Below are 55,510 nucleotides of genomic sequence, written 5' to 3'. Positions count from 1 at the left end.
GGGCGGCTCCGGCGAGGAGGGTGCGCGTCGTGCTCATCGTGATGCTCCTGTGCGGTGGTGGAGGGGTGTTGCCGTTCGGACACCACGCACACTAGGAACCGCCAACCCATCCTTCTGCGCAGGAATGCACACTCACCCCCCAACGTGCACTATTACGGATTCTCGGTGAGATCCACGCGCCAGTCGTTGCACCGGATGGGGTTGCCCGGCGGATACTCGAAGTCGCACTCGGCGACGAACCGGAACCCGGCCTTGCGGCAGATCGCGTTCGACGCGGGGTGGTCGACGGAGGGGTACGCGTGGAGGTAGCGGTGCCTGCGCTCCGCCCTCGCCCTGGCGATGACGTCGAGGGCCGCCGCGACCGCTATGCCCCGGCCCTGAAACTCCGGCAGGACGCCCCAGCCGGTCTCGTACACGGTCTCGTCCCGCCAGTCGCGTTCCCAGTAGCCGATGGTGCCCACCTGCTGGAGCCCGGGGAGCAGGACGACGCTGAACATGTGGCCGGTCCCCTTCCCGGCGATGTCGACATACCTCCGGTGCCGGTCGAGGATCTTCTCCTCGGTCTCCGGGCCTCCCAGGTGTTCGGTCATCTCCGGCGCGTTGACGCGACGCAGCAGGCCGAGATCGGTCTCCGCCCACGGATCGAGCCGCACCAGCGGCGAGTTCCCCCGTCCTGGCAGCTCTGAAGGCTCTGACGGCTCTGATCGCTCCGGCATCTCTCTCACTCCACCTTCGGCCGCTCGTGTTCGGAAGCACGCGGATTCTGCCAGAACGCACCGACAATCGGTCCCCGGCCGGAGGGGAGGGCGGGGCCGGGCCGTTCATCGGTTCCTCCCCGGAACCCATGAACGGCCCGTTACCGGGCACAGGGTTGTGATGCCGTGTCCGGTCCGGCCGGTCGTTGACAACCGGCCGGGTGGTTGGCGACGGTGAACTACCGCGATCGGGCCGTGACGAGATCGGGCCATGACGGGAGGGGCGAGAGCTTGGGCGACGTCGAGCGAGAAGACCCGGCATCCACCCCCAGGCAGGTCAGGGCCCTCTTCCAGCGGGCGGGCCGCCTCCGGTCCCACGCGCGCACGCTGCTCGCCGACGACACGCGGGCGCGCTCCGAGGCCCGGCGGGCGCTGTCCTCCGTACGCACGCGCCTGGCACGCGAGGAGCTGGGCTCGATCCCCCTGACGCGCCTGAAGGACGTCACCGTGGGGCGCCTGCGGATCAAGGCCCTCGAACAGGCCGGATACAAGACGATCCTCGACATCCTGGACAGCACGCCGTACGAGCTCCAGCTGCTCCCCGGCGTCGGGGTGTGGAACGCGAGGCAGGCGCACGCCGCCGCCGGGCAGATCGCCACGGCGGTGGAGGAGACGGTGGCGCTGCGGATCGACGTCGACCGGCAGGACGACGAGACCACGGCCCTGCTGGTCGCGCTGAACCGGCTGGTGAACGCCGGCCCCGACCTGCCGCGCGCGAGCGGCGCCGCGCGCAGGATCGAGGAGCGGCTGGCCTCGCTCCTGCCCGCCGCGCAACCCGCGCGCGGGTGGTTGCGGATGCTGCTCGCGGGCCAGAGAGGCCGCCGCCGCGCGCAGGAGGCCGTCACGCGGATCGAGGACGTGATCGAGGAGGCGAACGCGTCCGGCACGGCGCTGCTCTTCGGCCAGGCCTCCGTGGACCTGCTGCGCCCGCCGGTCTCCGGCATCGAGGCGTGGGTCGACTTCGAGCTCCGCGCGTCCGAGTACTACAACCTGCTCGCCGAGATCGCGGCCACCGAACCCGACCGCGTCGCCTCCGAGGGCTTCCTGCCCGACGACATCTCCTCGCGGGTCAAGGCCCAGGACCTCGACGACACCCACCGCCGGGTCTCCCTGCGCGGCTACCAGTCGTTCGGCGCCCGTTTCGCCCTCGCCCAGCGCCGGGTGATCCTGGGTGACGAGATGGGCCTGGGCAAGACCGTCGAGGCCATCGCCGCGCTCGCGCACCTGTGGGCGCGCGGCGAGAGGCACTTCCTGGTGGCCTGCCCGGCCAGCGTCCAGATCAACTGGGTACGCGAGGTCGAGACCCGCAGCACGCTGCGCGCGTACTCCCTGCGCGGCGGCGACCGGGGCGCGGCCCTGGCGGAGTGGATCCGCACCGGCGGCGTCGCCGTGACCACCATCGACACCCTGCACCGGCTGGAGATCCCCGGCGACGTCACGCTCGGGATGCTCGTGGTCGACGAGGCGCACTACGTCAAGAACCCGGCCGCCCGGCGTTCCCAGGCCGTCGCCCGGTGGTGCGGCCGTACCGACCGGGTGCTCTTCATGACCGGGACCCCGATGGAGAACCGCGTCGAGGAGTTCCGCAACCTGATCGGCTACCTCAGGCCCGACCTGCTCCCGGGCATCCGGAACGGCGACACGGCGGCGCCGGCGACGGTGGCGGGGGTCGGAGCGGGGGCGGGGGCCGCGAGAGCGCAGTCCTTCCGCAGGGCCGTGGCGCCGGTCTACCTGCGCCGCAACCAGGAGGACGTGCTCACCGAGCTGCCCGACCTCGTCCACGTGGACGAGTGGGAGGAGTTCAGCGCGGCGGACCTCGCCGCCTACCGGAAGGCCGTGGCGAGCGGGAACTTCATGGCGATGCGCCGCGCCGCCTACGCCGTTCCGGAGACGTCGGCCAAGCTCCAGCGGCTGCTGGAACTCGTCGACGAGGCGGCGGGCAACGACCTCAAGGTCGTGGTCTTCTCCTACTTCCGCGACGTGATGACCGCCGTCCACAGGGCTCTCGGGGGCACCGGCGAGCCCGGTCACCCGGGTGACCCCGGCGGCCGGGTCCACGGGCCGATCTCGGGCGACCTCGGCACCGCGCGCCGCCAGCAGGTCATCGACGAGTTCACGGCGGCCCCCGGCCACGCCGTGCTGCTCAGCCAGATCCAGGCCGGTGGGATCGGCGTCAACCTGCAGGCCGCCTCCGTGGTGATCATCTGCGAGCCCCAGGTCAAACCGACCATGGAGAGCCAGGCCGTGGCCCGCGCCCACCGCATGGGACAGGTCCGCAAGGTCCAGGTGCACCGCATCCTGACGGCCGACAGCGTCGACCAGCGCATGCTCGACATCCTGCGCGGCAAGGTCGGGCTCTTCGACACCTACGCCCGCCGCAGCGACCTGGCCGAGTCCACCCCCGACGCGGTCGACATCTCCGAACAGTCCCTGGCCCGCCAGATCGTCGAGGAGGAACAGCGGCGCCTCGCGACGTCACGGCCGACGCGCGCTTGAGAGGGATCGTTCCCCTGTCATGACCTTGAGGGGCTCGTTCTCATGCCTGACCTCGAAGGGGCTCGTTCCCCTGACCTTTTAGGGGGACGTTTCCCCGCCCGACACCGGAACGGCCCGGCCCTCGCGGCACGAAAGAGAACCGTACGGTACGAAACAGGAATCGTGCGTTTCCAAACGATTTCTGCCTCGAACATCCGCGATCGCGACGAGGCAGGCACCGCCCCCGTCCAGGACGGTGACGATCTCACCCGGGACGTCGAACCGTCCCAGGGTCGAACCATCTTGGGGCGAACCGTCCCAGGTGTCGAACCGTCGCAGGTGTCGAACCGCCCCAGACGTCGAACCGCCCCAGACGTCGAACCGTCGCAGGTGTCGAACCGGCCTCGACCTCGAACCGTCCCAGACCTCGAACCGTCTCAGGAACTGACGAAAGCCAGCAGGTCCGCGTTGAACTCGTCCCTGTAGGCGCCCACCAGACCATGCGGCCTGCCCGGGTAGACCTTCAGGGTGGCGTCCTTGACCAGCTCGGCCGACTTCAGGCCGGAGGCCCCGATGGGCACGATCTGGTCGGCGTCGCCGTGCGCGATGAGGGTCGGGACGTCGAAGCGCCGGAGGTCCTCGGTGAAGTCGGTCTCGGAGAAGGCCTTGACGCAGTCGTACGCCCCCTTGAGGCCCACCTGCATGCTCCACAGCCAGAAGGTCTCCCTCGCGCCCTCCGACACCTCCGCGCCGGGCCGGTTGAAGCCGTAGAAGGGCATGCTGAGGTCCTTGTAGAACTGCGAGCGGTCGCCCTCGACCCCCGCGCGGATGCCGTCGAACACGTCGATCGGCAGGCCCTCGGGATTGGCGTCGGTCCTCAGCATGATCGGCGGGACCGCGCCCAGCAGGACGGCCTTGGCGACGCGGGAGGTGCCGTGCCGGCCGATGTAGCGGGTCACCTCGCCACCGCCGGTGGAGTGACCGACCAGGATCACGTCACGCAGGTCGAGGGTCTCGATCAGCCGGGCCAGGTCGTCGGCGTAGGTGTCCATGTCGTTGCCGTTCCAGGGCTGGCCGGAACGGCCGTGCCCCCGGCGGTCGTGCGCGACGGCCCGGAAGCCGTTGTCCGTGACCAGCTTCATCTGGTCGTCCCAGGCGTCGGCGTTGAGCGGCCAGCCGTGGCTGAAGACGACCGGCTGCCCGCCGCCCCAGTCCTTGTAGAAGATCTCGGTACCGTCGGCGGTGGTGACGAAGGCCATTGTCATTTCCCCCAGGTGGTGTGTGAGCTGGACATACCCCGACGTTAGGTCAGCGGGTGACACCCACCACCGGGCAGACGACCGCATCGCACGAACTTCATACTGCGTTGACGAAACCATGGCCTTATGAGGGGATTTGGCAGCGTTCGAGACTTTCACCCGGAGTCGCGAGGGTCTCACGCGGAGCCGGGCGCCCGGGAGGTACGCGGATTCGCGTACGCCGAAGCCTCGGATGAGCGGATGTCGCGTCACGCCCGCGCGCCCAGACTCTGCGCATGCCCACCATGCTCATCCGTGCCTTCCGCGTGCCCGACCTCCGCCGGAAACTGCTCTTCACGCTGGCGATGATCACGCTGTTCAGGTTCGGGCAGATACTGCCCGCGCCCGGCGTGAACGTGGCCGCGGTGCGGGAGTGCCTGAACGGGGGGACCCGCGGCGGGCTGGTCGACATGCTGCAGCTGTTCAGCGGCGGGGCGATGCTGAAGCTGTCGGTGTTCGCCCTCGGGATCATGCCGTACATCACCGCGGGGATCGTGGTCCAGCTGCTCACCGTGATGATCCCGCGCCTGGAGGCGCTCAGGAAGGAGGGGCGGCAGGGGCAGGCGAAGATCACGCAGTACACGAGGTACCTGACGGTGGCACTGGCCGTCCTCAACGCCACCACCGTCGTGGCGATGGCCCGCGCGGGCCAGATCTTCCCCAACTGCGACCGGCGGGTGCTGTACGACCAGAGCCTCATGACGATCGTGGTGGTCGTGGTCACCCTGGTGGCCGGGACGTGCGTGGTGATGTGGCTGGGGGAGCTGATCACCGACCGGGGGATCGGGAACGGCATGTCCATCCTGATCTTCACCCAGGTGATCGCGGTGTTCCCCTCCTACATGTCGAACATCTTCCGGCTCAGCCCGTTCGCCCTGGCGACGATGCTGGTCTCGGGCGTCTTCCTGGTGGCCGCGGTCGTGTTCGTCGAACAGGCGCAGCGACGGATCCCGGTGCAGTACGCCAAGCGGATGGTCGGGCGCAGGATGTACGGCGGAACCTCGACCTACCTCCCCCTGAAGGTCAACCAGGCCGGGATCGTCCCCGTCATCTTCACCTCCTCCCTGCTCTTCCTGCCGCAGCTGGCGATGCAGCTGACGGGCGGCACCGGGCCGGTGTCCGCGTGGATCGCGCGCTATCTCGTCTCGGGCGACCATCCGGTCTACATCACGGCGTACCTCCTGCTGATCGTGGCCTTCACCTACTTCTACGTGTCGATCACCTTCGACCCGGACGAGGTGGCCGACAACATGCGGCGGTTCAACGGGTTCGTCCCCGGCATCCGGCCGGGACGGCCCACCGCGGAGTATCTGCGGTTCGTGCTCTCGCGGCTGACGGCACCGGGAGCGGCCTACCTCGCCACCCTGTCGCTCATCCCGATCATCGCGTTCATGCTGCTGCGCGACCCGGCGACCCAGCAGAACTTCCCGTTCGGCGGGACGAGCGTCCTCATCATGGTCGGGGTGGGGCTCGACACGGTGAAGCAGATCGAGGCGCAGCTGGACCAGCGTGACTACAGGGGCTTCCTCAGGGGATCGTCACCCCGGACCTGAGCGCGAAGACGACCAGCTGGGCCCGGTCGCGGGCGTGCAGCTTCACCATGGCGCGGCTGACGTGGGTGCGGACCGTGTCGGGGCTGATGACCAGCTCCGCGGCGATCTCGTCGTTCGACCTGCCGGTGGCCACCCAGGCGACCATCTCCCGTTCCCTGGGGGTGAGGGTGTCGAGGCCCTCCACCGGGGTGACGTCGTGGCGGCCGAACAGCCCGATCACCTTCCTGGTGACGGACGGGGAGAGCAGGGCCTCGCCCGAGGCGACGACCCTGATCGCGCGGGTGAGCTCCTCGGGAGCGCTGTCCTTGAGGACGAACCCGCTGGCCCCGGCCTGGAGCGCGGCGAAGACGTACCGGTCGACCTCGAAGGTGGTGACGACGACCACCCGGGTGGCGTGGAGCGCGGGATCGGCGGCGATGGCCCGCAGCGTGTCGATACCGTCCATGCCGGGCATGCGGATGTCGAGCAGCAGGACGTCGGGGCGGGTCTCGCGCAGCAGCCTCAGCGCCGCGACACCGTCGGCGGCCTCACCGGCGAACTCCAGATCGGGCTCGCGGTCGATGAGCGCCCGCAGCCCCATGCGTACGACGGCCTGGTCGTCGGCGAGCGCCACCCGGATCGGACCCGCCGGAGACGTCACACGGTCTCCAGGGGGAAACGCGCCACGACGCGGAACCCGCCGCCCTCGCGGGGGCCCGCGCCGAAGGTGCCACCCGCCTCCGCCACCCGTACCCGCATCCCGGCCAGCCCGCGCCCCTCGGCGGCCGTCGCCGGAGGACCGCTCCCCCTGTCGGCGACCTCCAGGACGAACGCGTGCGGGTCTCCGGTGACGCGCACCAGCGCCCTGGTCGGACCGGCGTGACGCAGGACGTTGGTCAGCGACTCGCGTACGACGCGGTAGACCACGCCTTCGAGATGCGCGGGAACATCCGGCGCGGCCGGTTCGACGTCGACGGGCACCCCCGCCGCGCGCACCCCGTCGATCAGCCGGGGCAGGTCGTGGTCGGCGAGGGACTCGGGGGCGACCCCGGGGTCGTTCTCGTTCTCGATCTCAGGGCCGGTCTCGGGGTCAGTCTCGGGCTCGGGGGCGGTCTCGATCTCGGGGCCGGTCTCGGGGGCGATGAGGTCGAGCGCGGAGCGGAGCTGGTCGAGCGCCAGCACGCTGGTCGAGCGGATCGCCTCCAGTGACTCGCGGACCTGGTCGGGCCGCTCGTCGAACACGAGCAGGGCGATCCCGGCCTGCATGGCGATGGTCGCGAGGCCGTGCCCCGCGACGTCGTGCACCTCCCCCGCGATGCGCGCCCGCTCCAGAGCGATCAGCTCCCGCGCCGACTCACTCGACGTGCCCGCCTCGCTCGACGTATCCGGCTCGCCAGACTTATCCGCCTTGTTCGGCTCAGCTGTCTTATCCAGCTTGGCTGGCTTGCCCGGCTTCACGAGCAGCGCGGGACGGACCGGTGCCGCGTTCAGACCCCAGCTCGCCGGGACGTCCGTACCCGAGACCCCGCCGCCCGAAAGCTCCGCGCCAAAGACCCGCGCCGTGGAGACCGGGGGAGCAGGGGGAAGACCGGCGCCCGAGACCGTGGCACCCGCGTGCCCGTCCTGGGGCTGGGTGGTCGCGCTGCGAGCGTGGACGAGACCGCTGGACGGCCACGGGATGGCGAGCCAGCCCACCCACGCCAGCATGAGGATGACCGGCAGGTCACGCAGGCGGCCCAGGCGTCCCAGGCGGGAAAGCGCCATCGCGGCCGCCGCGATGGAGTCGCGCGGACGGCCGTCCGGATGCCTGGACTCGGTCACCGTCCCCCATCAGAACAGACTCGTGTGCACCGATCCTAGCCAGTGCGCGGCGCCCCCGCCCGAGCCCGGAAACCCCGGGATCCCCGAACCCCCGGAACCTTCGAACCCGAAGAACCCGAGGAACCCGGGAGGCACGAGGAAGCACGAGGAAGCACAAGGAGGCACGGGGAAGCACGAAGAAGCGCGGGGAGCGCCCCGAACCCACGGAACGCCCCGGTCGCGCCTACGGGCGGTCGCGCAGGGATTCCAGGATGCGTGACAGCGCCTCGGTGACCGCGGGAAGGTCGTCGGGGTTCGTGGAGCGGGCCAGCCACAGGGCCGCCTCGTTCATCGCGCCGGACAGGAGGTGGGCGAGCGGCTCCACGGGCCGGCGCGCGACGATCCCCGCCTCGACCAGCGTGGTGAGCGCCTCGGTGAGGTGCCGCGCCGAGGACGCCTCGTCCATGGCCCGCCACTCGTTCCAGCCGAGCACGGCGGGGCCGTCAACGAGCATGATCCGCTGCACGTCGGGGTCGCGGCTCACCGCGAGGAAGGCCCGGCATCCCGCGACCAGCTGCTCCCACGGGTCGTCGTGCGCGTCCGCCGCCGCCGCGACCCGCTCGCCGACCTCCTGCTGCACCTGCTCGACGACCACGTGGAAGAGGGCGGCCTTGCTCTCGAAGTGGTGGTAGAGCGCGCCCTTCGTGACGGCCGCCGCCCCGACGATCTGCGCCAGGCTCACCGCGGCGTACCCGTGCCGCGCGAACAGCGTCCTGGCCTCGGTCACCAGGGCCCGCCTGGTCTCCAGCCGTTGCCGTGCCCGGTCCACCGCGGCCTCCCTTGTTGGCATACCGATGGTATGTTAGCTTCACATACCGACGGTATGTGAATTGGCCGAAGGGAGAGGGCATGACCCTCACGAGCTTCTACCCGGTCGTCTGCACCGATCGGATCGCCGAGTCCCACGACTTCTACCGGCGGTTCTTCGGCTTCGAGACGACGTTCGAGGCGGACTGGTACGTGAGCCTGAGACGGCCGGAGCCGCCGCACTACGAGCTGGCGCTCGTCGACAGCGGCCATCCGACGGTGCCGGAGAAATACCGTTCGGCGGTGCGGGGGCTGATCCTCAACTTCGAGGTGGCCGACGTCGACGCCGAGCACGACAGGCTCGTACGGGGAGCGGGCCTGCCGGTCGAGCTGACACTGCGCACCGAGGAGTTCGGGCAGCGGCACTTCATCGTCGCCGCGCCCGACGGCGTGCTCGTCGACGTGATCACCCCGACCCAGCCGTCCGCGGCCTACGCGGACCAGTACGCCGCCCCCTGACCGGGCGGCAGGGCGGGTCCTAGGATCCGCCCGGCGCGGACTCCCTCACCGGAGACCTGGCCAGCCGCCTGCCGAGACGTTGCGCGGGGGCCTCGAGCAGGCGGTGGGTCAGATAGCAGAGCGGCACCAGGGCGAGGAAGAACAGCGGGAGGTTCGGGCTGATCCGCAGCAGGAGCGGGTGCAGCAGATAGAGGGAGAAGCTGATCACCCCGAGGTGGGCGAGCCACCGGGGGAACGACCTGCGCCGCAGCGCGAACCCGGCCGCGAAGAAACCCGCGGCCAGCAGGATCGCCGGAGCCCAGCCGGGGTCGTCCTTGGCGAGGACCCCGCAGGCCAGGACCGTCAGCACGGCGGCGACGGCGGTACGCCACCGGATGGTCCCCTGCTCGGCGCGGTACACGGCCGTACCGGCGAACATCATGGCCAGGATGATCAGGCCCTGCCAGGCGCCGATCCGGCTGCCCAGGACCACCAGCGCGAGCCCGAGGAGCCCGCCCGCCACCGCGGCGGCCGTACGCGTCCCGCCTCCCGCGCGCGCCGACACCACGACGACCGCGACCACCGCGACCCCGAGCAGCGCCGCGACCAGGTCCGCGCGGCCACCGATGACCGGCCCCGGCAGCAGGAGGCCCAGGAGTACGGCCGACAGCGCCAGGACGATCGCGGCCGCGGCCGACCGGTGCGCCCGCCCCGTGGCGAACAGCCCGACCGCCATCAGATAGAACGCCAGCTCGTACGAGAGCGTCCACATCACGTCGATGACGGCGGGAACACCGAGCAACTCCTGCAGCATCGTCACGTTCCCCAGGACGACCAGGGGCAGGGGCCGCACGCTCAGGCCCGGGTGGAGGGCGAACGCTCCCGCGTACGCGAGAAGGAGCGCGAGGCCGAGCGCGGCGAGCAGGAGGGGGAGGAGCCGGAAGGCGCGGCCGATCCAGAAGGCCCGCAGGTCACCGCGCCGCTCCAGGGAGGCGGGGATGATATAGCCGCTGACCAGGAAGAACACGAAGACGCCCCAGGTGCCGACGTCGATCCTGCCGTCCACCTCGGCCCAGAGGTCCGGGACGAAGGTCCAGCCGGAGTGGTGCAGCGCGACGGCGAGCGCGGCGGGTCCGCGCAGGGCGTCCAACCAGGCCAGCCGCGAGGGGATCGGGGCCATTCGCCCGACTTTAGGCGATGGTCATCGTTTCCCGGACATCACCCGGCCCGCGACATCACCCGGCCCGCGACGTCACCGGAACCCAGGACCCCGGGACCCCGGGACCCCGGGAACCCGGGAACCCTGGCCCCGCCACCGAACCCACCCGTCACCGGAACCCCGGGCCCCTGACCCCCATCACCGGAACCGGGGAAAGGACCGGCCGGGCGGCGTCCTCAGCGAACCGGGTCGGAGGGATTGGCCCTGGCGACGAAGAGCGGGTCGACCGGAGTGAAGGGGAACCGGGGGAGGTCGCGCTCGGACATGCCGAAGCTCGCGGCGAGGACCTCACGGGAGAACGCCGACGCGGTGGCCCGGTAGCCGATGTCGGCGGGCATGGCCTGGTCGAAGAAGATGAGGAAGTGGATGTCGTCCTCCCCGACGACCTCGATGTGGTGCGGGAAGGCGCGTGGCACGAAGTAGACGTCACCGGGGCCGAGCAGATACTCGTCGAGGGTGCCGTCGGGGTCCAGCACCCGCATGCGGGCGTGCCCCTTCTCGACGTACCCCATCTCGCCGGTGACGGGATGCCAGTGCGGTTCGCGCATCCCGCTCTCCTTGACGCGCAGGGAGTACATGGAGATGTCCTCCAGCGCGGCCCAGTAATGCTTGCGCGCGAGGCGGGCGTCGCCGTAGGCGTACGACAGCGGCGGGTGCTGGCCCTCGACGTCGAACAGGTGGGCGTTGGGCAGCCCGGCCGTGGACGGGACGTCGGCGGCCCCGGCGCGGCGGACGATCTGCTGGGCAGGGGCCCGATCGAAGGCGGCGAACGCCGAGGCGGGCAGGTCGTAGGTGTTCCCGAGCACCGCGTCGGTCATGGCACTGAAACTGTCGCGCAGCGAGAAGTGCTGGGGCCGTTCGTCACGCAGCGCCAGAATGAACTCGGCGCGGTCGTCGCCGACGTTCTCCAGGTGGTAAACCGCGCCCGACTCGACGTGGTACATCTGACCTGCGGCGACGACGAACGAGGAGAAGACGTCGGCGTTCCCCAGGATCGACACCAGGACCGTGCCGGAAAGGCAGTAGCCGATCTGGTTGGCGTTGACGTTCCACTGCGGCTCCCGGATCGCCCCGGGTTCGAGCGCCACGTGCTTGATCGAGAGCCCGCTGAGGATCGGCAGGGCGGTGGCGTCGACCAGGGTCACCGACCCGAGCTCACTCTCGAACGCGGGCGACGCGTTCGCCAGGGATGTGACGTGGCGTGAGGTGCTGCTCATGACGTCCCCTTCGTTGCCCTTCGCTGTCGCGGCCCACACGATCGCGATCGAAGAACGCACGCCGCCTTCACAGCCTGGATCTGCCGGTGGTGTACGCCTGTTTCCGCAGGTTAAGCAGCAGAAGCCCGCTGCGGCGGGTCCTGTCGCGGCGTGTCGCCGACATCACGCACATATGACTTTCGACGGGTACGCCGAGAACCGGCGAGTGACTCGTACGACCGCGCGCGTGCCCGCCTCGGAAAAGAGAATCGGGCCATGACTTTCACAACACCGCCAAGAACCGCCGCCTGGCGGCATCTCGACGCGCGGGACGGGTTCGAGGTGACCTACTTCCGGCCTTCGGACGACGGCCTTCGCATCGAGGGATGCACGACGGCGGTCGAGGAGGGCGAGACCTGGATCGTCGGCTACGTCATCGAACTGGACGCCTCCTGGACCACGCGAAGCGCGCGGATCACGGGGCGCTCGGCCTCGGGGACCCGGCACACCCTGCTGGAGGCCGACGGCTCCGGCCACTGGCGCGTCGACGGCACACCCGCTCCTCACCTGGACGGTTGCCTGGACGTCGACCTGGAGTCCTCGGCGATGACCAACGCCTTCCCCGCGCATCGGATGGGCCTGCGCGTGGGCGAGAGGTCGGCCGCCCCCGCCGCCTACGTACGCGCCACCGATCTCTCCGTCGAACGACTTGAGCAGGACTACGTCCGCGTCGCCGACGAGGGCTCGCGGCAGCGCTACGACTACAGCGCCCCGGTCTTCGACTTCGCGTGCCGCCTGGTCTACGACGAGTCGGGTCTCGTGCTCGACTATCCCGAGATCGCCGTACGCGCGGCGTGACCTCCCCACGCGTGGCGGCCCGGGAGGAGGGCGATCTCGGGCCGCCGTGCCGTTTCAGCCGCCAGGCGGGTGACCCGCGCTCAGGCCGAGCGAAATCTGCACCTGGCGGACCAGTACCGTGACCAGTCGCTCAGGTGAGGCTCGAATGAGCATGCATCTGATGCCCGCCTTCACCTCCCGGTCGGTGAGCGGCCGACGCCGAAGGGCGGTCCAGCGGCGCAGGTGAGGGTCGTGGACAATGTGCCACTCGGGGAAGGTCTGCTCAAGCGCGGCGCGCTGACGCTCCTCGGGTGCACTCACGATGACGGCGATCTCGGCCGCTCTCATGGCGATCATCCCGGCACGCTCCGGTACGGATGAGATGGGCGGCGGTGGACGGGGTGCAGGTTTTCGCGGCACTGCCCGAAGGCGTGGGATCGACACCCGATCACGGCGTCACCCGCGTCACCCGCGTCGACCGCCCGGCCGCCTCACGTGCGATGGCTTCGTGCCGATCGACCTCGGCCCGCAGATCGTCGAGGGTGTCGGCGTCGACCGTACGATCCGCGCCCGCGTCCGACTCTGCGTCGGTGAACGGCAGGACGCGGGAGGCCCACAGCCGTCCCCTGTCGCTGAGAATCACCCGCCACCCGGGAATGACCGGTTTGGGCGTTGTAGATCTAACATCTTCCATGGATCGGACCTCCGCAGTCCGCTCTGGGACCCGTCCGGACGTGTGCAGCGTCGGACGGGTCCGCCTTATGAGGTGGGGAAGAAGAATCTGGTCCGCGCCGTACGGCTCGGGCGGCCGGGGCGTCGGCGGTGTGGCATTGACCTCGCCAGGACGGCAGGTGACCGGGCGCGCACCACTGGAAGCGGGACGTCGGCGGTCGTCGCGCCGGGGCGGTGCGAGGGCAGCGGGCCGCGATCCCCGAGGCCGGGAAGGCCGAGGCATCCGCCGGGGCAGCGGTGTCGGCATGTCGGGAACAAGGGTCGGCTCGGCACGCCGCTGGGCGGGCACCAGCGGGATCACCTCGGCGGGAGCCACAGCGACGGGCGGCTCGAAACCGGGAAGGTGACCCGGCCCGGTACGACGCCGAGTCTCCAGGCGCGTGGCGATCAGCTCGCCCGACGGCTGCGCGTACTCGTGATCGGCGAAGTGACCTGGGCAGCCGTGCGCGTAGGGCGCGTGCCCGCAGAGGGCACAGCCCATCGGCATCGGCGGGCTGTCGGCGAAGCAGCCGCAGTCGTCGATTATTTTCCCCGCAGTCGGCCGGTCGAGGAGCAAGGCATTAGGTTCGGTCATGGGTCAGGACTCACTTCCTGATCAAGGGCTCGTCGGCGGTGGCCCACACCGCTGACGAGCCCGTTGCTTTTGTCGGAGTCACTTGCGGTAACGCTGCTCACGACTTCACTTATCAGACATTTTGAACTTCCCAAGTGAGCGTGACACAACTCATAATGACGTGAGAATCTCACGACGACAATCCCATCTCACACATTGGCTGAACGGTCCAGGGAAGGCGATCGAGATGCGGCAGACTGTCCGCATGAAGTACTCCACAGTTCGCCTACGTCGCCTGTCGCGTGAACTGCGCACTCTCCGTGCGACCACTGGGCTGACAACGGAGGCTGCCGCCGAACAACTCGGCTGGTCCAGATCGAAGCTCAATCGCTTCGAGACCGGCAAGATCGCTCCGGCGCCCGAGGACGTGGCGGCCATCTGCCATCTGTACTGCATGGATCAAACCACTACCGAAGCCGTGGTGCAGCTCGCTCGTGAGGTGACCCGGCGCGGCTGGTGGACGGCCTACTCAGACGTGTTCACCGGCAGCTATGTGGAGTTCGAGGCAGAGGCGACCATCATCCGTAAGTGGGAACCGCTTCTGGTTCCGGGTCTGCTCCAGAGCCAGGACTATGCCCGCGAGATCATCAGCGCCGCATGGCCTGATCTGACCAAGGCCGAACTGGACCGGCGCGTGGACGCTCGTATGGCACGGAAGATCAACCTTCTTGGATCCAAGGCGCCGACACTGCACGTCCTCATGGATGAGGGAGCCTTGAGGCGGCCTGTCGGTGCGCCCGAGATCATGACCGACCAGCTCGGTGACATTCTCCAGGTCATGGACTGGCCGAACATCACCATCCAGGTCCTGCCACTCACGACCGGCGCGCATACCGGGCTGGAAGGAGCCTTCTCCGTGCTCGGCTTCGATGGTGAGGATCCCGACATCGGGTATGCCGAATGCCCTGCGGGCGAGGTTTACGTTGAGGCGGCCGATCAGGTGCGCAACCTTATGCTGATGTTCGAGCGCCTCGCCGGCGCATGCCTGTCCCCTAAAGAATCCGCAGCACTCATAGCCGCGGCGAGGAGCAAAGCATGATCTCCCCCGACCTGTTTGGCGCCGACTTCCGCAAGTCCAGCTTCAGCGGTGGCAACAACGACTGCGTCGAGGTGGCGACGAACCTGCCGGGGCTCGTCGCCGTCCGCGACAGCAAGGACCCCTCCGGTCCCGCACTGACCTTCACCCCGGAGGTCTGGCGAGACTTCCTGGCGGGCGTCCGCGACGGCGACTTCTGATCCGGGTCGTACGGCGGACGCGACCGGACCCGGGTCGTACGGTGGGTGAAGTCAGGACTTCCGTCGGGGTCCGTGGGGTGGTTCTCCGGCCTCCAGGCGTTCGACGTAGACGGCGATTCTGCGTTCCCTGGTCTCGGGCTTCTTCGCCTTCTGGATGGTGAGCAGGATCTGGTAGCTGTTGCTCTTGCTGAGGGCGGCGAAGGCGGCTGACGCGGTGGGGGAGGCGTCGAGGGCCGCGCGCAGGTCGGGGGGGACCTCCGCGGTGCTCGGCGGGGCGTAGGCCGCGTCCCAGCGGCCGTCGGACTTGGCCAGCTCGATCTGTTCGAGCCCGGCCGGGCGCATCCGGCCGGTGGCGATGAGCTTCTCGACCTTGGCGCAATTGATCTGCGACCAGGGGCTGCGGGCCCGGCGCGGGGAGAAGCGCTGGGCCCACCAGCCCTCCGGCGAATTTCCCGAGAAGGCCTTGCCGTCGATCCAGCCGTAGCACAGGGCGACGTCCAGGGCCTGGGACCTGGTGACCGAGGGCACCTCCGTCCCCTTCTTCGGCAGGGCGACCCAGACCTCGTCGGTGGTCTGATGGTTCGCCTCCAGCCAGGTGTCGAACTCGTCGACCGAGGTGAAGTGCAGGTTCTCGTCCGTCATCGAATACCTCCAGCGTGGAGACCTCCGGCCCCGGCCGAGGCGGGGACGCCGGCGTCTCACCGGCTCCCCCGCCTCGGCCGGGGCCGCTCATCCGAGGTCACGTGTCTTGTCCGAGGTCACGTGTCGCGTTTCGCCTGTTCGTCTGTTCGTCTGTACGTGCGTCACCGGTGACCGTCGTTACCCTCTTCATGCCTCCCGAGACGCGTGCTGCGGCACCTTCTCCTCCGCCTCCTCCACCTCCTCCGCGACCTCGGCAGGCCGGGCCTCCTCTTCGGCGGCGGCCTTGATGCGCTCCAGGGTCTTGTGTATGCCGTCGCGCAGCTCCTCGGTGTGCTCCCTGTAGCCGCCGAGCGCCAGCTTGGCGAAAGAAGCGGTGCGCTTGCGCTGCCCGGGGGTCTGCCCGGAGACGTCCCACCGTTCGGTGAGAAGGGTGCCCCCGCCCTCCGGCTCCAGCCGGTAGCTCCAGCGCACGCCGTTGGTCCTGGTGCGGAACGCGAAGGACCTGCCCAGCTCCGCCTCCTCGACCTCGTTGGTGGTGAACCACACGACCCAGCCTCGGCGGTTCACCCCGACGAAGCGCGCCCCGACCCCGCGCCTGCTACCGATCCAGACGCATCGGCGGCATTCGGGACTCCACTGCCCCATCCGCTTCACGTCGCTGACGAGGTCCCACACCACCTGGGGGTCGGCGTCGATCCAGGTCGACACCTCCTCCGGCTTGTAGCCGTCGGGGCGCTCGTCCTCGGCGGCCTTGGCCTCGGCCTTGGACGCCGCCAGCGCGAGCCGGGCTCCGTCGCGCCGCGCGCGGTCCAGCTCGGCCAGGTAGGGATAGTGGTCCACCTGCATGGTGTGGCGCTTGGAGGTCACGTAGCGCTTCGAAAGCCTCGCCTTGTAGCAGGCGATCTCCCGGTGCATCTGCTCCGGCGGGGGCAGCGCGGCCTTGCCCTCCAGCAGGTCGGCCACCCAGTGGGACTGGGCCTCGGACAGCACCGTGGTCGCCCCGAGGGGCTGGAAGAGCCCGACGAAGTACAGGCCGGCGTGGTTGGGGTCGACCACCCGGTGGAACAGCGAGACGTCGTTGTCGGTCGGGGCGATCACCCTCTTGTCCAGAAAAGGGAAGCTGATCTTGTAGCCGGTGCCGTAGATGACCGCGTCGATGACCTCGCTGCTGCCGTCGGTGAAGTGCACCGTGTCGCCGTCGAAGCGGGTGATGTTCGGCTTGACGGTGATGTCGCCGTGGCCGAGGCGGGCCAGCAGGGTCTCGGAGACCGTCGGGTGGGAGTTGAACAGCTTGTGGCCCGGCGCCGGCAGCCCGTAGTCGGTGACCTTGCCCACCGTCAGGCGCAGCAGGCCGGACATGACCCACCGCTGCGCCTGCCGCGGCAGCACCCTCGTCAGAAAAGGGCTGATGAGGTCGTCGCTGGGCTTGCCGAACATGAACTTGGGAAAGACGTACCCCCCGCGGCGCATGGCCAGGAACGTACGGTCGGAGACGGCGGAGGTCTCCACCGCGATGTCCGACGCCGAGTTGCCGAGGCCGAGCACGAGCACCCGCTTGCCCACGTACTCCGCGGGGACCTTGTAGTAGTGCGAGTGGGTCTGGGTGCCGGTGAAGGTGTCCACGCCGGGAAAGGGCGGCTCGGGGTAGCGGGGGACCGAGTGGTGGCCGTTGGCCACCACCACCGCCCGGTAGTGGCGGCTGGTCTCGGCACCGGTGTCGCGGTGGCGCACGGTCACGGTCCAGCCCTCGCCGTCGGCCGGCTCCACACGGGTGACCTCGGTACGGAAGACGATCGCGTCACGAAAGCCGAAGTGGTCGACGAAGTCGTCAAAATAGCGTGCCATCTGGAAGTGGGTGGGATAGGCCGGATAGTCGTCCGGCATGGGATAACTACGGTATTCCGTGAGCTTCCGAGAGGTGTTGATGTGCAGCGACCGGTAGCCCGAGGAAAGACCGTTGTCGTTGAGATATCGCCAGTTGCCGCCAACCTGGGAGCCGGCTTCATAACAGTCGAAGGTGATCCCCCGCTCGTGCAGAACCTGACAGGTCGCAATCCCCGACGAGCCCGCGCCGATAATGCAGACGTCCTCCATAATTACTACCTCCTCATGATCGGTTTCCGACGCCGGTGGACGGGAGGAGAGGGGGCACGTCTCGGACCTCCTGCTTCCCCTTCGTGCCATCCGACTACGTTTACCTGCCATTAAGTTACGTTGGTAACACCTTTAGGGACAACGAGTGCACTATAAGCATTCCTTATTGCGCCCGTTAAGAATTTCTTATTGAAATCGGAAACTCCCTGCTCATCCTGGGTAGTGAATCCGGATCGGTACCGGCCTTAATCGGTACGAGAGCCACCGCTTATTGGAACGTCATTGTCCGTCCGTCACGGCGGTCGTAGCCTCGTGCTCGGAACATCATTTCCCGTCACCGCGACCATGGTTTCGCGAGGTCGAGATCGAGATCACCCCTGTCCGCCCCCGTACGGCAGAAAGGAAGAAACGATGTCCACGACTTACCCCGAGGCCGAACTGGAAGTGCGCTACAGCGAACCGGGAGTGGAGGCCACCTCCTGGCGGGAGACCCTGGACCTGCTGGAGACGGCCGAGCTGTTCTGGCTGACCACCGTCCGCGCCGACGGCCGCCCCCACGTGACACCGGTGGTCGCGGTGTGGCACGACGACGCCGTGTACTTCACCACCGCCTCGATCGAGCAGAAGATGCGCAACCTGGAGCACAGCGGAAAGGTCGCGGTGACGACGGGGAACAACCTCTGGACCAAGGGGCTCGACGTCGTCGTCGAGGGCATGGCCACCGAGATCACCGCTCCCGAGGCCCTGCCGGGGATCGTCGAGGCGTTCGACGCGAAGTACGGCGCCCACAACAGCTGGAGCCTGGAGCTCGTCGACAACGTCGCCCAGGTCGCGGGCCATCCCGCGGTCGTGTTCCGCATCGAGCCCGTCAAGATTTTCGCGTTCGGGAAGGAGCCGCCCGCGCAGACCCGCTACCGGTTCGCCGGGACCTCGGCCTCGTCCTGACGACGGCCGCCACGCGTCCGCGCGTGACGTCCGGCCTCCTTTTGTTTGGTCGGTCCCAGGGCGTGGGCCTGTCTGGTCGGTCCCAGGGCGTGGGCCGCCACGCGTCCGCGCGTGACGTCTCGACGGTGGTTGCCGTGTGCCGGAGCGTGAGTCGCCCGGCGACGGCGCCCTCGACCTCGACCTCGACCTCGACCTCGACCTCGCGATGGTCGGCCATGTGCCGGCGGGTGGGTGCCCCGCGACGGCGTCCTCGTCACCGGCCCGACAGCGAGGGGCGCGGGCGCAGGACGTCGGCGAGCGCGGTGCCGAAGTCGGCGTGCCGGAACGTGAATCCCGCGTCGCACAGCACCCTCGGGACCACGCGCAGGCTGATGAGCGCCAGCTCGTCGGCCGCCTCGCCGAGCACGGCCCGGACCACCGCCTTCGGCACGGGCAGGAGCACGGGCCTGCGGAGTGCCCGGCCGAGCGCCTTGGTGAACTCGTCGTTGGTCACGGGTTCCGGCGCGCACAGGTTGACCGGCCCCGAGACGTCCGGGTTGTCGAGGAGGAAGCGGATGGCGGCGATCTCGTCCGGCAGGCTGATCCACGCCACGTACTGCCTGCCGTCGCCGAGCCGCCCGCCCAGCCCGAACTGGATCGGTGGCTTGAGCAGGCTGAGCAGGCCGCCGTCGGGCGACAGCACGAGACCGGTGCGCAGCAGCACGACCCGGCTGCCCGCGTCGCGCGCCACGGCGGTCGCGGCCTCCCAGTCGACGACCATCTCGGCGAGGAAGCCGGGGCCCTCTCCCGCCGTCTCGTCGGTGACGACGTCGCCGGTGTTGCCGTAGAAGCTCAGGCTGGACGCGTTGAGCAGGGTGGGCACGCCGTGCTTGGCGACGGCCTCGGCCAGCGTCCTGGCCGGCTCGATGCGGCTGGCGCGGATGTAGCGCTTGCGCTCGGCGTTCCAACGGCCCTGAAACGACGCGCCGCACAGGTTGATCGCGGCGTCGACGCCGTCGTCGAACGCGTCTCGCGCGATCGTGCCGGAGAGGGGATCCCATTCGCGCTCGTCCGCCGTCACCGGTGCGCGCCGGACGAGCCTGCGCACCTCGTGACCCGCCGCGCGGAGTTGGGAGACCACTGTTCTGCCGATGAGGCCGGTCGATCCCGCGACGACGATCAGCATATGATCCACAGTACTTCGCCCGCGTTGTCCCACGTCAAGGTGATGGCGCGTTCCGGCCGTGGAAAGCGGGAAGGGGAGGTCGTAAACCGCAGAGTCAGCCCGGCCGAAAAATGCGTATCCTTTGATCGGTCAACTGATCGATCAAAGGCAGCGTTCTCATACGGCGTTCGTTTCCCGTTGAGACGAAAACGGGGCCGTTCACGCGTGAGGCTGTTCCTGCGCGGGGCCGTTCCCGTACGAGGTTGTTTCCGTACGAGGTTGTTTCCGTACGAGGTTGTTTCCGCGCGAAGTCGTTCACGCGCGGGGCCGTTCCCGCACTGGGCCGTTCCCGCACTGGGCCGTTCCCGTACGGAGCCGTTCACGCGCGAAGTCGTTCACTCGCGAAGTCGTTCACGCTGACGCGAAAGCCGGGCTGCCGGTGGGAATTCGCTGCCGTTAAAGTGGGCGAGGTGAAGGGACAACCCGGAAACAAGGCGGCCGCCCCGGGCCGGCTCTCGCTGGTGCAGGACTTCGTCAACAGCGTCAACGTGGAGTTCGGGCCCGACGAGTTCGCCACGGCCGACGGGTTCGTCGGCTGGCTGACCCGCCACGGATTCGAGGACCTGAAGCCCGACGACCTCGACCGGCGCGACGCCGTCACCCTGCGCGAGGCGTTGCGCGCCCTCCTGCGCGAGAACAACGGCGGTGATCCCGACCCGGGTGCCCGCGGCACCGTCGAGCACATCGCCCGCGACTGCCCGCTCGTCCTGGGGTTCGACGAGACCGGCGCGCTCGGCCTGCGCCCGGAGAAGACCGACGTGCGCGGCGCGCTCGCGACCGTCCTCGCCGCCGTCTCCGAGTCCGTCGTCGACGGCTCCTGGTCCAGGCTCAAGGCCTGCCACGAGCACCGCTGCGAATGGGTCTTCTACGACCGCTCCCGCAACCGGGCGAGCCGGTGGTGCTCGATGAAGGTCTGCGGCACGCGCTCCAAGATGCGCGCCTACCGCGAGTCCAGGAAGTACGTCTGAGCCCGGGGTCCCGGCGGCGGATCTCGCGGGGCATCGGGCCTCCCGCGGAGATAGCCTGATCCACATGGATGAGCGCGACGGAGTGGAGATCATCGCCTTCGCGGACGCCGAGGCGTTCGAGGGCTGGCTCGCCGAGAACCACACGCGCCAGGAGGGCCTGTGGATCAAGCTGGCCAAGAAGAAGACCGGCATCCCGACGGTCACCTCCGACGAGCTCGTCGACGTCGGGCTGTGCTACGGCTGGATCTCCGGGCAGCGGCTCCCCCTCGACGAGCAGTACTACCTGCAGAAGTACGTGCCACGCCGGCGCAAGAGCCTGTGGTCGCAGGTGAACGTCGACAAGGTCGCGATGCTGACGGCCGCCGGGCGGATGCGCGAGCCCGGGCTCGCCGAGGTGCGCAAGGCGCAGGAGGACGGGCGCTGGGCGGTGGCCTACGAGTCGCAGAAGACGGCGACGGTGCCTCCCGATCTCGCGGCGGCGCTCGAAGCGGACCCCAAGGCCGGGAAGGCGTTCGAGGCGCTCGACAAGACCGGGCGTTACCTGGTGATCCTGCCGCTGCTCCAGGCGCTCACGCCGGAGAACAGGGAGGCCCGCCTCGACAAAGTCCTGGAAATGCTGGCGAAGAGTGAGACCCAGGAGTAAGTCAGCCCGCGCGCCCCCGGCCGTCGGCCGGACCCGTCCGTCCACCGCGGGAACTCTCGTCGCCGGGAAGCCGGAATTCCCGCGGCTGGAAAGGCGCCGCTCCCCTCCGGGCGAATCCACGCCCCGGCCTGCCCTCCCCCCTCGCCCCCGTGTCCTCCGTCCCCTCGGTCCCTGGTCCTTGCGTCCCCCGTCCCCCGTCCCCCGTCCCCCGTCCCCTGGTCCCTGGTCCCTGGTCCCTGGTCCCTGGGTGAGTCTGTCCATAGAGGTGTGCGCCCGGCTCACAGCCAGAACCAGCGGACCTCCGACGTGCGCCGCCGTTCGTCCAGCCACGCGCGGAACGCCGCGTCACGCGCCGCGTCGAGCACCTCCGGGTCGCTCGGATCCGGCGGGACCACGGCGTACACGACCCCGGCCAGATAACCGCCGTCGTACGGAACGGGCCCGACCGGCGCACCCGCGGGCACGGCGCGCAGCGGCTCCGGCAGCCGGGGGGTGAGCGTGGCGACGGCCTCCAGGCGCACCCCTCGTTCCACGGCCGGTCTCCCGCCCGGCTGCTCGATCGGTGTCCCGGTCGGCCGCCCACCCGGCCGCTCGATCGGTGCCCCAGTCGGTTGCCCACCCGGCCGCTCGATCAGTGTCCCGGTCGGTCGATCGCCCGGCCGCTCGATCGGTGTCGCGGCCGGTTCCTCCGCCGGTTTCCCGAGCACCACCGCCGCCGCGACCCGGTTCGCGAACTCCTCCACCGGCCCGTCGACGAGAACGCGCAACGCGTCCGGCCGGGTCCCGGTCACCCACGCCGCGTGACGGACGGTGAACTCGTCCGCGTGCTCGGCGAGATAGCGTCGCGCCGGCTCACCGGCGAAGCGCTCGCGTACGCGGGCGATGAACGCCTGCACCCTGACGTGGTCCCGGAACGCCTCCCCGGACATGCCGACCTCGGCGAGCCAGTCCAGCGTCTCGGCACGGCCGATGAGCCCTCGGCGGCGGCGGAACTCGTCGGCGGCCCGCTGGATCTCGGCGGCGGTCACCGGCTCGTGGTCGTCGTCCAGCTCGGTGAGAAGGATGCGGTGGTCCACCAACCGCTCGTGCAGCTGGCGATCACGGGTGCCGAGGTCGCGAACGGCGGACAACCCCGCCGCGACGGAGAGCCCCGCCCCGTCGACGCTGAGGATCTGCGAGGCGGCCCAGTGGGTGGAGTGGTCGACGAGCCAGGGTACGCCGTCGTCCACCTCGGCGGAGAGCGCGACGGTGCCCCCGTCGGGATGTGACAGCAGCAGGTCGTAGCCGACCTCGGTCGATCCCGGCGGGTCGTCGACGACGAGCTGGGCACGCAGCCACGGCCGCCTGGCGCTCCAGTTCCGCACGTGCCGGTACGCGTCGTTCACCGCGCCCGCCCCGGCCGTCGGCAGGCCGCGCAGGAGCTCGACCGCGGCGGCGAGGTCCACGGCGAAGGACCCGTGGGCCACGGCGTGAGGCGTGGCGTGGAGAGAGCCGTGGGACGTGATGTGAGGCGTGAGCTGGTCAGCGGACATCGGTGGGCCCCTTCGGGTCGGGTCGGGCGGTGGCCTCCGCGAGCCAGTCGGCGATCGCGTCGCCGATGGGCAGGCCGGTCAGCGTCTCGACGAACGCCCACTGCCCTTCGACGTTGAGTTCCAGGAAGACGTACCGGCCGTCCGGCGTCACGATGAAGTCCAGGGCGCCGAACGTCAGGCCGAGCTCCGCGACCAGGCGGACGCAGCGTCGCTCGATGTCCGGCGGCAGGTCGTAGGCGAAGTAACCGACGTTCGCGTCGTCGTAGTGCCGCCAGTCGACGGTGGTCAGCCGCGAGGCCTGGGAGTCGATGCGGGCCGCGAACACCCGCTCGCCGACGACGGTCACCCGCAGCTCGTACGCCTTCTCCACGTTCGGCTGCAGTATCGCCGGGGCGTACCGGATCCGGTGAACGCCGGTGAGCCGCCGCCGGGGCACCACCGTGGTGTACAGATGATGCCTCTCCCCGCGCACCCGGAACTCCCGGTAGTCCAGCGACTTGGTGACGAGACGCCCGCGCGTCCGGTTCCACGCGGACACGACCTCCCGCGGATCGTTCGTCACGACGGTGTCCACCACGGTGAACCCGAGCTCGCGGGCCCGGTACAGGTGCAGCAGCTTGCTGTCCACCGAGAGCACGTGCTGCGGCGACGCGGGCAGCCACCGCGCGCCCACCATGAGGTCGTACGCGCCGGTGAGCGCCAGCGCGGCCACGTGCTCGGCGAACGCGCGCTGCGTCGGCTCCGGCACCCCGGGCGCGGCCGGCCTGCCGGGACGGCGGTGCCAGACCGCGGTGACCCGCGACAGGTCGTGGACCTCGCCGCGGTACGTCAGCGTCTGCCGCCAGCGCCCGCCGAGAAAGCCGGTGGTCAGCGTGGAGGCCTCGGGATAGTCGGCCTCGTCCCACCGCAGCAGCGGCACGCCGCGTTCCCGGAGCTTGGGCAACACCGCGCGAACCGAGTCGTCGTGGGCGCCGCTGATGATCAACAACACGGTGAACGTGCTCCCTCGTCCGCCCCTCACGGGGCGGGGAGCCGGCGTCCGTGGACACCGGCTCCCCAGTCTCACCTCGTGGCGTGCGGCCAGGTCCGGCCGTACCTGGTCCGCCCAGCCGTGTCACGCCGTGTCACGCCGTGTCACGCCTGTCACGGCTCGCCCACGGGCACCGTGGCCGGGCGTGGCGGAACGTGACGGGACGTGGCCGGGCCGTGGCCGGAACTACCTGGTGAAGCAGTAGCTCGACGCGCCGGCGGTGCAGACGATGCCGGACGCCGGCTCCATCGCCCTGCCGCCGATGACCTCCAGCAGTTCGCCTTCGGCGAGCTCGGAGAAGTCGGCGGGAAGGTCTTCGATCTTGAGATCAGCCATGGTGCGAAATCCTCATCGTGAAACAGACCGCGCTCTGCGGCCCGGCCCAACGATGGCGGTCGCCGCTGGTAGCCGACTTGGAAACCACTTGCGGTCGGTGCCCGGAGGGGCCCGCGGACCCCCTGGTTATCCTCGAAGGTGATGCCGGCCGCGGCGTGAGAGGTGAGATCCGTGACGGAACGCAAGCCACCGGGAGTCGGTTTCGAGACCTGGATCGACCGGCAGATTCGTGAGGCCACCGAGCGCGGGGAGTTCGACAACCTGCCGGGCACGGGCAAGCCCCTCCCCGGCGAGGGGAAGCCGCACGACGAGATGTGGTGGATCAAGCAGAAGATGCTCGAGGAGAACCTGGCCTTCCCGCTGCCGGGGACGCTCGCGCTGCGCAAGGAGGTCGAGGAGTCCGTGGCGGAGGCGCTGGGCGCCCGGACGGAGGCCGAGGCCCGGGCGATCGTCGACGGCATGAACGATCGGATCCGCGAGAGCCACGGAAGAACCCTGTCCGGCCCGCCGCTCTTCCAGCCCCTCATCGACGTGGAGAAGACCGCCGCCGACTGGCGAGCCCTTCATCCGGCCCGGGAGAAGCCCGCCCCCGTTCCCGAACCGCCTCGCGAGAGACGCTCCCTCCTCCGGTTCTTCCAGCGGAAAGGGCACGGCTGATCGATCGGGCGTGGGCGTACGGTCGGGTTCTCGCGGATCTCGGTGTCCCGCGACACGCCATCCGAGACCGTCTCGTCTCCCGGCCGTACCGGCGGCCACGCGCGGTCTACGAGTCGAGCCACCTTCTGGTCCCGTCCCACGTCAGGACGGGGATCACCAGTCCCAGCAGGGCGAGGACCACATAAAGACGAACCACTCCGACACCCGTCTCCACCACACTTTCCGGGTCGCCGGCCCGGTAGGTGATCTCGACCTGATCCCCTCGTTCCGGGCGCGGGGACCACGTGAACTCCTTCACCTCGGCGACGACACGACGTTGGGTGGGCAGGACGAACTCGACGACGACACGATCGCCGAGAGGCGACCTGGGAGAGCGCAGCTCCACTTCGGTAACGGTGGCCACCGTCGGGACCCCGTGCCGCAGGATGTCCTTCACCGCGAGGAGATGAGCGATCTGCCACCCGCCGAGAACGACCATGAACAGGGCCGCCAGCAGGGTCACCACCGCCCGGCCCCTCGGTGTCGCCCAGGACCTTTCACGACGACGGCCGAACCAACGGCGCGGACGTTCTCGCCGGACCTGAACGTATCTCACCTGGGGACGCCGACCAGGTCTGGGCTTCCGCTTGGCGGATCGCCTCATGCAGGTCCCCTCCGCGTGCGGGCGATGTTCTGATCGTTCAACGAGAACGCGGTGTTCGTGGTTCCTCGCAGAGGCCCGCCGACAACGGCACCGCGCTTTCGGGAGCACCGTCCTTTCGGGAGCACCGCGCTTTCGAGAGCACCGCGCTTTCGAGAGCATCGCGCTTTCGAAAGGCGACGAGGCTTTCCGTGTCGTTAGGGTGAGGCCGTGACGATCGGCGGACCACCGGGGCGGCGGTTCTTCGCCCTTGTCGTGGTCGCGGCGTTCCTCAATCTCTCCTGGTCCAGCGTGCCCTTCCCGTATTCCGAAGGGGCGATCTTCGGGTTCTTCGTCTGGATCCCCTTAGGTCTGTACTGGCTTGTCCGCCTGCTCATGGCACTCGCAGGCGGATCCGAACCGCCACCGGCCAGACGATCACCGCGTTGGCTGCTGGCACCGCTCGCCTTCCTCTCCGTATGGGCCGCGATCCACCTGGACGCCTCCTTCTCCGCGCGGTTCGCCCTCTCCCAGGCCGGCATGGAGCGGTACGCGAAGGAGGTCCTCGCCGGTGGCGAGCGCACCGGCCCCGGCTGCGCGTGGGCGGGGCTGTACCGGGTCTGCGAGCCTGACGTGCTTGAGGACGAGGGCGTCCCACGCGGCGTCCGGTTCGAGCTGGTCGACTGGCCCTTCGCCTCGACGAGGTGCTTCGTCTGGATGCCCGAGGGCCGGCCGGAGCCCGGGGAGCACGCGTACGCGCTCAGGCACCTCACCGGCCCCTGGTGGGGTTGCCGTCACTGGGACGGCTGGTGATCGGCCTTTCCCGGGCCGGACCGCGCGATCTTCCGGACGTCCGGGTGTCCCGGCCGCCCTGGTGTTCTGAGCTCGTACGGCCGCGCGTCCGCGAGAAGGTCACCCGCTTCGACGCCGACCGACATGGACCGAATCGACGCACCAACCCGGCTGCTGCCCCGGCTGAGGACCGGACTCGTACGACATCTGACGAGCCGATCCAAAGGAAAGGGCAGAAAGGACCGCTGGACCTATGATTCCCAAATGTCTTTTAGATCCGTTGCGCCGCTTCTGTTCGCCCTTGGTCTCCTCGCCGGCTGCGGGGTGGCACAGGAGAGTGGCACGGAAAGAGCCGTCTCGCCGAAACAGGCCACCTCGCAGTGGCCTGCGTCCTCGCCGGAACAGACCCCTTCTCCGGTGGAGACGATCCAGGGACGCTGGTGGACCTGGGCGGCCTCGGAAGGCGAGAGCACGAACCCGGTGACGGACCCGACCGGGGAGTTCTGCGGCCGGAACCAGCCGGCGGACGTGTGGTTCCTCGCCGGAACCTTCGGCGGTACCTCGCGGCGGACATGCGAGATCCCTGCGGCGCGGCCGATCGTGTTCCCGCTGGTGAATCGGATCTGTTCCGAGGCGATATGCCGGGATTTCATGGCCACGGCCAGAGGCAGCGTCACCCTCGACGGCGAGCCGGTCACCCCGGAACGGATGGAGGACGACGACGTCGCCGTAACCGGTGTGGCGGGCAACCCCCTGACAGGCGAGGCGGGAACGATCACCTCCTACGCCTGCGGCATCTGGGTGCGCCTCCAGCCCTTGCGGCCCGGCCGCCACACGCTGACCATTCGCGGATCCTCCGGCGACTTCCACACAGGTGTCGATTACACGCTCATCGTCGGGAGCGAGAAGCGGGCATGAGCCCCTCGGGAGATCCCGACAAGCGGCCGACGGCGTAGTGGCCATGAGCACAACACTCATGAGCGCATCGGCCGTGAGCGTAACGGTCATGAGGGTTGCGCTCATGAGCCTCGGCCGGGCGGCACGGAGTCTCGGCGGCGCCTCCCTCGCCGGGGCCGACGCGTCATGCGGGTTCCCGACCGGCACATGGCCCGCACACGGCCGCACATGGCCCGCACATGGCCGGGGCGCGGCAGCGCGTCACCACGTTCGGCGACGAACCCCGCGAACCGCGGACCCGCCTCCGCGTGAAAGTTTCACCGCAGGTTGACGGATACCGGGCGACCGCTGACGATCATGTTGCCTCCGGGTCAGGGAGGGGGTGTCGAGTGAATGCCACTATCCGTTGTGAGGTGCACCGATGCCAAGAACTCTGTTACGGGCCGCGTCAGCCGTCCTGCTGACGCTGACCGTCCTGAACATTCCCACAGCGCACGCCGACGAGGCCTCCCCGGCCGCGGTGACCGCCCCGAACATCCCCGCGGCGCGTGCCGACCAGGCCGCCTCGGCCGCGGTGACCGCCCTGAACACCCCCGCAGCACACGCCGGCCAGGCCGCCGCGGCCCCGGTCGCGGTGACCGTCAACGCCCGCGCCGCGCTCGCCTCCGTCCCCGAGACCGGCATCGGCACCAACCACGCGATCTGGGACTCCCGCCTGGGCACCGACGAGACCGCCGACCTGCTCAAGGACGCGGGCATGAAGCTGCTGCGCTACCCCGGCGGCTCGTACTCCGACATCTACCACTGGGCCGACCACACCGCTCCGGGCGGCTACGTCGCCCCCGACACCGACTTCGACACCTTCATGCGCGGCGTACGGCGCACCGGGGCGCAGCCGATGGTGACCGCCAACTACGGCACCGGTACGGCGGCGGAGGCCGCGGCCTGGGTGCGGCACGCCAACGTCACCAAGGGCTACGGCGTCAAGTACTGGGAGATCGGCAACGAGAACTACGGCAACGGCCACTACGGCGCCGTCTGGGAGGCGGACGACCACCCCGACAAGAGCCCGGCCGAGTACGCGCGCCACGTCGTGGCCTACTCCGACGCGATGAAGGCCGTCGACCCGACCATCAAGATCGGCGCGGTGCTGACCACGCCGGCCAACTGGCCCGACGGGATCGTCGCCGACGGCGACGCCGGGACCTGGAACGACGTCGTCCTGTCGACCGCCGGATCGAAGATCGACTTCGTGATCCTGCACTGGTACCCCGGCGCCTTCGACAGGGCGGCGCACGTCCCCGACATGATCCACCTCACCCGTAAACAGATCGAGAGGCACGTGGGGACCGGGTCCGAGCGGATCGGCATCGCGATGACCGAGTTCAACACCGGGTCGAACAGCGGCGGCACGACGACCCAGCCCGGCGCGCTCGCCGCCGCCGACGCCTACGCGACGCTGCTGGCCAACGGGGTGTTCACGGTCGACTGGTGGAACGTCCACAACGGCATCGGCACCGTCACGCAGGTCGAGGGACACACCGACTACGGCGACTTCGGCCTGCTGTCGAGCGGGGGGTGCACCTCCGACGGCAGTGTCTGCGAGCCCGCGGCGAACACGCCCTTCGCGCCGTACTACGCGCTCCAGATGGTGAGCAGGTTCGCCCGCCCCGGCGACCGGTTCGTCCGGGCCGCGACCGACGAGGGGAAGGTCACCGCGCACGCCGCGCGCCGTCCCAACGGCGACCTGGCCGTCCTGCTGATCAACACCTCGTCCGACACGTCCTACCCCGTCACGATCGGCTACTCGGGCTTCAGCCCGGCGTCCGGGGCTCCCACCGTGCTGACCCACACCAACGGCGCCACGAGCATCACCACGTCGGCCGCGGGCAGCGCGACCGGCCAGACGCTGCCGCCGCTCTCACTCACCACGGTCGTCCTGCGGCCCGCCTCCGCCCAGACCGGCCTGCCCGGCGCTCCCGGACAGCCGACGGCCTCCGCCGTGACGGACAGGACCGCCACCATCTCCTGGCCCGCCGCCCCCGCCGGCACGCGCCCGATCGCGAAGTACGAGATCCACCGCCAGAACGGGGCCGTCAGCGAGCAGATCGGCGAGACCACCGGCACCTCGCTGACCGTGGGCAACCTGAAGCCGGGCACGCGTCACACGGTCAACGTGATCGCCCGCGACAGCGGCGGCGGCGTGTCGTCGCCCTCCGCGCCGCTGACGTTCACGACCGGCACGCCCGCCTCCAGTTCGTGCTCGGTACGCCTGACCAAGCAGTCCGACTGGGCCAGCGGCTACGTCGGCGCCATCGACATCACCAACAACGGCGCGCCGGTCAACGGCTGGACCCTGAACTTCAGCTGGCCCAGGACGTGGCAGAGCCTGGGCAGCGGCTGGGGCGCCGTGTGGACGCAGAACGGGCAGGACGTCAAGGTCGTCAACGAACCCGGCAACGGCTCGCTGCCCACGGGCGCGTCGGCCACGATCGGCTTCGTCGGCAACTACAGCGGCCCGAACACGCTGCCCGCCGTCTTCACCCTCAACGGGACCGTCTGTACGACCAGGTGACGGCGGCCGGGGGCCGTCTCCCGCCCGGAGGCGGCCCCCGCATCCCCATGACCGGCCCACGCCCCACCCGTACCCGTCACGGCCCCCGGATCCCTACCCCAGCGGGGTGAGGCGGGGATCTCCGGCGCCGCGCATACTTGGCCTCATGAACGAGCACGGGCACCTCGCCGACTTCCTCCAGGCACGCCGGGGCCTGCTGCGGCCCGAGGACGTCGGGCTGCGGACCTACGGCGAGCGGCGCCGGGTACCCGGGCTGCGGCGGGAGGAGCTCGCGATGCTCGCGGGCATCAGCGCGCCCTACTACACCCGCCTGGAGCAGGGCCAGTCGCGCAACGCCTCGCCCGAGGTGCTCGACGCGATAGCGAACGCCCTGCGCCTGGACGGGCCCGAGCGTGCCCATCTGCACGCCCTGGCCCGGGCGCCGAGACGCGATCGGCCCGCGAGCCGGCCGCGTGCCGAACACGTCACCCCGGCGACCGGCGCCCTGCTGGCGGCCCTCGGGAGCACGCCCGCCATCGTGATCGGCCGTCGCACCGATGTCCTGGCCTGGAACCGTCAGGGTCACGGGCTGTTCGCCGGCCATCTCGACCCGGAGGGCCCCGGCGTCCCGGCCCGCCGTCCGAACATGGCCAGACTGGTGTTCCTGGACGCGCACACCCGTGACCTGTACGCCGACTGGCCCGCCAAGGCCAGGGCCGTGGTGGGCAACCTGCGCCTGACGGCCGGGCGACACCCGGACGACCCGCTGCTGGCCGGGCTGATCGGCGAGCTGACCATGCGCAGCCCGGAGTTCGCCGCGATGTGGGCCGATCACCGGGTCCTGGCCTGCGACGTCGCCGACTACGAGATGCGCCACCCCCTGGTCGGCACGCTGACGGTCACCCAGCAGACGCTGCAGAGCCCGCAGGGGGACGGTCCCGCCCTGGTGGTGGCCACAGCCGCTCCCGGCTCGCCCTCCGCGACGGCCCTGACCCTGCTCTCCCACGTCACCGCGCCCCAGGAGGCACCCCGCCCACACCCCGGCGCCAACGCCCACACCACCTGACCGCCCCACCTGACCGCACCGCCCCCCAAGTACGCCGAGCCACCTGACCCGAGCCCCTCCGTCCCGTCGGCTTGAGACACCGGCGCGTACCGCCCGCCTGTCCGCCGTACCCGCCCTCGCCGGTCGGTCGGTCGGTCGCACGATCACGCCTCCCTCCGGGACGCTCCCCGACCTCCGAGACACCCTCGGACGCCCGAGACACCCCTCGGTCCGCAGTACACCCCCTCGCCCACGGCGCCGAGCCTCGGCTGCCGCATGCCGGAAAACAGTGAAGGAACCATGCCCAAGCGAAGCATCAAGATCACCATGTCGGCCGCCCTGCTGGCCGCGGCCGCCCTGACGCCGACCGTACCGGCCGGTGCGACGACCGGCGCGACGGCGGCCAAGGGACCGCTGACGGACGTGCGGATCGCCGCCCACTTCGACCTGTCCGCGGGCCAGATGCCGGAGAACATCGCCCTGCTGCCCGACGGCACGGCGAACGTCACCTTCGCCGCCGGTCGCCAGGTGGCCCAGGTCAGCCCCCGGGGCAAGGCGCGCGTCCTGGCGACGCTGCCCGCGCCCGCCGACGGCGGGATCGGCACGCCGGTCCTCGGTTTCCCCCTGACCACCGGCATCGTCCACACCCCGGACGGCACCGTGTACACCCTGTACGCGACCGGCACGGCCGACCTCACGGGGCTGTGGCGGATGCGCCCCGGGAAGGCCCCGCGGCGCATCGCCGCGCTGCCCGCGAACGGCCTGCCCAACGGGCTGGCACTTGACGGGCACGGCAAACGGCTCTACATTACCGACTCGGTGCTCGGCACCGTGTGGACCGTCCCCCTCACCGGCGGCACGCCCGTCGCGTGGTCCACCGCTCCCGAACTCGCCCCGGACGGCTTCCTCGGAGCCAACGGCGCGAAGGTGCACGACGGCGCGCTGTGGGTGACCAACCTCGACCGGGGCACCCTCCTGCGCATCCCGATCCGCTCCGGGAACAGCGCCGGAGCACCGCAGGTCAAGGCGTCGGGCATGGTCGGCATCGACGATTTCGCCTTCACCGGCCGCGGCGACGAGATCCTCGCCGCCCTCAACGGCCCCAACAAGGTCGTGCGCGTCAGGCCCGACGGCAGCAGCAGCACCGTTCTGGACGCCGCCGACGGGCTCCAGAACCCCACCTCCGTCGCGCTGCGCGGCGACGACGTGTACGTGCTCAGCGCCGCCTACACCACGGCCACCGACCCCAACCTGTTGCGCGCGCGCCTGCGCGACCACCGGTAGGCGAGCCACGTCGGCCCCGGCCGGGACCGGCCGGGGCCGACGGAGGGTCGGCTGGCCGGCGATGACGACGACGCCCGGCGGCGCGTCCAGCAGTTCCACCGTGCGCCCGGCGGCACGGTCGATCCGGACGCGAGGCTCCACCGGACGCACCGGCGAGAAACACCCTCACGATCGGTAGCCGGCCGGGGCGCCGATCCCGGGGGATCAGGCCGGTTCAGGCGTTGTAGCCGCCGTGGGCGTCGAGCACCGCGCCCGTGACGTACGACGCGGCGGGGCTCGCCAGGAAGGCGATCGCCGCGGCCATCTCCTCCGGACGGCCCATGCGCTGCAGGGACAGCGAGCCGACCAGGGCCTTGAGGGTCTCGGGGTCCGGCGGCTCCATCCCGCTCTCCATCAGCCCGGCCTCCACGACGTTGGCCGTGATCCCCCGGGACCCGAGGTCCCGCGCGGCGCCCATGGTGTATCTCTCGACCCCCGACTTGGTCGCCGAGTAGTCGGCGAGGCCCGGAAGCCCGACCCGGGTGCCCAGCCCGGAACTCACCGTGATGATACGGCCGTCCGCGCGCAGCACCCGGGAGGCGGCCCGGATGACGGCGATCACGCCGAGGTAGTTGGTGGCGTGCATCCGGTCCAGCGCGGCGGTGTCGGCGTCCGGGTCGTCCACCCTGTGGCTCACCGAGATCGCCGCGTTGTTGACGAGGATGTCCAGGCCGCCGAAGTGCGCGACCACGTCGTCGATCAACGCCGGAGCCCCGCTCGTGTCCGCCTGGTCGGACCTGAAGGCGGCGGCCTTCACGCCCTTGCCACGCGCCTCGTCGACGACGGCCCGCGCTCGCTCCTCGGAGCTGACATAGGTGAACGCGACGTCGGCGCCCTGCTCGGCCAGCAGCCGTACGGTAGCAGCTCCCAGTCCGCGAGACCCCCCGGTGACCAGGGCGACCTTGCCCGTGAGCGGCTTGTTCATTCTTCTCACCTCGTTGATCGATCCATCCGATGGTCGTAACACTAATAGTTACGTTTCCCTGGTCGCAACATTTGCTGTTACGACTGAGCGGCCGTACCATACAGCGTCGGGACCGGGAGAAGAGGGTTCATGAGCGCCAACAGCAGGTTGACCATCGCCGCTCACGCGCTCGCCTGGATCAGCCTCTACCAGCGGCAGGGCAACGAGGTCGCGACCTCCGAGCAGATCGCGTCCAGCGCGAACACCAATCCCGTGGTGATCAGGCGACTGCTCGGCGAGCTGCGCAGGGCCGGGCTCGTGGAGTCTCGCCGAGGCGCGGGCGCGGGCTGGTCGCTGGCGCGCGGGCTGGAGTCGATGACCCTGCTTGACGTGTACGAGGCGGTGGAGCCCGGCCCGCTGTTCGGGATGCACCGCGCCACCCCGGACCAGGGGTGCACGGTGGGCTACGGCATCCAGCCCGCGATGCGGGGCATCTACGACGGCATCGAGGAGACCCTGCGGCGCGAGCTGGCCCGCGTCACGCTGGAGGACGTGCTCCGGGACGTCCTCGCGGCACCCCGCTGACCCCCGGCCCGGAACGTCCTCACCACACCTCGTCGCCCCCCGGCCCAGAACCTCCCCACCGCACCTCGCCGACCCCCGGCCCGGAACCTCCCGCAGCCGTCCGACGTAGTCCGACGCCGTTCGACGCTGTCTGCCGCTGTCTGCCGCTGTCTGCCGCTGTCTGCCGCTGTCTGCCGCTGTCCGACGCGCGCACGACGGGTCGCCGTACCCGAACAGCCGGACCATCCGCGCAGGTGAGCGGCACAGTGCGCGACGGGCGGATAAATATTGGTTTTTCCTACTGGAAATATAGGTAATCATGAGGGGTGGCACACGGCCGATCATCCGGTGGAGTCGCCCGGCCGGGTGGCCGGGCCGGGCGGGCGACCCCACCGGGTGATCGGCGGCCCCGCCCTCGTCCGGCGGGCACGGCACCACGGTCGCGGGGCTTCCGGAAGGGGGGCGTGACCACCGGATTCGACGCCGCCGGACGGCGGGTGCTGGTGGTCTGCGCGCTCGGCGGGTTCACCACGCTGCTCGACAACTCCGTGCTGAACATCGCCGTACCTGCGCTGCGCGGTTCGTTGCACGCGGACGCCACCCAGGTGCAGTGGATGGTGGCCGGATACTCCCTGGCCTTCGGTCTCGCGCTCATCCCCGGCGGCCGGCTCGGCGACGTCCGGGGCCGCAGGCCGTTCTTCCTCGCGGGCATGGCGATCTTCACCGTGGGCGCCGCGCTGGCCGGGTCCTCCCCTCACCCCTGGGCGCTCGTCGCGGCGCGCCTGCTCCAGGGGCTCGGCGGCGGCCTGGTCAACTCCCAGATGATCGGCACGATGCAGGACACGTTCACCGGGCACGCCAGGACGCGTGCGCTCGGCCTGTACGCGGTGACGGGCGGCGTGGCGGGCGGGCTCGGGCCGCCGCTGGGCGGCGCCGTCATCGCGGCCTTCGGCCCCGACACCGGATGGCGGCTCGTCCTCCTCCTCGCCGTGCCGTGCGGCCTGGTCACGCTGGCGCTCGCGGCGCGCCACCTCCCTCCCGCGCGGGCGCGGGCGGGCTCTCCCGACCTCGACGTGGTAGGGCTGCTGCTGATGGGCGGCCTCACCCTGTCGCTCATGCTGCCGTTCGTCCAGCCCTCGACGGGCGCGGCCGGGCTCCTCTGGATTCCCGTCGTGGGCGCCCTGGCGGTGTCGTTCCTCCTGTGGCAGCACCACTACGCGCGATCGGGACGCCGCCCGCTGGTGCATCCGGCGCTGGCGCGGTCGGCCCCGTTCGCGGCGGGCACCGTGGTGGCGATGGGCCACTTCGGCTCCGGGCTCGCGTTCTCGCTGGTCCTGGTCATGTTCCTGCAGGAGGGCCTCGGGCTGCCGGCCCTCGTGGCCGCCGCCGTCACCCTGCCCTCGGCGCTGGCGATGGTGGTCACTTCCGCGCTGGCCTGGCGCGCGGCGCGCCGGTTCGGCCGGTACGCCGTCTCGGTGGGGCTCGCGCTGTCGGCGGGATTCATGCTGGTGAGCGGCCTGGTCGGCCTGCTCGCCCCGCGGCCCCACCTGCCCGTCCTGCTGGCGCTGTGCGGCATGTGCGCGGGCGCCGCCTCGGGGCTCGTCATCTCCCCGCTCCAGGCGTCGGTCCTCCAGCACGCGCCCGCCGAGGCGGCCGGGGTGGCGGGGAGCATCCTGCAGATGTCCCAGCGCATCGCGGCCGCGGTCTGCATCTCGGCGATGTCGGGGATCTACCTGTACGGCTCCGCCTCGGGCGCGTCCGGACACCGCCCGGCCTACTGGCACGCGGTCCTCACCTGCGCGGGCGTCGCCGCGTTCGCGCTGCTCGTCTCGCTCCTTGGACCGCACGGACGGCCGGAGCGCCCGTCTCCCGGCGCCCGGACCGTGGCGGAGACACCGGCGGGCCAGGCCTCCGGCACATGATTTCGGGAATCGGGTTGGCTTTTTACAGTATTCCTACCAATAATAGAGGTAATTATCGCGCCGCCCCCTAGGGACCGCGCCGCACGAGGGCCGCACGAGGGCCACACGAGGGCCGCACGAGGGCCACACAAAGGCTTACGAGGACCGCACGACCGTACGAGAGCCGCACGAGAGAGGAGAGAGCCGACCGATGAGCGACCACCGCACCCTGTCACTCGCCGTCGACCTGGACGGGGACGGCGCCCACCCGGCCGCCTGGCGCCACAGCGGCCGGCGGCCCGGGGACGTCCTGACCGCCGCCGCGCTGCGCGCCGCCGTCGGCGCGGCCGAGGCCGCGGGCTTCACGCTGGCGACCTTCGCCGACACACCGGTGCCGCCGAGCCGCGGGCTGGACCCGGCCGGGCGGCTGGAGGCGGGCACCCGCGCCGCGTTCGCCGCGCCGCTGACCGACCGGATCGGGCTGGCGCCCACGCTGCACGTGACCACGACCGAGCCGTTCCACCTCGCCACCCAGCTGGCGAGCCTCGACCACGCCAGCCGGGGCCGCGCGGGCTGGGTGGTCGGCGCGGCGCACGACGCCGACGACCTCGCGACGATCGGGGCGAGCGCGCCGGCCGGCGACGCCGTACGGCGCGAGACCGCCGACGTCGTCGACGTCGCGCGCCTGCTGTGGGACTCGTGGCAGGACGACGCGGTGATCAGGGACGTCGCCACCGGCCGCTACCTCGACCCCGCCCGCGTGCACCACGTGAACTTCACCGGGGCCACCTTCTCGGTGACCGGGCCGCTCATCACCCCCCGCCCGCCGCAGGGGCAGGTCGTCGTGCTCGCCCCCGCCGAGCTGGAGATCGACGCGCTCGCCGACATCGTGCTCGTCGGCGAGCCCGACACCGGCGCGCTCACCCGGCGGGCCGCACGGGCCAGGGACTCCGGCGCGGCGCTCGCCTTCGCCGAGGTCGAGGTGGTCCTCGACGCCGACGAGCCCGGGGAACGGCGGCTCGCCGCCCTGGACGCGTCCACGCCGTGGCCGGACTCGGGACGGCCGCGCTACACCGGTTCCGCGCACGGGCTGGTGGAGCTGCTCCGCTCCCTGGCGCCGGGCGTCGACGGGGTGCGCCTGCACCCGGCGGTGCTCGCCGTCGACCTGCCGGTGCTCGCCGGGCAGGTGCTGCCCGCGCTCGCGGCGGCCGGCCTGCACCGGACACCCGGACCCGGCGCCACGCTGCGTTCGGCACTCGGCCTGTCCCGCCCCGCCAACCGCTTCGCCGCCCCGGCGAGCACGACCGCGTGAGGTGACACGACCATGACCACCACGACCTCGACCGGCCCGACCGGCTCGACCGGCCCGACCGGCGCCCCGTACGACCCCGGCGCCCAGGTGCACCTCGGCGTGTTCTACACCGGGGTCGGCCCGCAACTCATCTGGACCGGCCCGTCCGCCGCGCCGCACGTCGCCATCGAGACCTTCACCGGGCTGGTCAAGCTGCTGGAGCGAGGGCTCTTCGACGCCTTCTTCCTCGGCGAGGGCCTGCGCGTGCGCGAGAACCGGGGCCGTGTCTACGACCTCGACGTCGCCGGGCGTCCCGACGCGATCACGCAGCTGTCCGCGCTCGCCGCCGTCACCGAGCGCATCGGGCTGGTCGCCACGCAGAACACCACGTACAACTTCCCGGCGGACCTCGCGCGCCGCCTGGCCAGCCTCGACCTGCTCTCCGACGGGCGGGCGGGCTGGAACATCGTCACCACCGACAACGCCTGGACCGGCGCCAACTTCCGCCACGGCGGCTGGCTCGCGCACGAGCGGCGCTACGAGCGGGCCACCGAGTTCGTCGAGGCCGCGAAGGAGCTGTGGGCGTCCTGGGAGCCGGACGCCGTCGCCGAATCGGGCGAGGCCAAGTCCTGGGCGCGGCCCGGGGCGATCCGCGACGTCGAGCGGGACACCGGCCTGGTCCGGCTGCGCGCGCGTGCCACCGTGCCCGCCAGTGCGCAGGGCCGCCCGGTGCTGTTCCAGGCCGGGGACTCTGACGGCGGGCGCGAGCTCGCGGCCCGGCACGCCGACGTCGTCTTCTCCGCCAACACCGGCTATGACAAGGCCGTCGCCTACGCCGCCGACCTGCGCGCCAGGCTGGCGCGCCACGGCCGCTCGCCCGACTCGCTGCGGATCCTGCCCGGCGCCTCGGTGATCCTCGGCGACACGCCGGAGGAGGCCAGGGAGCGTGCGGAGTGGGTACAGAGCGAGCAGATCTCGCCCGCGCGGGCGATCGCGTTCCTGGAGCAGTACTGGGGCACCGACCTGTCCGCCTACGACCCGCACGGCCCGCTGCCCGGCATCGAGCCCAGCGAGGCGGAGCTCGACCCGTCGCGCGGCACGCTCCCGATCGAGCGGCGCACCGGCAAGCTCGCGCTCATCGCCCGGTGGCGCGAGCAGGCCGAGGCGGAGAACCTCTCGATCGTGCAGCTCGTACGCCGCGTCACGCCCCAGCACGGCTCGTTCGTGGGCACGCCGTCGCAGGTCGCCGACGAGTGGGCGCACTACGTCCGCACCCGCGCGGTCGACGGGTTCAACATCACCCCGCACCTGGTGCCGTCGTCGCTGGAGGACATCGTCGACAAGCTGGTGCCGGAGCTGCAGGAGCGCGGCGCCTACCGCACCGCGTACGAGGGGACGACGCTCCGCGAGCACCTCGCCCTGCCCGCGCTGAAGCCGTGAGGAGCCGCGGAGAGCCATAACGAGCCATAACGAGCCACAACGACCCGTAACGAGCCGCAGGAAACCGTGACGAGCCGTGACGAGCCGTGAGGAGCCGTGAGGAGCCGTGAGGGAGCCGCGCCGGAAACGTCCGCTCTCGGGGTCGTCCGCTTCCAGAGCCGTCCACTCCAGGGCCGTCCGCTCCGGGGCGCCGGTCCGTGATCGCCCGGCGGTGTCCTCACCCTGCGGAGTGAGGACACCGCCAGGGCCCCCGGACCCTGACCCCGTGGACGAGGAGGCCCTACTCCTCCTCGGTGAACACGACCTCCCGGCGCCTGCGAATCGCCGGGAGGACGGCGACGACGAGCGCCGCCACGGCCAGGACCAGAAGCACCGCGGAGATCGGCCGGGTCAGGAAGACCGTCGCGTCACCGCGGGAGATGATGAGCGCCCGCCGCAGGTTCTCCTCGAGCAGAGGGCCGAGGACGAAACCGAGCAGCAGCGGCGCCGGCTCGCAACCGCACTTGATCAGGACGTAGCCCAGGAGCCCGAAGAACACGATCGCGTAGACGTCGTACGCGTTGAACTCCAGCGAGTACGTGCCGATCGCGGCGAACAGGACGATCATCGGGAACAGCACCTGGTACGGGATGCGCAGCATGCGCACCCAGACGCCGATGAGCGGCAGGTTCAGCATCACGAGCAGCACGTTGCCGATCCACATCGACGCGATCAGGCCCCAGAACAGCTCCGGTTCGTCGACGATGACGTTCGGGCCGGGGGTGATGCCGTGGACGATGAACGCGCCGACCATCAGGGCCATCACCGGGTGGGCGGGCAGCCCCAGGGTGAGCAGCGGGATGAACGACGTCTGCGCGGCGGCGTTGTTCGCCGACTCGGGCCCCGCGACGCCCTCGATCGCGCCGTGCCCGAACTCCTCCCGCCGCTTCGAGATCCGCTTCTCGACGGCGTACGAGGTGAACGAGGCCAGCACGTGGCCGCCGCCGGGCAGGACGCCGAGGGCGGCGCCGAGACCGGTGCCCCGCAGGATCGGGCCGGCCATCCGGCGCCGGTCCTCGCGGGTCGGCCAGAGGTTCCTCACCTTGCCGACGATCGCCGTGCGGGTCTGCTCGTTCTCCAGGTTGCGCAGGATCTCGGCCACCCCGAACATGCCGACGGCGACCGAGACGAAGTCGATGCCCCCGTACAGCTCGCGCTGGCCGAACACGAACCGGGGCGTGCCGGTGTAGATGTCCTGGCCGACCGTGCCGAACAGGACGCCGAGCGCGATCATCGCCAGCGCCTTGAGCGCCGTGCCGCGCGCCAGCGCGATCGACACGATCAGGCCGAGCAGCACCAGCGAGAAGTACTCGGCCGGGCCGAACCGCAACGCGACGCGGGCCAGCGGCGGGGCGGCGACGGCCAGCACGACGGTGGCCACCGTACCCGCGACGAAGGACCCGATCGCGGCGGCGGCGAGCGCCGCGCCGGCCCGGCCCTGCCTGGCCATCTCGTGCCCGTCCAGCGCGGTGACCGCCGCCGACGACTCACCCGGCAGGTTGATCAGGATCGCGGTCGTCGAGCCGCCGTACTGCGCGCCGTAGTAGATCCCGGCCAGCATGATCAGCGCCGTCACCGGCTCGAAGCCGAACGTGATCGGCAGCAGCATCGCCACCGTCGCCGTCGGCCCGATGCCGGGCAGCACGCCGACCGCCGTGCCGAGCAGCACTCCCACGAAGCAGTAGAGGACGTTCTGGAGAAGGAGGGCGGTCGAGAAGCCCAGCGCGAGGTTGTCGAGAAGTTCCATGTCTCAATCCGGGGGCCGCGTCAGAACCCCAGCCAGGTGCCCCACAGGGGGACCCGCAGCTGAAGCCCGACGACGAAGATGAGCGTGCCGGCCACGGTGAGCCCGGCGGCCACGGCGACGGCCGTGAGCGGCCGCACGCGCGAACTGGCCAGCGCGGTGAGCAGGGCGGTCACCGCGGACGCCGGCACGAACCCGAGGCCCCGGACGGTGAGCCCGAAGAACAGGACCGCGATCACGATGGCACCGACCGCGCGCCAGGGGACCGGCCCGAACTCGATCACCTCTCCCGCGACGAGCCCCTTGACGACGATCGCCAGGCCCAGGGCGGCCACGATCGCGCCGACCAGCAGCGGGAAGGCGCCGGGGCCCATCCGCAGCGGGGTGCCCAGCTCGTAGCCGAGCGCCCCCACCGCGAACGCGCCACCGATCAGGACGAAGACTCCCCCGGCGAGAACGTCCGGGAGGGACCGGCGGCGTTCCACCTCAGGAGGCCTTGACGCCGGCGTCGGCGATGACCTTCGCCCAGGTGGCGAGCTGTTCCTCCAGCTTGGTCCTGAGCGCCTGCGGGGTCGCGTCCTCCGCCGGGACCGGCGCGGTGCCGAGCTTGGCCATCTGGTCGACGACCCCCTGGTCGGCCAGCGCCACCTTCAGCGCCTCGGACAGCTTCTGGACGACCTCCGGCGGCGTGCCCTTCGGGACGTAGAGACCGTGCCAAACGCTGACCTGGAGCTGGGGCAGCCCGGCCTCGGTGGTGGTGGGCAGGTCGGGCAGGCTCTTCACCCGCTCCGGCGTGGTGACCGCGTACGCCTTCACCTCGCCCGCGGAGATCTGGCCGCTGGTGTTGGTCGTCTGGTCGCACATGAAGTCGACCTGGCCGCCGACGAGGTCGGTCAGCGCGGGGCCGGTGCCCTCGTACGGGACCTCCTGGAGCTTCACCCCGGCGGCGGTCTGGAACAGCAGCCCGCACAGGTGGGACGCGGCGCCGATGCCGGCGTTGGCCAGCGTGACCTTGCCGGCGTTCGCCTTCACGTAGGTCACGAGGTCCTGGAGCGTCTTGGGCTCGAAGTCCTTGCGGGCGACGATCGTCATCGGCACCTCGGTGACGAGGCCGACCATCTCGAAGTTCTCCAGCGGCTTGTAGCCCAGGTCCTTGTACAGGGCGGGCGCCGTCGACATGCCGATGTGGTGCATGAGCACGGTGTAGCCGTCGGGCTCCGCCCGCGCGACCTCGCCGGCGCCGACCGTGCCGCCCGCGCCCTCGGCGTTCTGCACGACGACCTTGCCGCCGAGCTTGGCGGCCATCGGCTCGGCGATCATGCGGGTGACGGTGTCCGTCGGGCCGCCCGCGCTGAACGGCACGACGAACGTGATGTTCTTCTCCGGGTAGCCTGCGGGACCGCCGCCCCCGCCCGTGGCGCCGCCCCCGGTGGCGCCACCGTCGCCGGCGCAGGCGGCGGCGAGCGAGACGACACCGATCGCGGCGACCATCCGCGCGACGGCCCGGTAGCTGCTGGTCGTTCTCATATCGGTGCCTCCTCCTCGGCGCACGCGCGTCTTTCGGTGAGTGCGCGGCCTCAGTCTCGGCTGGCGGGGGCGTGAATGGTGTCAGAGAAATCCCAAGAATGCGCCGGATGCCAGAGAAATACCGAGACGGGAGGGCTGACCAAGTATCGATCCGGGCCGTACAATCCGCCGGTATGCGGATCACCATCATCGAGGATGACGACCGCGTGGCGCGGGGCCTGGTGACCGTCCTCGCCCAGGCGGGCTTCGAGGTCCACCGCATCGCCACCGCCGCGGAGGCCGTACGCGCCGCCCCGTCCGACGTGGTCCTCGTCGACCTCGGCCTGCCCGACGGCGACGGGCTCGACGTGATCCGCAAGCTGCGCGACCGGCCGGAGACCGCCGTCATCGCCGTGACGGCCCGCTCCGAGGAGCACGAACGGGTCCGCGGCCTGCGCGCCGGCGCGGACGACTACATCGTGAAGCCGTTCGGCATCCCGGAGCTGCTCGCCAGGATCGACGCCGTCCTGCGGCGCACCCGGGTGGCCCGCTCCCTGAGCCATCCGGACGGGCCGCTCGTCCTCGGCCCGATGCGGATCGGCGTCGGCACCCGCGAGGTCACCGTCGACGGCACGCCCCTGGCGCTGACCCGCAAGGAGTTCGAGCTGCTCCTGCTGCTGGCCAGGCGGGCACCGAACGTGGTGAGCCGTGACGTCATCCTCGACCAGATCTGGGCCGCGACCTGGGAGGCGTCGAGCCGCACCCTGGACACCCACATCGCGGCGCTGCGGCACAAGCTCGGACCGGCCGTGCTCATCCGCACGATCCACGGGGTCGGCTATCGGCTCCTGGCCGACCAGCCGGAGCTGATCGGCTGACGCGCCGTGCACCGTCGCCTGCTCGCCGTCCTGGTGCCCCTCGCGGTGCTGCTCGTCGCGGCGCTCGGGGTGCCGCTCAGCGTCACCGTGGCCGAACGGGAGATGCAGGAGACGTACGTCGACCGGCTCAACGACGTCGGCCGGTTCGCGTCGCTGGCCGAGACCGCGCTGTCGACCGGCCGGACCGAGGCGCTCCAGCAGGAGCTGGCGCGCTACCACGGGCTGTACGGCATCCCGGCCGCGGTGATCGACGTGTCGGGCACGGTGCTGCTCGGACCGGCGGGCGCGTACCGGGAGGCGGCGCGGGCCGAGCCGGCGCTGCCCCGGATCGTGACCGCGGCGCTGGCCGGGGCGAGGTCGGAACCGTCCTGGGAATGGGCGCCGTGGGACGACTCCGCGCTCGTGGTCGCGGAGCCGGTGGGCCGGGACAGCGAGGTCGTCGGCACCGTCGTGACGATCTCCGACCTGTCGAGGACCCGCCACCGCATCCTCGTGCGGTGGGCCCAGCTCGCCGGGCTCGGGCTGCTGCCGCTGATCGCGCTGGTGGCCGTCGCCTGGCCGGTGTCGGCGTGGGTGCTGCGGCCGGTGCGCGAGCTCGACGCGGCGAGCTCGCGGATCTCGCGGGGCGACCTCACGATCCGGGCGGACGCCGAGGCCGGCCCGGTCGAGCTGCGGCGGCTGGCGGAGTCGTTCAACACCATGATGGACGCGGTCGAGAACGCCGTGCAGCGGCAGCGGGCCTTCGTGTCCGACGCGTCGCACCAGTTGCGCAACCCGCTGACCAGCCTCCGGCTCGCCGTGGAGAGCCTGGAGCCGCACCTGCGCGCGTCCGGCGACGGGCGGCAGGTCTACGACATGGCCGTCGACGAGCTGAAGGCGATGCAGCGGATGCTGAACTCGCTGCAGGCCAGCGCGCGGATGGAGAGCATACGGACGGCGTCGCCGGTCGACCTCGACGCGGTGCTGGCGACCCGGGTGAACCGCTGGCAGGCGCTGACGGCGACGGCGGGCCAGACCCTGACGGTCGACGTGCCTCCCGGGCTGCGGCTGCTGGAGCCGCCGGGCGGACTGGGCAGCGTCCTGGACGAGCTGATCAGCAACGCGTTGCGCCTGTCGGGCGCGGGGGTGGTGGAGGTGACCGCCCGGATCGCACCCGGCGACGCGGGCGTTTCCCGGACCGTCCTTGGTGATGCGGCTCCCTCCCGAGCCGCCTCCGGCGGCACGGGCACCTCCCGGACCGTCTCCGGTGAGGCAGTTCCCTCCAGGGCCGTCCCTCGTGAGAGGGCTCCCTCCAGGGCCGTCCCTCGTGAGAGGACTCCCTCCCGGGCCGTCCCCGGCGGCTCGGGCCCCGGCCCCGGACCCGGACCCGGGAACGCCGCGACGGCCGCCGGGCACGGCGACGGCTCCGCGGCCGGAGGCGTGGTCACGATCATCGTCCGTGACGACGGCCAGGGGATCGACGCGTCCGAGCGGGCCCAGGCGCTACGGCGGTTCTGGCGATCGCCGCGGCACCAGAACGTACCCGGGACCGGCCTGGGACTGGCGATCTGCGCCGACCTGGTCGGGGCGGCCGGGGGCGAGCTGCGGCTGGAGGAGGGCCTGCCGCGCCCGGACGGATCCGGGCACGGATTCGCCGCGGTGGTCGCCCTACCGGTCGTTCCGCGGACGCCATCGCCATCCGACACCTCGGCACCATCGCGAACCTGAGGCTCCCGGCTCGGCCACGGACCCGAGGCTCTGACTCCATCACAAACCCGAGGCTCCCGCCCCTGTCACGGACCTGAGGCTTTTGACTCCATCACAGACCCAAGCCTCCCGACTCCGCCACAGACCCAAGGCTCCGGCTCCGCCACAAACCTGTCGCTTTCCCGTCGCTTCCCCGGTCCCGGGTCAGCGCTTACGGTCGCGGAACCAGGCGGCCGCGCCCGGATGGAGCGGGATCGACGCGGTGGAGATCCCGGTCCGCACGTTGATCTGCCACGCTTCCGGAACGGCGTCGGGAACGGCCTCTGCGTCGCGGCTCGCGGAGATGATCGTGCCGGTGTGCGTGAAGATCGTGTCGGTGATGGCGTGGACCAGGTCGTCGGGCAGGTCGTTGCGTACGAGAAGCACGTTCGGCACGGCGACGGTGCGGGTAGCCGGGACACCGGCGTAGGCGGTCGCGGGGATCATCGCCGGAGTGTAGGGACCCGGGAACACGGTGAAGAGCGCGTCCGCCTGCGCGTCCAACGGGATCAGCCGGATCGGGTGACGCTGCGCCAGCTCCGTGATGGCGGGGGTCGGGACGCCGGTCAGGGAGAACATCGCGTCGATCTCGCCGTCGCGCAGTGCCGCCGCCGACTCGGCCTGGCTGAGGTACCGGACGTCGGCTTTCACCAGGCCGAGCTCCAGAACCCGCAGCGACGTGAACTCGGTGCCCGAGTCGCGGGCACCGATGGACACGCGCCTGCCCTCCAGGTCCCGGAACCCGTCGACCGCCGAACCGGCCATGACCACGAGATGCAGGTGACTGTCGTAGAGCCGGCATATCGCCGAGAGCCCCTCAGGCACGCTGCCGTCGGTCGTGATCAGCGCGTCCAGGCTCGTCAGCCCGAGGTGCACCTCGCCGGCCCGCAGCATCCGGATGTTGTCGGTGGACGCCCCGCTCGGCACGGTGACCAGGGTGGCACCCGGCACCTGCTCGGAGATGTGCTCGGCCAGCGCACCGCCGATGCGCCGGTACACCGCCCCCGCCGGCCCGGTGGCCAGCCGCAGGTGGACCTTGCCCGCCTCGGGCCGCCGGGAGCAACCGACGAGCAGCCCTCCGGCGGCCAGGAGCACCACCCGCCGACCGATCCGTGGCTCCAGGTTCAGCACCATGCCGAGATGATACGGACGCCGGCCGTCATCGCCGATGACGAAAGGCGTTTCATCGGCAACCCGCGAGGCTCCGCCGACGTGACCCCTGTCCGTAGGGAGATCGCTCCCTCGCACGTACGGCCCGCGCGGACCATCGCAACGACGCCCATGACGATGAGGGGCCCCGCCCCGGGAGTCGTCGCGAGTTCACCCCAGCCGCCTCTCGAACCAGGGCTCACGCCGATCAGGTGACCACATCCGGCCAGCGGTAAACCCCGGGAACGAACCCGGGCGTCACATACGCACCATCGCGTACCGGGAGAAGCCATGACCTACCCGCCACAAGGCCCGTACGGGCAGCAGCCGCCTCACGGGTACGGCCCTGTCCAGATGACGACCGTACGCGAACGCGGTTTCAACCCGATCACCTTCATCGTCCACGCCTGCCTGTGGTTCTTCGTCCACTGGTGGCTCACCATCATCACGATCGGCCTGTGGCTCCTCGTCGCCATCCCGATCACCTTCATCGGATGGCGGATCACCCGCACCATCCCCGTCCAGCAGGCACCCGGCTACTACCCGCCACCATACGGTCGTTAGACCGGGCAATAACCCGTGTAGCGCGGCTGCCTCCACGTCGTAGCCGGAGGCGAGGCTCGAAGCGTTCCGGGAGTCCTCGGTGTCAGCACCAGCCGTCGCCGAGCAGGGAGGAGGCCACGTCCACGTCGTAGACATCGTTGTCCTCCCCGCTCTCCTCCCTGACGCGCACGGAGAAGCCGACGTTCCTGCCGTCGACGGACTTGACGAAGCATCTCACCCCTTCACCGTCATCCTCCGGCGGAGGTTTCCAGCCATCCGCGATCGCCGCTTCTCGGTAGAAGGACAACACGTCGGCCACCGGGCTCGAAGAGCGGTAGGACTGCATGACGTTCACCAACCGGCCGTCGCTGTAACAACCGGAGTCGCGTCCTCCCCGGGGCGTCGCGGTCACCGGATGAGCGTCGAGAATGCTGAGCGTGGCCAGGGAGGCGGCGAACCGGTCATCCGCATCGGTGCACGCGTCGGGAAACTGCATGGAGGCGACAAGAGCCAGAGAGGCGACGCCGCCCCCTACGCAGACGATGAGCAACGCGACCGCCGGGCGCATCATGGTCGGAGCCTAGGTTCCCGCTCACCCACCGAACAAGAACGCTCCGGCCACCCCCGAACACACCACGCCTGGCTCCTCCCGCGATCACCTCATCACGAGATCACAAGCGAACGGCGCACCCAGAACCACTCCTAGGAGCTGTTCGAGGTTCGGATCATGTGGTTGAGGTGAGGAGTTTCAGCCACATGATCGAGCCTTGGAGATGGAGTCCGGCCTCGTAGCTTTCCGGGGATTTGTCGTAGCGGGTCGCCAGACCGCGCCAGGTCTTGATCTTCTGGAAACAGTGTCCGACGGTGTTGCGCTGCCGGTGGCGCTCTGGATCGAAGTGGAACCCGGGCGCAGCCGCAGCGACACGCGAAGGCCCGTAACCCTCACACCAGGGACAAAACGGGCAATCGATCACAGCAGGCGAGCCCCGATCACCCCTGACGAATCATCGCGCTGGCCAACTCGGCTCTTGTTGACCATTTCTATGCGGTGGACATACTCCGGTAGCTTCGTATTCGCGATTTCGATAATTCGATGTTTATTTCCGCCTGTATTCATCATTCTGGACTGCCACGAGGTAAGTCCAGAAAGGGAAAGATGAGAACTATTTGTCTTCTGGCTGGTTTCTGTATCAGCTTGATGGTGGCGGCCTCCTTAGGTACGGTCGGCGCGCAGGCCGACCCAACCGACCCGCATCCCAAGACCCTGATCGTGGGTAGCCCGCAGCCCATTCAGAAGATCATGGTGCGGGGGACAGGATCTGCGCCCGATCTCGACGACGCGACCCAAAGGGACCTGGAGACGTACGCCAAGGCAACTGGCAAGGCGATAGAGAAGCTGAAGCAGAAGTACCGCGGACGGGGTGAGTTCAACTCTCTTGTGGATCAGCTTGCTGCAGACGCCACGCTCGGGTACGTCCAAGCCGGGTACGTCGCCGAGGATTCCGCCGCTGATGGCGCGGAAGTCTGGATCCGCTTCACCAACAAGCCATCGCAGGCTGTTCTCCGTCAGCTGGAACAACTTCCGTACGCTGTGCGGGTGGAGTTCGGCGCTCCGCTGGCCCGCCAGGATCTGGAGAAGATTCAAGAGGCCAGAAGATTCAAGAGGCCATGTTCGAGGCCGCTGCCTCCCGTGTAACCGAGGTCGTGTCGGAAATTGACCCGGAGACGGATAGCATCAAGATCTCTTATAGCCTGGCGCCAGGCGTGCAGGTCGCGCAGAAGGCTCTGTCCGTTGCGGCCTTGGCCGCTGGCAGCGCAGTAAGCCCGACCGGTAACGTACCTGTCCAAGTGACCTTTTCAGAGGCCACCGCCCTTGAGCCGAGGACCGAGGCCACGGTTAGGGGCGGTCGCCGACTGTCACCCACCGACGGCAGCGGCGCAGATTGCACGTCGGGATTCAGCGTCAGGATCAACGGCGTCAATGGTGTTGCGACGGCCATGCATTGCTACAACTACATGCGGTACGACGGCGCAACTGGTGTGATCGCTTACGGTAACGCCGCTACAACAACGCCAGCAGGTGCCAACATCGACCTGCAATGGCACCGGACCCTCTCTGGACACAGCACAAGTGCCCAGTTCTACGATGGCAGCATAGAGCGAACCGTCTCCTCCGCCCAAAACGCCGTCGTCGGTGACACCGTCTGCCACTATGGAATCGGCACCGGATACGCACGCTGCTCAGAGGTGGAGATCCTCGCCGTCTGCTACACCCCTGAAGACCTGACGTTCTGCGGACTCGCCGCAACGGAGGAGTACGTGTCTACAGGCGGCGACAGCGGCGGTCCGTGGTTCACTGGCTATACCGCACGAGGCATTCACAGCGGATACGACGGCCTCGGGCGAAGCCTGTACACCCCGCAAACCCGATTTGCTGAAAATCTCGGTGGATACGTGCTGACAGGCTGAACCGAACCTCTACGCCAACCGTTTCTACGTTAAGCGCCCCTAGCAAAATACCGGCTCGTCGGTCTCCGATCCCCACCCTGGGGCTGGCGAGCTAGGTCGACGACGCATAGGAGCTGAGATGGTCTGCGACGGTCACCGGAAGCACCCGATCATCACACTCGTGCCTCCAATCGAAGCTTCCAAGAGGACGGTCATGCTATTTCGTGTAACCGTAACAATCATCTCCGGGATCAGTCTCCTCGCGAGTTGTAGCAATGATGCGGCTCCGAAGCCCACGTCGACAAGGGGTGTGGCGGTTGCGCCAGAAGTGCAGAGTTCTAAATGTATCCCGCCAGCGCCAGTCACTGCCCGTGAGCGAGCTGACCTCGTAGGACAGATACTGGCCACCGCAGCCCGAAAAGAAGCCGCCACAGGTCACAAGATCCGCGTCCTAGGAGAGGACGGTAAGTGTGCCGACGCCCACGACGACCTCAACCCAAAACGAGTCAACGTAGTGATTCAGGACGGAAAGATCATCTGGGCGATGATGTACTAAGAGCCGTTCAGAGTTCGGATCACGTGGTTGAGGTGAAGAGTTTCAGCCACATGATCGAGCCTCGGAGGTAGAGTCCGGCCTCGTAGCTTTCCGGGGAGTTGTCGTAACGGGTCGCCAGACCGCGCCAGGCCTTGATCTTCTGGAAACAGCGTTCGACGGTGTTGCGCTGCCGCTAGCGCTCCGGATCGAAGCCGACGGGCCGCCCGCCCGCTGAACCTCTCTTCTTGCGGTTGGCCTGCTGATCGGTCTTCTCCGGAATGACCGCGGTGATCCGGCGGCGGCGCAGGTAGGCACGGTTGGCCTTGGAGGAATAGGCCTTGCGGCAGGGCGGGTGCGAGGCTGGCCGACCGGACCAGGGATACGGATCTTGTTCAGGACGGGGATGAACTGCGGGCAGTCGGCGGCCTGACCGGGGGTGAGCACAAAGGCCAGCGGCAGCCCGGCGGCATCGACCACGGCATGGACATTGCTACTCAGTCCGCCTCGGGATCGGCCAAGCCCGGCAGCCTTCGCCCGGGCCTTACGGCGTCGCCGCGTGGCTGCACGATCCCGTTGCGACGATGCGTCCGCGCCAGCCGCGCTGACCGCGTTAGGTGTGACCTGCGGTGCATCACTCGCAGCACCGGTGGCTGCTCCGCCAGCGGAGCCCCCTTTTCCTCAGTCAGCGCCTGCTCCAGCGCATCCAGAGTCTCCCCGGCCACCGCCAGCCCGGCCGACTCCTGATGCGCCCGCACGATTGTTGAGTCCACGCTGACCACCTCCAGCCCGACCTGCCCGCGCGAAGCGGCCTCGGCGATCAGCGCGTCCATCAACCCCTGAAACACCCCGGCTTTGGCCCAGCCGTTGAACCGGGAGTAGAGGGTGGACCACGGCCCATACCGTTCCGGCACGTCACGCCAGCCCGACCCGGTGCGAAACCGCCACAAGATCCCGTTGAACTGATCACGCACCCGCCGAGGAAGCGGCCCAGTAGCCGCCACCGGCAGATACGGCTCGATCAACGCCCACTCGGCATCCGTCACATCAAAGCGCGCCACCTCCGAGTTCTACCAGCCACAACCAGCCCACCACCCGGGCGTCACATAGATCCGAACCCCAAACAGTTCCTAGAGCGGCTCGCGAGAACCACCCCTAGGTAGGCTCGCGAGAATCACCCCTGGGCCGACCCGTGAGAAAGGTGAGCATCCGAGCTGCGGAGAATCACCTCAGCACGACGTCCACCCCGCGCTCCGCGAAGATCATCTGGATGATCTCAAAACAGGTCGTATCTTCATCGCCCTCCTTCAGAAGCCTGGTGAGAGACTGCCGCGCAACGCGCGAATGGTGCCAGACCAGCGTGAAGGGCACCCCCGTCCCGAACCCTCCACACAGGCAGTCGGCCAGCGCGTCGAGATTGCAGCCGAAGTAGCCGCCCGGCCCGTTGATCGCCTCCCCCAGCGCCAGGTAGAAGCCCGCCTCATCGGTGACGTGCGTTCCGTCGAGGTCGTAGGTGCGCCCCGGCGGGTGACCGGGCCGTCCGGTCGACCAGCGACTGCGGTGGCGGACGATGGTCAGCCACTCCGCCCTGTCCGCCCGCCCGTGGCCGACCCACTGATCGGGCCCGTCAGGCCTGGCCGTACGCCAACATTCCCAGACATGGCGTGCATCGGAGAGAGGACCGTCGTCCCCCCAGGGCACGACCACGTCCACCCGTTCGTCGCCAAGCCGTGAGGGCCGCCAGTCGACGATCTCGCCCACCCAGAAGTCCGCGAGCGGGTCCCCTGCCACGTCCAGCATCCGGAGCGCCGCCAGGTCCAGCGGATTCCTCCGGCGGTAGCGCTTGGACCCGTCGAGATAGTCACGCATCCGCCGGGAAGGAAGACACCCCAGGATCTCGACCGTCGCAGCCTCGTCCCTCTCCGCCGCCTCACCGAACACACCTTCAGCGTCCAGACAGGAACCGAGGATTTGATCGCCCTCGCCGATCAGGAGGAATTTCGGGAGGACAGGATCCACGGGCCTCACGCTAGCCGGTGATCAACAATGTTGCCGTCGTCGCCCTACGGGAGCCGCCGTCACGGTCGTCTACCCTGAACGACCGTGGAGTATTTCGTCTACGGCCGCGACCGCCCCGGCGCCTTCGGGCTCAAGATGAGCCTGACCGGTGAGCACTGGTCCTTCATGGACGGGTACGCGAAACTGCTGGTCGCCCGCGGTCCCACGCTGACCGGTGACGGAGACGACGCCGAGTCGACGGGCAGCCTGCACATCGTCGACCTCCCGGACGCGGAGTCCGCCCGTACGTTCGCCTACGACGAGCCGTACTACCGCGCCGATGTCTTCGAGTCGGTGCTGCTGTGCCGTTTTCACAACGCCCTGGGCCGCACCATGTGGGACTTCACCGAGGCCGTCGACGGCTACGGCCGGTTCCTGGTGATCACCACGGGCGAGTCCGCCCCCGCGCCGGTCCCGTCGAAACACATGATCGTGTACGGCGAGCTGCTCACCCTCGACGGCGAGGCGCGGATCGGCCGGGCGGCCATGGTTGAGGCGCCGGACCGGGAAGCCGCCGCGAGGTCGCTGCCGGTCGGAGGCGACGACGACCGCACGGAGGTACACCCCTGGCGCTTCGGCGGCAGACCCGGCGAGACGCCCATCAGATGATCATGTAACTAACACCCGAGGAGACCCGGCCCGGCCCTGGCCCCGGCCCTGGAAACGACAAAGGGCCGGGGATCCAAGGGTTCCCACCCGATGAGGGCGTGGGCGACGCCGGTCGGAATCCAGGCAGGTCCGCTCGCCCTCACGTTCGCCAGACATGCAGGCAACGCGCCATGAACCGGAAGGGAACGGCCCGCCCCTCGGTCTGGTCAACGGTGCCGGCCAGGTGCAGGTCGAGCTCCGGGCAGTGGAAGAGCCAGGTCCCGGTGACTCCCGAGTGGCCGACGAGCGTGACAGGGCCGCGCCCCGGTGCCATGAGCCGGCCGACCTTGAAGAACATGGTGCCCAGTCCGTACCGGAGGATGGGGATGTTGCGCAGCCGGTTGCGCCGCTCGGTGAGCGACTCCAGCGAGCGGGCGTCTTCGAAGAGTTCGCCGTCGAGCAGCGCTCGCTGGAAGGCGAGGAGATCGCCGGTGGTGCTGAACAGGTCGTTGCTGGACTCGATCATCGAGGTCAGTTCCACGCGACGCTGTTTCGCGTAGAGCGGCGAGGGCGTCGCGGTCGCCGGATCCGGCGGGCGATGTCCCGGAAGCCAGGTGTGTGTCAGGCCGAGCGGGCCGAGGATCCGTTCGGTCAGCAGATCGGCGAACGACCGGCCGGTCACCGTCTCCACGATGCGGATGAGCAGCTGGAAGCCGGTGTCGGAGTAGCGCGCCTTCTGCCGGGCGGCCGTGAGATCCTGCGGCTCGAAGTGCGGGCGCTGCCGCTCGCGCGTGATCCGCAGCGCGTCCTCGAAGGTCCAGGCCAGATCCTGACCGGCGGCGAGGCGGTCGTACAGGCTGGGACCTCCACGACGCTTCTCGAAGTAGTCGGGCAATCCGGACGTGTGACTCGCGAGGTGGCGCACCGTGATCGCGGACGTCCGGTCGATCCCCCCGAGGACGTGGAGTCCGGTGATCATCTCCGCCGGCAGATAGCCGGCGATCGGCGCGGCCAGCTCCAGCTCGCCGCGCTCGTGCGCCTGCAGCACCAGCGTGACGATGAAGCGCTTGGTGACGCTCGCGACGAAGAACGGGGTGTCGGGACGCGGTGGAGGATCGTCGGCACCGGCGGGCCCGGAGGCGGCGGACCAGCGCCGCTTCCCGTCGCCGCTCGTGACGGCGAGGTTGGCGTGGTGCACGCCGCGTCGCGCGACGAGGCTCTCCAGCAGGTCCGTCAGCCGCGCGCCGACGTCGCCGGGAACGCGATTGTCGTGAGCTGGGGTCGTGACGAGCGGCGAGGTCACGCGAGTGCTCCTTGTCTCCGTTCCTTCGACGTGCCCCCTCGGCGCCGTGCCCTCTCAGCCGCGTTCATGACCATGAGCATCACCTCAGGGAGCCTCATAGACATGTCTAATAGACATGTCTATGAGAGTCAATGATCTAAACTCGGCCAATGGCCCATGTGATCCTCGGTCTGCTCCTGATCGCCCCGCAGACCTTCTACGACCTCATCAAAGGGTTCGAGGCCGGAGTCGCGCTCTTCTACAGCGCCAGCTCCGGCAGCATCAAACGCGCGCTGGACACCCTGCTCGCGCGGGGGTTCATCGAGGTCGCCAGCGTCGAGGCCGGAGGCCGGGGACGGAAGGTGTACCGCCTGACCGACGCCGGTCGTCAGGAGTTCCACACCTGGATGACGGGAGACCTGACGGGGCTCGACCTGGAGACCGCGGCGCTGTCCAGGCTCTACTTCCTCGGCCTGCTGGAGCCCGCCGAACGCGTACCGGTGCTCCGTCGCATCACGGCGCGCATCGAGACCGACCTCGCGGCGCTCTCGGCTCTCGACAAGCACCTCGGCACCCTGGACATCCCCGAGGAGCATCGCGACCTCGCCACCCATCAGCGCGCGACGCTCGACTACGGCATCGCCTCACACCGCTTCACACTCGACTGGTTCCGCGATCACATCGACCGGCACGAGACGCCGGACCGCTGACACCGTACGGACGCCGTACAGACGCGATCGCCCACGGCCCGGCTGACTAAGCGCTCCGAAGCGCTTTGAAGAGACCTCCGTGGTGACTATCGCGGACTCACCACCCGGGAAGTTCGCGCGCGTCGGGATAGAGCATGAGGATCCTCTCCAACAGCTCAGGGCTGCCTGTCCGCACATCCCAATGCCCGCTGTCGAACGCCCGGATCCTCACCTCCGGCACCGACGGGCTGTCGCCGTAGCCCACCAGCTCTCCATCGATGAGCTGGCAGTCTCCGCCGAACAGGTCGATGAGACGACTCGTGGTCACCGATGAGTTCGCCGTGGCCTCGGTGATCGCCTCGAGCTCCGGAGAGACGAGCCAGTCGATGATCAGTTGCCAGCGATGGCCCTCGACCAAGACACCGAGGGAAGTCAGAACCTCCGCCAGGCCGACACGGCGGTCTCCTCGCCACGCCAAGAACGAGAGGACGCGAATCTCGTTCACGCGCCTCACCTCTCACGTGGAGCAGACCCAGGACACCCGACCCGGACCCCGTTGTCGTACGGGCGCGAAAAGGCCCTCCGGGATGATCCCGGAGGGCCTTTGACCCGCTGTGCGGACGGAGGTACTCGAAACCCCGACCTTCTGATCCATAGGGAGGCTCCGACATCCTCACGTCATGCCGTTGACCATGGGGTGACCCGAAGACCGAAAGCGTATCGGGCCGACGCGGGGTCACGCCGAAAAGCGATCACGCTGTCGAACCGCCCCGCACCCCTGGCTCCAAGGTCAGTGCCCCAGGCCTCCACCGAGCTTGCCGAGAAGGTCCTGCGGGTTCACACCGAGCTTGGCCAGCTGCTCCGCGTGCTGGTCGGTGTCGATCTGCGGGGGCAGGCTCTTGTCGGCCTGCTGCGCCAGGGCGTTGTCACCGCGGGACCGGAGGAGCTCAACGATTTTGGCCTTTTCGATTTGCATGAGCTATGCCTTTCTGAAGATCATGGACGTCTGAGGATCGCTGACAGCGGACGCCGGACCTTTTGTCGGAAGGTGGCCGCATTGCCCCAGCTGACAGCGTTGTTTTCCCCTATGGTGACGTGCCCCGGTTTGTACGGGGCCACTCTGTGAGGCGTTTCCAGACTCCTTGAAAACCTGATCATCCCGCTTTGTAAATTCTTGGTCCGCGCCGCCGGGCACCCTTCGCACCGCTCCAAAACAGACCGCTTTTCCATCCGCCTGAGCACGGGCTCTGCCGGGCCTGATCACCACTCTCCCGCCCATGGCAGTCCCCGAGATCGTCCCCATCGGCCACTGGAAGGGCGGGCAGTTCCCCGGCTCCGTCGCCGCCGCCTTCCCCAAGGGCTACACGCACACCGACGACTGGCAGAAGCACAAACGCCGGCACGCCGTCCCGCACACCTTCGACGCCGCCGACGAGGAGCCTGCCCCTGGCCGGGCAGGAGCCTGGCCCTGGCCGGGCCTGGCCTGCCCGACACGGTCACGGACATCGCCCTGGTTCCGCGGCACCCGCAAAGCGGGGAGACATGGTCGTCCGGCACGGAGGCGGCGGTGCCGCTGGATGCCGATATATGGACGTACATGGCCTTCAGCTGAAATCGGCGACTCCGTCCCGCGTCGGGCGGGCTACCCGACGGCGTCTACCGCGACGCCCCTCCACCACCGCCGCCGTTCGGCCCGTTCCGGCTCGACCGGGAAATGTTCTTGGGTAGAGCCTTTTAAGTACCAAGTGCTGAATTGGAGGCTTCAGCGTGGCTTTGTGGATGACATGACCGTTAGATGACCGTCCTGGCGGCACGCGATGCGGCCGGAGGTCATTTCCGGCCGGGTCGGTGCCAGTTCAGGCACCGGCCTCGATCACGGCGAGGTCGCGCACCGCGTAACGGTGATGCTCGGCCTCCTCCTTCAGCACCACCTTGAGGCAGCGGCGCACG

The 55,510-nt window shown here is 69.9% G+C and carries 52 protein-coding genes and 1 pseudogene; 26 read left to right on the top strand and 27 right to left on the bottom strand.

Annotated elements, in window-relative coordinates; all coding sequences use genetic code 11:
- Positions 1–152: 152 nt before the first annotated feature.
- The gene (locus tag ABT053_RS41190) at positions 153–653 is read right to left on the bottom strand and encodes a GNAT family N-acetyltransferase (protein WP_350977172.1); all 501 of its coding nucleotides are present in this window, start codon (positions 651–653) and stop codon (positions 153–155) included.
- 333 nt (positions 654–986) lie between these two features.
- Here ABT053_RS41190 and ABT053_RS41185 point away from each other — a divergent pair, with 333 nt between their 5' ends.
- Positions 987–3,251 (top strand): DEAD/DEAH box helicase, encoded by a 2,265-nt coding sequence (locus tag ABT053_RS41185; protein WP_350977169.1) that lies wholly within the window; start codon positions 987–989, stop codon positions 3,249–3,251.
- Positions 3,252–3,667: 416 nt separating this feature from the next.
- Here ABT053_RS41185 and ABT053_RS41180 read toward each other — a convergent pair whose 3' ends face one another.
- Positions 3,668–4,489, bottom strand: coding sequence for an alpha/beta fold hydrolase (locus ABT053_RS41180; RefSeq protein ID WP_350977166.1), 822 nt, complete (start codon positions 4,487–4,489; stop codon positions 3,668–3,670).
- A 275-nt stretch (positions 4,490–4,764) separates the two neighbouring features.
- Between ABT053_RS41180 and secY the strand changes: the two genes are divergently transcribed.
- Entirely contained in the window at positions 4,765–6,081 is a 1,317-nt protein-coding gene (secY, locus tag ABT053_RS41175) for a preprotein translocase subunit SecY (protein ID WP_350977163.1), read from the top strand.
- Here the strand turns inward: secY and ABT053_RS41170 are convergent.
- The 3 genes from ABT053_RS41170 to ABT053_RS41160 all read right to left on the bottom strand — a co-directional run bounded on the left by ABT053_RS41170 (position 6,056) and on the right by ABT053_RS41160 (position 8,710).
- A complete protein-coding gene (locus ABT053_RS41170) occupies positions 6,056–6,721 on the bottom strand; it encodes a response regulator (RefSeq protein WP_350977160.1) in 666 nt (221 codons plus the stop codon). The two genes, secY and ABT053_RS41170, sit on opposite strands and share 26 nt — an antisense overlap.
- On the bottom strand, positions 6,718–7,881 hold the full coding sequence (locus ABT053_RS41165) for a sensor histidine kinase (protein ID WP_350977158.1): 1,164 nt from the start codon (positions 7,879–7,881) through the stop codon (positions 6,718–6,720). The genes ABT053_RS41170 and ABT053_RS41165 overlap by 4 nt, the downstream gene beginning before the upstream one ends.
- A 223-nt stretch (positions 7,882–8,104) precedes the next feature.
- Complete coding sequence (locus ABT053_RS41160; protein WP_350977155.1) at positions 8,105–8,710, bottom strand: TetR/AcrR family transcriptional regulator; 606 nt, start codon at positions 8,708–8,710, stop codon at positions 8,105–8,107.
- 59 nt (positions 8,711–8,769) lie between these two features.
- Here ABT053_RS41160 and ABT053_RS41155 point away from each other — a divergent pair, with 59 nt between their 5' ends.
- Positions 8,770–9,186: a VOC family protein gene (locus ABT053_RS41155; protein WP_350977152.1), complete on the top strand. Its 417-nt coding sequence runs from the start codon at positions 8,770–8,772 to the stop codon at positions 9,184–9,186.
- Between the two features lie 19 nt (positions 9,187–9,205).
- On the opposite strand, the gene ABT053_RS41150 is transcribed toward ABT053_RS41155, so the two are convergent.
- Together ABT053_RS41150 and ABT053_RS41145 are read right to left on the bottom strand one after the other, a co-directional pair.
- Entirely contained in the window at positions 9,206–10,345 is a 1,140-nt protein-coding gene (locus ABT053_RS41150) for an acyltransferase family protein (protein ID WP_350977150.1), read from the bottom strand.
- Positions 10,346–10,560: 215 nt separating this feature from the next.
- A complete protein-coding gene (locus ABT053_RS41145; RefSeq protein ID WP_350977148.1) occupies positions 10,561–11,601 on the bottom strand; it encodes a cupin domain-containing protein in 1,041 nt (346 codons plus the stop codon).
- 255 nt (positions 11,602–11,856) lie between these two features.
- On the opposite strand from ABT053_RS41145, the gene ABT053_RS41140 reads away from it, so the two are divergent.
- Entirely contained in the window at positions 11,857–12,438 is a 582-nt protein-coding gene (locus ABT053_RS41140) for a putative glycolipid-binding domain-containing protein (protein ID WP_350977146.1), read from the top strand.
- Positions 12,439–12,492: 54 nt separating this feature from the next.
- On the opposite strand, the gene ABT053_RS41135 is transcribed toward ABT053_RS41140, so the two are convergent.
- Positions 12,493–12,774: a hypothetical protein gene (locus ABT053_RS41135; RefSeq protein ID WP_350977144.1), complete on the bottom strand. Its 282-nt coding sequence runs from the start codon at positions 12,772–12,774 to the stop codon at positions 12,493–12,495.
- Positions 12,775–12,865: 91 nt separating this feature from the next.
- The gene (locus ABT053_RS41130; protein ID WP_350977142.1) at positions 12,866–13,111 is read right to left on the bottom strand and encodes a hypothetical protein; all 246 of its coding nucleotides are present in this window, start codon (positions 13,109–13,111) and stop codon (positions 12,866–12,868) included.
- An 856-nt stretch (positions 13,112–13,967) separates the two neighbouring features.
- Here ABT053_RS41130 and ABT053_RS41125 point away from each other — a divergent pair.
- Together ABT053_RS41125 and ABT053_RS41120 are read left to right on the top strand one after the other, a co-directional pair.
- Positions 13,968–14,801: a helix-turn-helix domain-containing protein gene (locus ABT053_RS41125; RefSeq protein ID WP_350977139.1), complete on the top strand. Its 834-nt coding sequence runs from the start codon at positions 13,968–13,970 to the stop codon at positions 14,799–14,801.
- Positions 14,798–14,998 (top strand): DUF397 domain-containing protein, encoded by a 201-nt coding sequence (locus ABT053_RS41120; protein WP_350977138.1) that lies wholly within the window; start codon positions 14,798–14,800, stop codon positions 14,996–14,998. Before ABT053_RS41125 ends, ABT053_RS41120 begins: the two co-directional genes overlap by 4 nt.
- A gap of 51 nt (positions 14,999–15,049) precedes the next feature.
- Here the strand turns inward: ABT053_RS41120 and ABT053_RS41115 are convergent, their stop codons facing one another.
- Both ABT053_RS41115 and ABT053_RS41110 read right to left on the bottom strand, forming a co-directional pair.
- Positions 15,050–15,640 carry a YdeI/OmpD-associated family protein gene (locus ABT053_RS41115; protein ID WP_350977136.1) on the bottom strand — a complete coding sequence of 197 codons (591 nt, stop codon included), beginning with the start codon at positions 15,638–15,640 and terminating at the stop codon, positions 15,050–15,052.
- 186 nt (positions 15,641–15,826) lie between these two features.
- Positions 15,827–17,734, bottom strand: coding sequence for an NAD(P)-binding domain-containing protein (locus ABT053_RS41110; RefSeq protein ID WP_350977133.1), 1,908 nt, complete (start codon positions 17,732–17,734; stop codon positions 15,827–15,829).
- Between the two features lie 411 nt (positions 17,735–18,145).
- Here ABT053_RS41110 and ABT053_RS41105 point away from each other — a divergent pair, with 411 nt between their 5' ends.
- Complete coding sequence (locus tag ABT053_RS41105; protein WP_350977130.1) at positions 18,146–18,679, top strand: pyridoxamine 5'-phosphate oxidase family protein; 534 nt, start codon at positions 18,146–18,148, stop codon at positions 18,677–18,679.
- Between the two features lie 253 nt (positions 18,680–18,932).
- Here the strand turns inward: ABT053_RS41105 and ABT053_RS41100 are convergent, their stop codons facing one another.
- The gene (locus ABT053_RS41100; protein ID WP_350977127.1) at positions 18,933–19,844 is read right to left on the bottom strand and encodes a TIGR01777 family oxidoreductase; all 912 of its coding nucleotides are present in this window, start codon (positions 19,842–19,844) and stop codon (positions 18,933–18,935) included.
- Between the two features lie 449 nt (positions 19,845–20,293).
- On the opposite strand from ABT053_RS41100, the gene ABT053_RS41095 reads away from it, so the two are divergent.
- Positions 20,294–20,851: a CGNR zinc finger domain-containing protein gene (locus ABT053_RS41095; protein ID WP_350977124.1), complete on the top strand. Its 558-nt coding sequence runs from the start codon at positions 20,294–20,296 to the stop codon at positions 20,849–20,851.
- A 64-nt stretch (positions 20,852–20,915) separates the two neighbouring features.
- Positions 20,916–21,494 (top strand): YdeI/OmpD-associated family protein, encoded by a 579-nt coding sequence (locus ABT053_RS41090; protein WP_350977121.1) that lies wholly within the window; start codon positions 20,916–20,918, stop codon positions 21,492–21,494.
- Positions 21,495–21,772: 278 nt separating this feature from the next.
- Here the strand turns inward: ABT053_RS41090 and ABT053_RS41085 are convergent, their stop codons facing one another.
- The 3 genes from ABT053_RS41085 to ABT053_RS41075 form a co-directional block, all read right to left on the bottom strand.
- On the bottom strand, positions 21,773–23,026 hold the full coding sequence (locus ABT053_RS41085; RefSeq protein WP_350977118.1) for a TIGR04500 family putative peptide maturation system protein: 1,254 nt from the start codon (positions 23,024–23,026) through the stop codon (positions 21,773–21,775).
- Complete coding sequence (locus ABT053_RS41080) at positions 23,016–24,017, bottom strand: MvdC/MvdD family ATP grasp protein (RefSeq protein ID WP_350977115.1); 1,002 nt, start codon at positions 24,015–24,017, stop codon at positions 23,016–23,018. The genes ABT053_RS41085 and ABT053_RS41080 overlap by 11 nt, the downstream gene beginning before the upstream one ends.
- Before the next feature lie 225 nt (positions 24,018–24,242).
- Positions 24,243–24,392, bottom strand: a complete 150-nt coding sequence (locus ABT053_RS41075; RefSeq protein ID WP_350977113.1) for a hypothetical protein — start codon at positions 24,390–24,392, stop codon at positions 24,243–24,245.
- A 171-nt stretch (positions 24,393–24,563) separates the two neighbouring features.
- Between ABT053_RS41075 and ABT053_RS41070 the strand changes: the two genes are divergently transcribed.
- The gene (locus ABT053_RS41070; protein ID WP_350977110.1) at positions 24,564–25,049 is read left to right on the top strand and encodes a DnaJ family domain-containing protein; all 486 of its coding nucleotides are present in this window, start codon (positions 24,564–24,566) and stop codon (positions 25,047–25,049) included.
- Between the two features lie 106 nt (positions 25,050–25,155).
- Here the strand turns inward: ABT053_RS41070 and ABT053_RS41065 are convergent, their stop codons facing one another.
- Positions 25,156–25,554 (bottom strand): DUF3592 domain-containing protein, encoded by a 399-nt coding sequence (locus ABT053_RS41065; RefSeq protein WP_350977107.1) that lies wholly within the window; start codon positions 25,552–25,554, stop codon positions 25,156–25,158.
- Between the two features lie 345 nt (positions 25,555–25,899).
- On the opposite strand from ABT053_RS41065, the gene ABT053_RS41060 reads away from it, so the two are divergent.
- From ABT053_RS41060 to ABT053_RS41040, 5 genes are all read left to right on the top strand, one after another.
- Positions 25,900–26,481, top strand: coding sequence for a hypothetical protein (locus ABT053_RS41060; RefSeq protein ID WP_350977105.1), 582 nt, complete (start codon positions 25,900–25,902; stop codon positions 26,479–26,481).
- Positions 26,482–26,604: 123 nt separating this feature from the next.
- Positions 26,605–27,378 carry a hypothetical protein gene (locus ABT053_RS41055; protein WP_350977103.1) on the top strand — a complete coding sequence of 258 codons (774 nt, stop codon included), beginning with the start codon at positions 26,605–26,607 and terminating at the stop codon, positions 27,376–27,378.
- Between the two features lie 400 nt (positions 27,379–27,778).
- On the top strand, positions 27,779–29,932 hold the full coding sequence (locus ABT053_RS41050; RefSeq protein WP_350977100.1) for a cellulose binding domain-containing protein: 2,154 nt from the start codon (positions 27,779–27,781) through the stop codon (positions 29,930–29,932).
- A gap of 145 nt (positions 29,933–30,077) precedes the next feature.
- Entirely contained in the window at positions 30,078–30,977 is a 900-nt protein-coding gene (locus ABT053_RS41045) for a helix-turn-helix domain-containing protein (RefSeq protein WP_350977097.1), read from the top strand.
- Between the two features lie 279 nt (positions 30,978–31,256).
- Positions 31,257–32,240, top strand: coding sequence for an SMP-30/gluconolactonase/LRE family protein (locus ABT053_RS41040; protein ID WP_350977094.1), 984 nt, complete (start codon positions 31,257–31,259; stop codon positions 32,238–32,240).
- Positions 32,241–32,454: 214 nt separating this feature from the next.
- Here the strand turns inward: ABT053_RS41040 and ABT053_RS41035 are convergent, their stop codons facing one another.
- Complete coding sequence (locus ABT053_RS41035) at positions 32,455–33,204, bottom strand: SDR family NAD(P)-dependent oxidoreductase (protein ID WP_350977091.1); 750 nt, start codon at positions 33,202–33,204, stop codon at positions 32,455–32,457.
- 129 nt (positions 33,205–33,333) lie between these two features.
- Between ABT053_RS41035 and ABT053_RS41030 the strand changes: the two genes are divergently transcribed.
- The 4 genes from ABT053_RS41030 (at position 33,334) to ABT053_RS41015 (ending at position 38,379) form a co-directional block, all read left to right on the top strand.
- Positions 33,334–33,768 (top strand): Rrf2 family transcriptional regulator, encoded by a 435-nt coding sequence (locus ABT053_RS41030; RefSeq protein ID WP_350977088.1) that lies wholly within the window; start codon positions 33,334–33,336, stop codon positions 33,766–33,768.
- A 443-nt stretch (positions 33,769–34,211) separates the two neighbouring features.
- Positions 34,212–35,669, top strand: a complete 1,458-nt coding sequence (locus tag ABT053_RS41025; RefSeq protein ID WP_350977086.1) for an MFS transporter — start codon at positions 34,212–34,214, stop codon at positions 35,667–35,669.
- Positions 35,670–35,859: 190 nt separating this feature from the next.
- Complete coding sequence (locus ABT053_RS41020) at positions 35,860–36,960, top strand: LLM class flavin-dependent oxidoreductase (protein ID WP_350977083.1); 1,101 nt, start codon at positions 35,860–35,862, stop codon at positions 36,958–36,960.
- Positions 36,961–36,972: 12 nt separating this feature from the next.
- The gene (locus ABT053_RS41015; RefSeq protein WP_350977080.1) at positions 36,973–38,379 is read left to right on the top strand and encodes an NtaA/DmoA family FMN-dependent monooxygenase; all 1,407 of its coding nucleotides are present in this window, start codon (positions 36,973–36,975) and stop codon (positions 38,377–38,379) included.
- Between the two features lie 280 nt (positions 38,380–38,659).
- On the opposite strand, the gene ABT053_RS41010 is transcribed toward ABT053_RS41015, so the two are convergent.
- Genes ABT053_RS41010 through ABT053_RS41000 form a run of 3 tightly spaced genes read right to left on the bottom strand, consistent with a single transcriptional unit; the run spans position 38,660 to position 41,689 of the window.
- Entirely contained in the window at positions 38,660–40,165 is a 1,506-nt protein-coding gene (locus tag ABT053_RS41010; RefSeq protein WP_350977077.1) for a tripartite tricarboxylate transporter permease, read from the bottom strand.
- A 20-nt stretch (positions 40,166–40,185) separates the two neighbouring features.
- Positions 40,186–40,647, bottom strand: coding sequence for a tripartite tricarboxylate transporter TctB family protein (locus ABT053_RS41005; RefSeq protein ID WP_350977075.1), 462 nt, complete (start codon positions 40,645–40,647; stop codon positions 40,186–40,188).
- A 1-nt stretch (position 40,648) separates the two neighbouring features.
- Complete coding sequence (locus ABT053_RS41000; RefSeq protein WP_350977073.1) at positions 40,649–41,689, bottom strand: tripartite tricarboxylate transporter substrate-binding protein; 1,041 nt, start codon at positions 41,687–41,689, stop codon at positions 40,649–40,651.
- A gap of 173 nt (positions 41,690–41,862) precedes the next feature.
- Between ABT053_RS41000 and ABT053_RS40995 the strand changes: the two genes are divergently transcribed.
- Both ABT053_RS40995 and ABT053_RS40990 read left to right on the top strand, forming a co-directional pair.
- Entirely contained in the window at positions 41,863–42,546 is a 684-nt protein-coding gene (locus tag ABT053_RS40995; protein WP_350977071.1) for a response regulator transcription factor, read from the top strand.
- A gap of 6 nt (positions 42,547–42,552) precedes the next feature.
- Positions 42,553–44,253, top strand: a complete 1,701-nt coding sequence (locus ABT053_RS40990) for an ATP-binding protein (RefSeq protein WP_350977069.1) — start codon at positions 42,553–42,555, stop codon at positions 44,251–44,253.
- Between the two features lie 183 nt (positions 44,254–44,436).
- Here ABT053_RS40990 and ABT053_RS40985 read toward each other — a convergent pair whose 3' ends face one another.
- Complete coding sequence (locus ABT053_RS40985) at positions 44,437–45,405, bottom strand: TAXI family TRAP transporter solute-binding subunit (protein ID WP_350977068.1); 969 nt, start codon at positions 45,403–45,405, stop codon at positions 44,437–44,439.
- 306 nt (positions 45,406–45,711) lie between these two features.
- On the opposite strand from ABT053_RS40985, the gene ABT053_RS40980 reads away from it, so the two are divergent.
- Complete coding sequence (locus ABT053_RS40980; RefSeq protein WP_350977065.1) at positions 45,712–45,984, top strand: hypothetical protein; 273 nt, start codon at positions 45,712–45,714, stop codon at positions 45,982–45,984.
- A gap of 82 nt (positions 45,985–46,066) precedes the next feature.
- Here ABT053_RS40980 and ABT053_RS40975 read toward each other — a convergent pair whose 3' ends face one another.
- Positions 46,067–46,534, bottom strand: coding sequence for a hypothetical protein (locus tag ABT053_RS40975; protein WP_350977064.1), 468 nt, complete (start codon positions 46,532–46,534; stop codon positions 46,067–46,069).
- 522 nt (positions 46,535–47,056) lie between these two features.
- On the opposite strand from ABT053_RS40975, the gene ABT053_RS40970 reads away from it, so the two are divergent.
- On the top strand, positions 47,057–47,659 hold the full coding sequence (locus ABT053_RS40970) for a hypothetical protein (RefSeq protein WP_350977061.1): 603 nt from the start codon (positions 47,057–47,059) through the stop codon (positions 47,657–47,659).
- The gene (locus tag ABT053_RS40965) at positions 47,632–48,432 is read left to right on the top strand and encodes a chymotrypsin family serine protease (protein ID WP_350977060.1); all 801 of its coding nucleotides are present in this window, start codon (positions 47,632–47,634) and stop codon (positions 48,430–48,432) included. Before ABT053_RS40970 ends, ABT053_RS40965 begins: the two co-directional genes overlap by 28 nt.
- A 554-nt stretch (positions 48,433–48,986) precedes the next feature.
- Here ABT053_RS40965 and ABT053_RS40960 read toward each other — a convergent pair.
- Positions 48,987–50,004, bottom strand: a pseudogene (locus ABT053_RS40960) (IS5 family transposase).
- Between the two features lie 163 nt (positions 50,005–50,167).
- Entirely contained in the window at positions 50,168–50,962 is a 795-nt protein-coding gene (locus ABT053_RS40955; protein ID WP_350977057.1) for a barstar family protein, read from the bottom strand.
- Positions 50,963–51,046: 84 nt separating this feature from the next.
- Here ABT053_RS40955 and ABT053_RS40950 point away from each other — a divergent pair, with 84 nt between their 5' ends.
- Entirely contained in the window at positions 51,047–51,610 is a 564-nt protein-coding gene (locus ABT053_RS40950; protein WP_350977055.1) for a YciI family protein, read from the top strand.
- A 139-nt stretch (positions 51,611–51,749) separates the two neighbouring features.
- Here the strand turns inward: ABT053_RS40950 and ABT053_RS40945 are convergent, their stop codons facing one another.
- Complete coding sequence (locus tag ABT053_RS40945; protein WP_350977053.1) at positions 51,750–52,892, bottom strand: serine hydrolase domain-containing protein; 1,143 nt, start codon at positions 52,890–52,892, stop codon at positions 51,750–51,752.
- A 149-nt stretch (positions 52,893–53,041) separates the two neighbouring features.
- Between ABT053_RS40945 and ABT053_RS40940 the strand changes: the two genes are divergently transcribed.
- Entirely contained in the window at positions 53,042–53,581 is a 540-nt protein-coding gene (locus ABT053_RS40940; RefSeq protein ID WP_350977050.1) for a PadR family transcriptional regulator, read from the top strand.
- 97 nt (positions 53,582–53,678) lie between these two features.
- Here ABT053_RS40940 and ABT053_RS40935 read toward each other — a convergent pair whose 3' ends face one another.
- Positions 53,679–54,065, bottom strand: coding sequence for a hypothetical protein (locus ABT053_RS40935; RefSeq protein ID WP_350977048.1), 387 nt, complete (start codon positions 54,063–54,065; stop codon positions 53,679–53,681).
- A gap of 285 nt (positions 54,066–54,350) precedes the next feature.
- Positions 54,351–54,536 carry a hypothetical protein gene (locus ABT053_RS40930; protein WP_350977046.1) on the bottom strand — a complete coding sequence of 62 codons (186 nt, stop codon included), beginning with the start codon at positions 54,534–54,536 and terminating at the stop codon, positions 54,351–54,353.
- Between the last annotated feature and the right edge of the window lie 974 nt (positions 54,537–55,510).

It is taken from the genome of Streptosporangium sp. NPDC002524 (assembly GCF_040295985.1).
Taxonomy (GTDB): Bacteria; Actinomycetota; Actinomycetes; order Streptosporangiales; family Streptosporangiaceae; genus Streptosporangium.
The sequence above is the reverse complement of the archived record's forward strand: the minus strand, read 5'-3'. Positions and strand labels throughout refer to the sequence as shown.

Excerpts from the sequence above, each read along its gene's own strand:
- ABT053_RS41180 (WP_350977166.1), bottom strand. The coding sequence starts at position 4,489 with ATGGCCTTCGTCACCACCGCCGACGGTACCGAGATCTTCTACAAGGAC.
- secY (WP_350977163.1), top strand. The coding sequence starts at position 4,765 with ATGCCCACCATGCTCATCCGTGCCTTCCGCGTGCCCGACCTCCGCCGG.
- ABT053_RS41160 (WP_350977155.1), bottom strand. The coding sequence starts at position 8,710 with ATGCCAACAAGGGAGGCCGCGGTGGACCGGGCACGGCAACGGCTGGAG.
- ABT053_RS41155 (WP_350977152.1), top strand. The coding sequence starts at position 8,770 with ATGACCCTCACGAGCTTCTACCCGGTCGTCTGCACCGATCGGATCGCC.
- ABT053_RS41150 (WP_350977150.1), bottom strand. The coding sequence starts at position 10,345 with ATGGCCCCGATCCCCTCGCGGCTGGCCTGGTTGGACGCCCTGCGCGGA.
- ABT053_RS41145 (WP_350977148.1), bottom strand. The coding sequence starts at position 11,601 with ATGAGCAGCACCTCACGCCACGTCACATCCCTGGCGAACGCGTCGCCC.
- ABT053_RS41140 (WP_350977146.1), top strand. The coding sequence starts at position 11,857 with ATGACTTTCACAACACCGCCAAGAACCGCCGCCTGGCGGCATCTCGAC.
- ABT053_RS41135 (WP_350977144.1), bottom strand. The coding sequence starts at position 12,774 with ATGATCGCCATGAGAGCGGCCGAGATCGCCGTCATCGTGAGTGCACCC.
- ABT053_RS41130 (WP_350977142.1), bottom strand. The coding sequence starts at position 13,111 with ATGGAAGATGTTAGATCTACAACGCCCAAACCGGTCATTCCCGGGTGG.
- ABT053_RS41125 (WP_350977139.1), top strand. The coding sequence starts at position 13,968 with ATGAAGTACTCCACAGTTCGCCTACGTCGCCTGTCGCGTGAACTGCGC.
- ABT053_RS41120 (WP_350977138.1), top strand. The coding sequence starts at position 14,798 with ATGATCTCCCCCGACCTGTTTGGCGCCGACTTCCGCAAGTCCAGCTTC.
- ABT053_RS41115 (WP_350977136.1), bottom strand. The coding sequence starts at position 15,640 with ATGACGGACGAGAACCTGCACTTCACCTCGGTCGACGAGTTCGACACC.
- ABT053_RS41110 (WP_350977133.1), bottom strand. The coding sequence starts at position 17,734 with ATGGAGGACGTCTGCATTATCGGCGCGGGCTCGTCGGGGATTGCGACC.
- ABT053_RS41105 (WP_350977130.1), top strand. The coding sequence starts at position 18,146 with ATGTCCACGACTTACCCCGAGGCCGAACTGGAAGTGCGCTACAGCGAA.
- ABT053_RS41100 (WP_350977127.1), bottom strand. The coding sequence starts at position 19,844 with ATGCTGATCGTCGTCGCGGGATCGACCGGCCTCATCGGCAGAACAGTG.
- ABT053_RS41090 (WP_350977121.1), top strand. The coding sequence starts at position 20,916 with ATGGATGAGCGCGACGGAGTGGAGATCATCGCCTTCGCGGACGCCGAG.
- ABT053_RS41085 (WP_350977118.1), bottom strand. The coding sequence starts at position 23,026 with ATGTCCGCTGACCAGCTCACGCCTCACATCACGTCCCACGGCTCTCTC.
- ABT053_RS41075 (WP_350977113.1), bottom strand. The coding sequence starts at position 24,392 with ATGGCTGATCTCAAGATCGAAGACCTTCCCGCCGACTTCTCCGAGCTC.
- ABT053_RS41055 (WP_350977103.1), top strand. The coding sequence starts at position 26,605 with ATGGACCGAATCGACGCACCAACCCGGCTGCTGCCCCGGCTGAGGACC.
- ABT053_RS41050 (WP_350977100.1), top strand. The coding sequence starts at position 27,779 with ATGCCAAGAACTCTGTTACGGGCCGCGTCAGCCGTCCTGCTGACGCTG.
- ABT053_RS41045 (WP_350977097.1), top strand. The coding sequence starts at position 30,078 with ATGAACGAGCACGGGCACCTCGCCGACTTCCTCCAGGCACGCCGGGGC.
- ABT053_RS41040 (WP_350977094.1), top strand. The coding sequence starts at position 31,257 with ATGCCCAAGCGAAGCATCAAGATCACCATGTCGGCCGCCCTGCTGGCC.
- ABT053_RS41035 (WP_350977091.1), bottom strand. The coding sequence starts at position 33,204 with ATGAACAAGCCGCTCACGGGCAAGGTCGCCCTGGTCACCGGGGGGTCT.
- ABT053_RS41030 (WP_350977088.1), top strand. The coding sequence starts at position 33,334 with ATGAGCGCCAACAGCAGGTTGACCATCGCCGCTCACGCGCTCGCCTGG.
- ABT053_RS41020 (WP_350977083.1), top strand. The coding sequence starts at position 35,860 with ATGAGCGACCACCGCACCCTGTCACTCGCCGTCGACCTGGACGGGGAC.
- ABT053_RS41015 (WP_350977080.1), top strand. The coding sequence starts at position 36,973 with ATGACCACCACGACCTCGACCGGCCCGACCGGCTCGACCGGCCCGACC.
- ABT053_RS41010 (WP_350977077.1), bottom strand. The coding sequence starts at position 40,165 with ATGGAACTTCTCGACAACCTCGCGCTGGGCTTCTCGACCGCCCTCCTT.
- ABT053_RS41000 (WP_350977073.1), bottom strand. The coding sequence starts at position 41,689 with ATGAGAACGACCAGCAGCTACCGGGCCGTCGCGCGGATGGTCGCCGCG.
- ABT053_RS40995 (WP_350977071.1), top strand. The coding sequence starts at position 41,863 with ATGCGGATCACCATCATCGAGGATGACGACCGCGTGGCGCGGGGCCTG.
- ABT053_RS40985 (WP_350977068.1), bottom strand. The coding sequence starts at position 45,405 with ATGGTGCTGAACCTGGAGCCACGGATCGGTCGGCGGGTGGTGCTCCTG.
- ABT053_RS40980 (WP_350977065.1), top strand. The coding sequence starts at position 45,712 with ATGACCTACCCGCCACAAGGCCCGTACGGGCAGCAGCCGCCTCACGGG.
- ABT053_RS40975 (WP_350977064.1), bottom strand. The coding sequence starts at position 46,534 with ATGATGCGCCCGGCGGTCGCGTTGCTCATCGTCTGCGTAGGGGGCGGC.
- ABT053_RS40970 (WP_350977061.1), top strand. The coding sequence starts at position 47,057 with ATGTTTATTTCCGCCTGTATTCATCATTCTGGACTGCCACGAGGTAAG.
- ABT053_RS40965 (WP_350977060.1), top strand. The coding sequence starts at position 47,632 with ATGTTCGAGGCCGCTGCCTCCCGTGTAACCGAGGTCGTGTCGGAAATT.
- ABT053_RS40940 (WP_350977050.1), top strand. The coding sequence starts at position 53,042 with ATGGCCCATGTGATCCTCGGTCTGCTCCTGATCGCCCCGCAGACCTTC.
- ABT053_RS40930 (WP_350977046.1), bottom strand. The coding sequence starts at position 54,536 with ATGCAAATCGAAAAGGCCAAAATCGTTGAGCTCCTCCGGTCCCGCGGT.